The following is a 57,671-nucleotide window of genomic DNA, read 5'->3' on the forward strand; positions in this document are numbered from 1 at the left end:
TGAACTCTTTCATAATCTATGGCAAAACCGGATTGGTTAATACTATCGACTCCAAAGTTTACAAAACAGGAGAAACAGGCAGCAAGTATATTTATTCATCCAAAAATGACCCGGGCTTCTATTTCAGCGCAGGGGTATCATTTAATCCATAAAAGCATATTAAATTCTGACATACAATAAGTTGCGATCTTATAATATGCATACTTATAATTAATGGTATTAGTAAACAATAACTATAAGACTAAATAAAAAATGTATGAAAGTAATATTGTAGCAATAGACCATTTATTTAATCAGGTGATTAAATTATGGACCAAGAGGAAAAAGCAAGTTCTGGATAATTGCGGGCTTACACATTCCCAATTCGAGATACTATCCGCTATTTATCATTTCACAGTAAGCCGGCAGGAGATCATACAGATCGATCTTTCCGAAAAAACCGGTATAGATCCGATGACTACTTCTACGATTCTTCGCAATCTGGAGAAAAAGCAGTTTGTAACACGTATGAGAGGGACAGAGAATACCCGGGTAGTATATATAAAACTAACAGCAGAAGGTATAGATGTTTATAAATGTGCATTCAGCAGTATTTCCGAGATGAATAATTCTCTGTACTGCAGAGTAAATCGAAATAACTTAGTAAAACAATTACGACTCCTTTCGGACGAATTATGTAAAATAAATAATTAAAATAAGATGAAAGTAAAACATTTTCTTTGTGTTGTAAGCGTTCTGCTTACCTATTCGGCCTGTAGTAAAAAAAACAACAATGAGCAGCAGACCCCTTCGGCTTACCCGGTAATAACTATAACAAAACAGAGTGCCGTCTTGGAGACAGTGTATCCGGCAACAATCAAGGGACAGGAAGACGTTGAGATTAGACCGCGCATAGAAGGCTTTATCGATGCCATATATGTAGACGAAGGCTCAGATGTAAAAAGAGGACAGACCCTGTTTAAAATCAACTCTCCTGAAACCGAACAAGCCCTTGCATCAGCTCAAGCTTCCGTCAATAGCGCGCAGGCACAATTGAACACCGCAAAAGTGAACGTTGACAGAATCCGCCCATTAGCCGAAAAAGGTATTGTCAGCAATACACAGCTGTTGACATATGAAAATTCATATGCAACTGCTTTAGCTTCTTTAAAACAAGCAGAAGCAACATTGAAAAGTGCCCAGGCAACAATGGGTTGGACCAATGTTTCAAGTCCTGTTGATGGGGTTATCGGTACTGTTTCATACCGTATCGGCAGCTTAGTCAGTAAATCGGATGTATTAACCTCTGTTGCCAGCACCGGAAATGTGTTTGCCTATTTTTCTCTCAATGAAAATGAACTAAAGCATTTCCTTGATAAAGCTGATGGTAAAACTCAATCCGAAAAGATTAATAACCTGCCGCCTGTAAACCTTCAGCTTTCCGATGAAAGCCTATATTCCGAAAAAGGTAAAATACAGACCATATCCGGCATTATCGATATTTCTACCGGATCAGCCAATTTTAGAGCTGAGTTTCCCAATAAGGATGGTAAACTAAGAAGTGGAGCCAGTGGAAAAGTTATTATCCCCGAACATGTTGACAATACTATCATCATACCACAGAAAGCAACTTTTGCTCAACAAGACAAAATACTGGTCTATAAAGTACAGGCAGATTCAGTCCAACAAGTAATTATAACTGCCCGCGAGATGCCTGATGGCAAAACATATGTTGTAACCGAAGGTCTTTCCACAGGAGATAAGATTGTATCTGATGGGATTGCAACCCTTAGCAATGGCAAAAAAATTAGTATCAAGGATTAATCCACCAAGTATAAATTAAATAATAACGATAACAATGTTAAAGACATTTATAGAACGACCCGTATTATCCACCGTCATTTCAATTCTGATTGTTGTGCTCGGGATAATCGGTCTTGCATCTCTACCGGTAGAACAATATCCTGATATTGCGCCGCCTACGGTTCAGATACAGACCACTTACGCAGGAGCCAACGCTGATGTGATTATGAAATCGGTCATTGTACCAATCGAGGAGGCTGTCAATGGAGTAGAAGGGATGACTTATATGACATCATCAGCATCTAATAGTGGAGCGGCTACGGTAACTATATATTTTAAACAAGGGATTAACCCTGATATAGCAGCCGTAAATGTACAAAATCTAATATCTAAGGCAACCCCATTGTTGCCTCAGGAAGTCACTCAGGTTGGTGTAACTGTGCAGAAACAGCAAACCAGTATGATTATGATGATTGCATTTTCATCGGACAACGAACAGTACGATGACAAGTTTCTTCAGAATTATGCGAATATCAACCTCCTTCCCCAAATCAAACGTGTGTATGGTGTAGGTAATGCAAGCGTATTCGGTTCCAAGGACTATTCAATGCGCATCTGGTTTAAACCGGATAAAATGAATACGTATAAAATAAACCCGTCGGAAGCAATAGCTGCCCTGAACGATCAGAATATCGAAGCTGCACCGGGAGAACTGGGACAAAACAGTGACCAGAGTTTCCAGTATACACTAAAGTATACAGGACGCTTAAACACAACAGAAGAATTTTCCAATATTATAATTCGCTCTGAAAATGGGCAGATATTGCGGCTAAAAGACATTGCAGATGTAGAGTTGGGATCGCTTAATTATTCAGTGTTGACCACATTGGATGGAAAATCTGCGATTGGAATAACAATCAATCAGACAGCTGGGTCAAATGCAAGTGAACTAATCAACAATATCAAAGCACGTATCGATGACGCATCAAAATCTTTCCCTCCGGGACTGAAAGTAACTTATGTGATGGATGCCAGTGAATTTCTCAATGTTTCTATAAATAAAGTAATAAGCACGCTGATTGAAGCTTTTATTTTGGTATTTATCGTTGTATTTATATTTCTTCAGAATGTTCGCTCTACCTTAATTCCTGCAATAGCAGTTCCTGTTGCTATTATCGGCACATTCTTTTTCTTATCCTTATTTGGATTTTCGATAAATCTGCTCACTCTATTTGCTCTTGTTTTAGCTATCGGGATAGTCGTCGATGATGCGATCGTTGTCGTCGAGGCCGTGCACGCTCGTCTTGAGTCAGGTGAAAAAGATCCTAAACGTGCTGCAATAGATGCAATGACAGAAATTGCTCCTGCAATTGTATCTATTACCCTGGTAATGGCCTCGGTGTTTATTCCCGTTAGCTTTATCGGTGGAACCACAGGTGTATTTTACAAGCAGTTCGGCCTGACACTGGCTATTGCTATTATTATATCGGCGGTAAATGCATTGACATTAAGTCCGGCTCTTTGTGCTTTGTTCTTAAAGCCGCATCACGAAGACGATTCAACAAAAAAGAACTTTCTGAAACGCTTCTATAGCAATTTTAATATCTTATTTGATAAAGGAACATCTAAGTATAAGAAATCACTCCAGTTTCTCGGCAAAAAGGGGCATCGTTGGATTACAATGGCGATAATAGGCGTAAGTATTGTTGTATTGGTCGCCATTATGAAATTTATTCCTACAGGCTTTGTTCCGCAAGAAGATGGAGGAACCTTGATTGGAATGGTTACTTTACCTCCGGGATCATCTCTAGAAAGATCTGATTCTGTAATGACTCAGGTTGTAGATATGATAGAAGAAATGGATGAAGTAGATTGTGTGATAAAATTAACAGGTATCAGTTTGATAAATGGAGAGGCTAGTTCTTATGGGTCGGTAGCTGTAAAACTCAAACCATGGGATAAAAGAGAAAAGACGGCACAAGAGGTTGGTGCTATTCTTACAGAAAAAACAAAGCAAATGTCTCAGGCAAAATTCTTATTCAATCCCTTACCAACCTTGCAAGGGTTTGGTCTAATTACGGGAGTGGATATGCAATTACAGGACAAGACGGGAGGCGATATCAATAAATTTCATGGAATATCGCAAGAATTTCTTTCAGCTATGCAGCAACGAAAAGAAGTGATGATTGCCATGACTAATTTCAACCCGAACTTTCCTCAAAAAGAAATTGATGCCAATATAGCTAAAATTAAAGAAGCCGGTATTACCCTGAGTGATGTAATGGCAACGATGCAAGCTTATGTCGGCAGTATGTATGTGTCTAATTTTAATTTATACGGTAAACAATTTCGTGTAATGGTTCAGGCTGATCCTAAATACAGGACTAAATTAGATGACCTGAATAAATTATCGGTTAAGACAGCTAACGGGGAGATGGCACCTATTACTGAATTTGTAACTATAAAAGATGTAACCGGTCCGCAGACTTTAGCACGCTTTAATATGTTTACCTCTATTGATGCCATCATCATACCTAATTTTTATGGAGGATATAGTACCGGAGATGTTTTAAAGATTGTAGAGGAAGTTGCTGCCACAACATTACCTGACGGATATGGATATGAATATGCGGGAATGACCAGAGAAGAAGCTGATAGTAGTAGCCAAACTGTACTTGTTTTCGGGTTGTGTTTAATCTTTGTTTATCTCTTATTGGCAGCATTGTACGAAAGTTATATAACTCCGTTGAGTGTAATCCTCTCGCTGCCGATCGGTCTTGCCGGAATTTATATCTTCTTATTGATCTTTGGTCTTAAAGATGGTATTGTCAATAATATCTATGTACAGATATCCCTGATTATGTTGATTGGTCTATTGGCTAAAAATGCAATTTTGATTGTCGAATATGCCGTGCAACGAAGGCAAGCGGGAATGAGCATTGTCGAGGCAGCAATCAGCGGTGCAGTAGCCCGGTTACGTCCTATATTGATGACTTCTTTTGCCTTTATATGCGGACTTTTACCATTGATGTTTGCCAGTGGAGCAGGGGCAATAGGTAACCGTTCTATCGGTATCAGTGCTATTGGAGGTATGTTTGTCGGTACTATGTTGGGAATATTGGTAATCCCCTCTCTTTATATCATCTTCCAATCTTTACAGGAAAAATTCAGTAAATCGGGATTGGTTAATTCAGAAGAAAACGAAGACAATAATAAATAATAAAATGAAGAATAAATATATAAAAGGAATCGTTCTGTTGGGGCTTACAGCCTCAATGGGGCTGACCTCCTGCCAGGTTACAAACCGCTATAAATCACCCGAAGTGAATACCGATAGCCTGTTCAGGGATCGGCCCTCAACAGATACCGTAACCATTGCTGATATGACCTGGTGTGAGTATTTCAAAGATCCTGTCTTGCAGGAATTGATAGAAGAAGGCCTGCAAAATAACTTCGATTTACAAATTGCCGTAACAAGGATACAACAGGCAGAAGCAAACCTCGGGATGGCTAAAGCCGCTTATTTCCCGGATGTCTCTTTAGTCGGGCAGGCAGAACATTCCAGATCAAGTAATGGTGTTGATGGTAAAGATGTTTTAGGCTATCACTCCACCACCTATACACTAGGCGTCAGTACTAGTTGGGAATTGGATGTCTGGGGAAAGCTAAATCGTCAGTCGAAGGCCAAATATGCACAGTTTCTCAACAGCCATGCTTATCATAACCTGATAAAGACATCGCTGGTTGCCAATATTGCTACTTCATACTATTCTCTTCTAGCCTTGGATGAACAGCTTAAAATAACAAAAGAGACTGTTATTTTGCTGGAAGAGAGTACAACCACGATGCAGGCGTTGATGGAGGCCGGTATGCTTAACGGAGCATCCGTCGAGCAAAGCAAATCATTATTATACAGCACCCGGGTTACCATACCTGACCTTGAAAGCCAGATCAGACAAATGGAAAACTCCATCAGTACATTATTGGGTCGTAAACCTGGTCATGTGGTACGTGCTACTATTTCAGATCAAATGATCGTTTCCCGGCTAGCTTATGGAGTACCTGCTCAGCTGTTGGCTAAACGTCCTGATGTACAGCAGGCTGAGTTAGGCTTCCGTTCAGCATTTGAACTGACTCATGCTGCCCGCGCCGCTTTCTATCCTTCCATAACCCTTACTTCCGGGATGATCGGTTACGGAGCAAACTCCCTGTCTAATTTCTTCAAACCTGAAAATATTTTTGCCAGTATAATAGGAGGATTGACGCAACCTATCTTTGCTAAAAAACAATTGACAGGTAATCTCAAAATAGCCAAGGCTCAACAACAAGAAGCTTTATTGACATTTGAGAAGACTGTACTATCTGCGGGTGAAGAGGTTTCGAACATATTATACAACTACGAATCATCAATCAGCAAGAATGAAATCAGGGAATCCCAGATTTCATCATTGAATAAGGCTGTTGATTTTACTCAAGAACTATTGAAGGCTGGAGAGGCTAATTATACTGAAGTTCTGACAGCCGAACAGAATCTTTTGCAGGCTCAATTAGGGCAAGTTAGTGATAAACTTGAACAGCTTCAATGCTCGGTAGATCTTTATAAGGCTCTTGGTGGAGGTATTCAATAATAAATAAAAGGATCGGTAAGTAAATGAGTATACTTCGTTTATTTACCGGTTCTATCAAATTCATAATTGCCAATAGTATGAATAAGTTTATTAAATATATATTAATCTTTTTATTATTCCCATTTACATTATTTGGCCAAACTCAAGATAGTACTGCTATTTTAAATAAAGAAGATAATTTGGCGGATTTATTTAAGCGGGTGACAATATACAGGTCAGAAAAAGAGATATTGGATGCAATAGACAAAATTCCTCCATTCGGAATATATAAAGATAATTTCTTTATTACCGGTATCCCTTTAAACCAAAAAATTACGAATAATACGGCTGATGCGATGTTTCAGATTAGTATAAGACACCGTTTGACTAAAAGTATATTACCATTCGGAACCTTTGCTTATCTTACTTATACCCAGAAATCATTCTGGAATATTTATGCAGAATCCAGTCCTTTCCGTGATACGAATTATAATCCAGGGGTTGGGCTCGCCAAGGTTATACTGCACAAAAACAGATTATTAGGTGTTGCATTTATACAAATTAAGCATGAGTCCAACGGAAGGGAAAAAGAAGAGTCCCGCAGTTGGAATTATCTGAGTCTTGCCGCCAAATATTATATTAATCCCCAGTTCAATATATCGGGAGAGTTTTGGCTTCCGTATGTTGATGGTGATAACAATAAAGATTTATTGGATTATAAAGGGCTGGGGCAAATAAATGTCAGTTTAACAGATGCCAGGCAAAAATGGTGGCTTGAGATGCAATTGAATCAACGCAAAGGGTTTGGGAATATAAACACAATAGCCAGTATAGCTTTTAAGGTTTCCAAGAGTTCCAACCAATATCTGTTCCTCCGTTTTCAGGACGGTTATGGAGATAGCCTTCTGGATTATAATAAATATTCAATGAACGTACGTATCGGTATGTGTATAAAACCCGATTTTTACAGTATATACTAATCGGATATAAACGATATATCAAGCTTATAGTAATTCATTTACCGACCCGATGACAGGCGAAACTCCTATTTATTAAGCAGGATTGGAATGCGGAACAAGATGAAGAATAAAATTGTAATTGGATGCTTATTTCTGTTGGCGGCTCTTTTGTATCGCTACTTTATATCTCTATGTTATTATGATTTGTGCACAAGCATTCTCAAAGAATTATATAAGGGATATTTAGCTAAATAGTACGATCTGATTCTTATAATGTTTTGAACAGTGTAAAGTAAATTGTATGCAAAAACATATTATAGGTTTAGTAAAAAATTCATTGTTTAAAAAGGAAGCAACTGGTATTTGACGCTAACTTTCTAAAAACCTTCATGATGAAAAAACATATCACCTATAAATTAAAACCAATCCATTTTTGTTGTTCTCTCATATTATTTTCTTTACTGATCTATGTAATAGGATTATATGAAGTGCAAAAAGATGAAGATATTAAAGGTCTGGAATATGATTTGCAAATCCTGGATGAGAATTCTTTCAAGAAGGGAGTTCTTAAGGGGAAGGTAACAGTCCTGTTTTATCAGGATGAATCTAAGGTATATAAGAAAATGGAACACTATATGAAAATTGTAGGATCCAACAATCGGTCTGACCTATTTTTCAAAGTAAAGATAACGTCTCATTCTCCCTTGGCTGAGGCCTATAATTTATCAGGAACACCTGTTATTCTTTTCTTTAATGAAGGAAAGCCGGCCGGCCGCATAATGGGCTATGTTCCATTATCTAATTTTGAAATGATTTATAAGCGTATAAAATAACTTGTAACGATACTCTGCAATGATTACAAAACAAAGGACTTTGAAAAGCAGTTTTACCTTGAGAGGTAAAGGTTTGCATACAGGCTTAAATATACAAATAAAGTTTAATCCTGCTCCGGAGAATCACGGCTATAAAATAAAGCGTACCGACATAATGGGTACTCATATAATAGATGCTCTGGCAGAGAATGTTGTGTCAACAATGAGAGGAACTGTATTAGGATCTTCAACAGTACAGGTAAGTACTGTTGAGCATGCACTAGCAGCCTTGTATGCTTGTGGTATAGATAATTGCCTGATTGATGTGGATGCTCCTGAATTTCCAATAATGGATGGGAGCTCAATCGCGTTTGTTCAAAAGATTCTGGAAACGGGAGTTAAACCTCAAAATGCAAGAAGAATATATCTTGGGTTTCCCCGGAAGAAAATAAGAGTAAAAGATGAAGTCTCAGGTGCATCGCTCACATTGATTCCCAGTGAGTCTTTTAGTATCAAAAGTAAAATCTCTTTTGATTCAGTATTACTTAAACAACAAGAAGCTTATTTACCTGACATCTCTTTTTTTATTAAAGATTTTGCCAGAGCCCGGACTTTCGTTTTTGTCAGAGAGATTGAATCTCTGCTAGACAGGAACCTGATCAAAGGAGGTGATATGGATAATGCAATTATTATCTATGACCAGATTATGGAACAAGAAAAGTTAGACAGGTTATCCGATATATTGCGTGTCAAAAGGAGAGATGCAAACCATTTGGGCTATTTGATGAATAAACCTTTAAATGCTCCGAATGAGCCGGCAAGGCACAAACTGTTGGATATTATCGGAGATATCGCTTTAGTGGGCTGTTTCATCAAAGGCAGAATAGAGGCCAATTGCCCGGGGCATACAATCAATAATCTTTTTGCCAGAGAAATTCGTAAGCATATGAAAACAGAGGAGAAATCTAACATGTTAAATGTACCTGGTTTTTATTGGAATCAGCCATAAACATAAAAGATATGAAGAAACTATGCATATTTATATTTTTAAATAGAAAAATACTTATTTCCATGCTTATTGGAGGAATATTAGGGTATTTCCATTGGTCCTTTTGGGGATGTTATTGGGGAACCTACCCAATGTCTGCAGTATGGTGGGTTAATTGCTGTTATGGAGGGCTATTCTTTGGTCTTCTTGCTTCTTTAAAAGGTTCCCGATTTCAGATTTGGTAGATATTTAGTTGGATTTGTATATAATATGAAGGTTTACAAGATAGATATCGGCTTTTAGTATTCAGGTAAACATATCGGGGGCGTCTTGCATCTTGGTATTTACAAATCAAAAAGAAGTCAAACTGATAATGGAAGTTGCTCCTCTGTCTAATATGGTCAGAATTTATAATCGTTCAATATTAACTAAATGAAAATAAATACACATCTAAATCCCCAATATAGTGAGCTTTCAGAATTTATAGACTTAATTCCTTCACTATTTTCTTTTGGCGGAAAAGTACTATTTGAGCAACGGAATATAATAAAGATTTATCCGGTAAAAGGTTTTGTATTGAATGTAAAATCTTTTAAAGTTCCTAATCTTATAAATAAGATTGTGTATGTACGGTTCAGAAAATCAAAGGCAAGGAGATCATATGAAAATGCTATGGAAATAAAAAAATTAGGAATATCTACTCCTGATCCGGTCGCATATATTGAAACAATGCGTTATGGCTTATTTTATGAATCTTATTATGTTTCATTACATGAAGAAGTCGACGGTATCATGAAAGATATATATAGACAAACTGACCGTGAGTCAGAGAAGCTTATTAGCCAATTTTCTTTATTTACGGCAAAGATCCATGAAAAGAGTATTTACCATAACGATTATTCTCCGGGAAATATCCTGTATAAGAGAAGAGGAGCGAATTACCAATTTCTATTAGTGGATCTTAACCGGATCACTTTTAAGAATATTGATATTTTTGAAGGTGCTAGAAGTTTCTCCCGAATCAGGTTTCCTCCTGATACTCTGAGAAAAATAGCTAGAATATATGCTCAAAGTAGAAAGTTTGACATTGTACTATGTGAAAGGTTAATTGATAAATATAACAGGACGTTCTGGCGAAAATACCTAAGACGCCATCCTGAAGCTCAGGAGCGAAACCTGGTTAACGAAAATAAATAAATAAATAAATAACAATTATGCTAATACATGATATTGGAATCAATTCAGGAATAATTTGGCAGCTATTATTCGAAAAAGGAGCTCTCTCCATCCGAGAGATTGGTGAATTAACGGGTTTCAGAGACAGTATGATATTTCTGGCCTTAGGTTGGTTATCCAAAGAAAAAAAAATCCGTTTTTTCGAGAAGGATAACACTATTTATACGGAATTATTGAATCCTTTTCAAGAGATGTTTTATTAAATATGAATATTGTATTTCTAAATAATTATATAGAAGTATAATTATAAGACAATCAAAGCCCTGGATGTACAGCCGAAGAATCATTTCGTTTATATTCATGGTTGGTCGGTATTAACTGAAATTTATTATCAATATGGCTTAGACTGTATATACTCATTATCGGCATTATTACATTGGGAACTGATATATTGGGTGTTTTTTATATCCATTTGTTTAAAAGGAACATGTGAAACAAAGATTAATATCAAAGAATGGTCTATCGACGAAAGCTCTATGATAATAGTCTATACGAATAATTGAATAGTTGAAGCTTGGACAGTCCAACGACTTCTTGACTAAATTTTTCATTTGATTTAATTCAGGAACAGAAAATATTTCACATAAACACCTGTTAAACAGCAATGATAAATAAGAAGTGAAAATATTAAAAAGAAGAAAAGAAGTTATTTCATTATACATAACCATCTATAATCTCAATGACTATATCTCGTAATCGTTTAAAGAGAAATCTAGATATTTAGAGAGAGTAAGACTACCTATATTCTCTTATAATATTCTGATTTTTATATCTGGATTAATTTATATAACAAATTCCCTCAATCGTGAAATTTATTTTCATATACATATTCATATCAGCATTTTATATAAGCAGTTATGCTCAAAATTTCATCGGAAACATTAGAGATTTATCTGACGCACCAATAAATGCCGCAACTATCTTTATTAAGGGAATAAATCAAGGTATTATTAGTGATAAAAATGGAATGTTTCAAATTTCATTAAAAGAAGGAAATTATTCTTTAATTTGCCAATATCCAGGATACAAAGAAATATCAGATTCTATTTTTATATCAAAAGGCAATAGCCTCAATCGGATATATAAATTAGAAAAAGACACCTTATTTATTGATTCAATAACCGAGAAACAGAATGAATACCAAGCAAATACCATTATTAGAAACTGCATAAATAGTGTTTCAAAAGATATGGAATCGGTACTGTATTATAATGTAAGTCATTATATTCGGGGACAAATGATTATTAACGAAGTCTCAGACTTTATTGATAACACCAGTTATAAACTTGACCGAAGGTACCTTTCATCTTTGAAAGGACATGTGATTTCTACTGAAATATATGGCAATACTCAGGCTATAGAACCGGGATCCTATAAGATAAACATAGAAGGTTATCAAGGTTATATTCCCAGAATATTTACAGAAAAGGGGCTTTTCGATTTTTTTAAAGAATCAATATATACTGAAAATTATAATGGGTTTGTATCTCCTTTAAGCTCAAATGCATTTAAATATTACAGATTTGAATACGGAGGATATTACAAATCAACTGATACCAAGATTTATAAAATAAAAGTGAACGCAAAATTCAACAATCCGGATCTAATAAATGGTTACTTGTTTATTAAAGAAGAAGGATGGAATATTAATTATGTAATCCTTAATACTGACAAAAATGGTTTAAAATCGTCAATAACGATATCATACAACCAATTACAACCAATTACTATTTATAATGATATTGCATTCCGTATGGTAGGGGTAAAAGGTTCTGTCGAATATTATTCCGGACTAAAACTGAATAACGTTGACGAAAAGAGAGAATTTCATGCCAACAAACAGAAGAACAGTTCTGAATATATCATTGATACATGTGCAAATAAAAGGGATAGTAGCTTCTGGAATAAAGTCAGATTACAACCCATAGGTTCAAATTTCTTAGAACAAATATCAGATACGATGAACTTAAGGAACAGGAGACCTGATTTATCAAAGTTTATAATTGCAAAACTACTACTGGGCGGATATCTGATAGGAAATGATACAAGCAAGATCTCTTTAAAATATAATGGAGTTAAAATGATCTTTCGAGATTACAATTATGTCGATGGTTTTTGGCTTGGCAATAGATTCAACCTAAAAGTACAGTTTGACAATAATACCAATATTGAAGCCTTGCCTTATATATATTGTGCAACTGCTCGCAAACGGTTATTGGGTGGAAACGATATAATGTATAATTATAACCTAAAGAAAAAAGGACAATTTACGGTCAGCTTTGGAACAAGGAGTGAAGATTTTAATAACCTATCACTGACAAGGTACCAGAACTATTTTAATTCTTTAATATTAGGAGAGAATACTAATTTCTTCTATCAACATGATTTTCTCTATTTCAACAATAGTATTCATCTAAATCCTAAGATTAAAGCTTTTATTTCATTTGGAATTGACAAAAGATCCGGACTTAATAACTATACTGATTTTAATATATTAAACCGAAATAAAATACAACCTAATATTTTTCCGAATAGCCGATTTGACCGGACTTATTACTCTTTAGGCTTTTTATATTCACCTTATTCAAACTATACAATCACAGAGGCTGTCGACATGCATAATAAAAAAGTGACACCTGTCTTCAATATTGAATACCAGGAAGGTTTCTCATCATGGCAAGTTAATAATTCAAAATATCAAAAATTAAAGGGAGGTATTTCTCATAATATCCCGATCGATTATTTTAATTCTATCGATTATAAAATTGAAGCAGGAACATATATTAAGACTGATCACAATATGCACTTTACCGATTATCAGCATTTCGGCGCTTCGGACATGATCCTTAATCTAAATTCATTATTTGATTCTTTTTTATTACTGGATAATTATCAATTGCAAACAAATAGATATTGGATAAATATGTTTCTTAATTATTCAGGAAGATATGTTTTTCTAAAACATATTCCTTTTTTACAAAGAAGTCCATTTACAGAGAACATACATCTAAAAACATTATTTACTCCAGACTCAAAATCTTACGTGGAAGCAGGCTATTCTATTTCATTTAATCGCTTTTTGGGTTTGGGCGCTTTTACCTCTTTCCATAATATTGAAGGCTGCAAGTTTGGTATTCAGTTTTCCTTTAATATAAGATCTCTAAAACTAGAGTGAAAATGATTTATGACAACCCTAAGCATGTTGTATCCAAAGCCTACATGTTAGGGGTGTTACAGACTAATCCTATTTCATTTTATAAAGCCAAACATATTCCAAAAGATAGAGGCTTTTTGAACAACGAGGAATTACAGCAGATAATGAATGTGAAGTTCAAGATAGCAAGCCATGAGCTAATCCGTGACCTTTTCATTTTTACAATATCCTAAGGAAAATAGGGATAGATTGCGGAATCAAAACAAAACTGACCTATCTCCCGAGTAAGCATTATTATACGAGACCTGCATAGTAAGTTGTTATCAAATATTTTATCAGTCTTCTTATTTTCATAATCATTCAAAACTGAGTAAAACAACTGTGGAGTCTGATTAGATAACTTCGTTAGATAATCAGACGAAAATACAATCGCAAACTGTCTTGTCTTCTCATTTCGATGGAAAAAAGGTTGACTTATCATTTCACGCGATGAATATAAATTCAAGGTATTACCTTTCCAAGGTTCTTTTCTATTATTAATTTGTGGATAGCAGTAATCAAAATCTCCTCCTATATTAATATTTAAACTTAGAGGAATATTTTGTGAACCAGATGAGGTTAGAGCTTATCCCATACATTTTCCAGAAAAATATATTCTTCTCTTTTATGTAAATCAAAGAAATCCATCTTAATATCTATTTCATGTTAAATATGAAGCAAAGCTAAACAAGTATTCAGATTATTATACAATAACACTGTCTATGGTGTATTATCAGAATACCGAATGGAGAAAGCAAAGCAATATTTATTGGATACACAAATGCCTATTTCGGAGACTGCTTTACAAATTGGATTTGAACACCAAAGCAGTTTTTGTAAAGCTTTTAAACGTCAGTTTTTAATGACACCTGTTGAATATAGGAACAGCAGATAAAAGAGAAGAAATTAATAGAAATTGGAGTAAGACAAGATTTATTTTATATCTTTACAAAAGATAAGTCGCTCTTTAATATAGTGAAGAAATTAAGCATATCTAAGAAGCAAGCTGGTTTCTAAATCGTTACCTATTTCAAGACGAAGGCTGTGTAATTTATTGATTAATAGCTGATAAGGGCTTTGTTTGTGCCTTCCGGAATGGTAGGTCATCGGCTCTTTTACATCTGCCATTACCCGTAAGCCTTTCATATTGGCTTTTACCATTTCCGGTGATTGCCACGGAAATAGCGTATCTCTATTTTCGTCCTTGTATTTTTCAATCAAGGCAATAGCTTCGGGCAATAATTTGACACGTGCCCGAAAGTCCGTCTTCTTTCTGGCATATTTTAGCCAAAGACTTCCTTCTTCGTCAGTAAAAAGGTTTTCTTTCGTTATACGAATGACATCGGCATAGGCAGTCCCCGTGTAGCAGGCAAAGAGAAATAAGTCTCTTGTAAAACGGGTTGAAGGACGTTTTTGGGGTATATCCAAATCCCGTACTTTCTCAAAGCTCTCTCGGCTTAGTGCTTTGGGAGTGGTCTCTTTTTGTTTGGGTAGTTTGTAATAGGCAAAATGAAATTTCTCTGAAATTCCTTCTTTGAAAGCAATCTTGCAGATTTTTTTTAGAATAGCCAAATAGTGGCGAACGGTTTGCATTGCATAGCCTTGTTCACCCAATACAGAATCTTGATACTCTCTGATAAATTGTTCATTAAGTTGTCCGAATGCCACATCTTTGGTTTTAAACTTTTTTTGGATGAATTTACCTAATGAACGGTGCGTATAGACGTAGGTCGATAAAGTCGTTGGAGCAACGTCAATCCCAACACGGGCTTCCAATTCTTCTATGTGTCGGGTAAGAAGAGCAAGCAGGGTTATTTGTGCTCCCATGTTTCCCTGAAACAAATTCTTGACTGCCTCAGCATCGAATGGCTTTTTGCGTTCCTCTAGACTATCAAAAGCTGAATGAATATCGAGCAGTATTTTTTCGATTTTCTTATTAGCTTCTACTGCTTCTAGGCTCTTACCATTCAGACGGCTCTCACGTGGATTCCACAAGTCGAGACTACAAGATAGCTTACAGCTGAACTGTACCTTTGTACTGTTTACAGTTACTCGCCCCATAATTGGAATCTTACCTAATTTGTCGGGTGAGCTCTTTTTCAGGTAGAGCAAAACCTTGAACTTTTCTACTTTCATATCACTTATAATTTTGAGGACTTTACCGTTAGGCAAAGTTACCGGTTATATAAGTGCTCTTTATTACGCAAAGATCAGTAAATCAAAGAAATAAAATCGTCCTGTTAGACTTCAGCTTATCTCCGGTTACCTATTTCGTTTTGGTAACTGAGCGGCTAACGATTTGGTTACTGAACCTCTTCCTAAATCTGCTTAGGCGATTTGTGCCTAAATCAGCAAATCTGCTAATTATAAACTTGTTACGTTTTTACTTCTAACATCTGCATACGCTTCTTTTACGGTGTTTTACTCACACGGCGAGACATACTTTCGCCACTACAGTTACTTTGGCTAATAAAGTTGCTTTGAAGAATGTATCTAAAATGCTGGGCCATTCATCAACAAGAATGACTGAACATTACGCGAAGGTCTTGGACCAAAGTATTTCAGACGATATGAAATCTGTTAATAAGAATTTCCTGAAATAATCAGCCAACTAAATTATTATAATGAGGGATATTATCATCAAATATTCCTCATTGTATTCAATACAAACTTCATACATCAATCATTTATTTTTAACATTCCCCCAGTTTTCCTACCTATATCTGACATTTCCTCTTACCTTAGTAATTCATTAATCGGATTACACTATGCAACAGGATATACGCTGGGGGTCATTTGCCCTGAAATTCGGAGATAACAGCGCCCTTGCCGTCATGGACAGGTTAAAAGAAGCCTTACGTCCTAGAACCGAATATGTCATCAGCTTTTATCCAGACGGTACTTTCGGTTACTACTGTTCCGGCAAGAAAGAACTTAACCGTTTATCTAAATTTTTTGGGTGGCGGCTGCATGATACCCGCACCCATGAGTTCGGCATCCTTACCGGAAGAGGCTATTATTCCTCCGATTGGTTCAACGCCTGTCTCTGGCAATGCCCGACAGGAGAACGCAGCAAGGAGATAGAAACAATCCTTGACTATTTATATGCGCCGTTATCGTACGATAACAGCTACTTTCCTGACAATGTTGATTTCCGTCATTTTGAAAAGGACGGTCTCAACTGTTATTACCTGTATGATTATTACCGGAAAGACACCAAACACGAAAGGAACGATTTTGACAAGAGAGCCCGTAATCTGATTTACCGGATGTTATGTGGCGTACAACATAACATTTGTTATGTGTTGTTGTAATTTATGTAGTATAAACACTTTAACACCCTGATTTTAAACAAGAAAAATCATTACCAACACAACATAAAATGGGGATAAAAATACTTTATCTCCATTTTTTATTCATATATCCATAAGATGCCCCCATTTATTTATAAAAATGTTTGTAAATAAGAAAATTGTTTAATCTCAAATTTACCAAATTATGTTAAAAGAACTTTTTCCTAATCCGATTATTTTATCAAAACATATAGCAGCCCCTTTTGTGCCAATGCTATCCTGAATATATGGAATGGTCAAGGCAGATTAACAATATACCTTTCAAAAGAGGCTGCAAAAGAAGATCACATATCTGGAAAAAGAAGAAAATTTGCATTTTTTTCACAAAACATCTTGACTATATAGAATAAATCAATATATTTGAATATTAGGAGATAATGTAAGCTAAGCAAAGTGATTTAAAAAGACGTACTTTTAAAATATAATGCCTATGAAGACACACTATGTATTTAATCAAATGCCATCCTGTAAGATACTGACCAATACATTCTAATTTACCCACTTTGAAAAGATCCCTTATTATATTATATAAATAACATAGCCTCTTAAATTTTATATAACAACAAGTAATAGGAATATTATTTCCTTTTCATACTTTAACCTTAGACGTATACCATGAAAGCAATTGCATTTATCCTGGCAACTGTGTGGATTTATATTTTGCCTGTTTCCGGGCAACTCAACACAGCTCATAACTATTACAGGGCAGGTGATATCCTTGTCAAACAACAAGTAGAATATGTGAATCCCGGAGAAGCCGGAACGAACAAACTTTGGGATTTCAGCCGTCTCAAATCCGTTAATGATGAGTATACTCTCGTGTATGACCTGCCTCCCTTGGATGGAGACAACATCTATATATTTGGAAACAAACGCTATCTGAAGAAGGACATACAGGACAACGAACTGATAGTAGGTACTGAACATAACACCATGTATTATTACCGTTTAACAAATGACAGCCTGCTGCAAATGGGACATGAAAATCCTTCGGTAGTACTGGAATATACCCGTCCGATGGTACTGACGCATTTCCCTTTGAATTATGGACAAACTGTTTGTTCCAGCTATAAATCGGAAGGCCTTTATTCCGGTACGGTAGATATCCGTACACAAGGGACAATGACTACTACGGCCGATGCCTACGGTAAGATGATACTGCCATCGGGGGATAGCCTGAATCCGGTTTTGAGAGTAAAAACGATACAGACTATCTACGATATACCAACAGAGTATATAACTGATGTTCCAAACAGCACCGGCAATCAACTAGAAACCTGCCGGTGGTATAGCAAAGGTTACCGTTACCCCATATTTGAGACAATACGCCATATCGACCTGGCAGATAATACAGAGGTGTTCACCACTGCCTTCTTCTTCCCTCCACAAGACCACCTGTATCTGGATACCGACCCCGAGAACCTGGCTTTGCTGGATGAATTATGGAAAGACACCGAAGATAATACTGCCAATACTGAAACCCTACAGACTAAAACCGTGATGCTGGAAGATATCCTAACCTGCAGGATGTATCCTAATCCAGTGGAATCAGTTCTTAACCTGAAATATGAATTGAAAGCGGATGCCAAGGTTTCATTCGAGTTATACTCGTTAGAAGGTATGCCGGTAAAGAAAATTGTATCAATAAGTAAGGCTAAAGGCATATACTACGATACGCTGGATTGTTCTACACTGGCTCCGAAAAACTATGTATTAAGAATTATAGCTAACGGAGTATTTATCAATGAGATCATCATTAAAAAATAGAAAACTATGAGAAGGAAAATAAATATTATATTCTATATATTTATGGCAGTATATAATATAAATATATATTCCCAAAGTTCAGTGCATTATATTAATCCATCCACTCCTGATAAACACTTTCAGAACCGGGACTATACTTATATTTTTAATCTTGTGAATATTCCCCAATCACCGGAGGTTGCTTCTATGATGAGAAAAGGAAAATACTCAGCACCTCTCAGTCATGGTTTACCGGATATATCAATACCGATCTATACAATCCAATCAGGAAGTTTAAGTTTTCCTATTTCCTTGTCATATTATGCAGGAGGTATAAAAATAGACGACCAAGCAAGTTGGGTAGGATTAGGGTGGACCCTGAATGCAGGAGGGGTTATTGCCAAAACTGTTATGGACAGGCCGGATCCTCCAATGTCTGATATAAAGCATACTGCAGAAGAAATTAATAGGCTGGGAAGTAATTCCGGTTATCTGGATTTGTTCTGGAAGATGATTACATACAATAAAAAAAACTATGCAGGTCTTGATCAACAAAGAGACAAGTATGATTATTGTTTCAATGGTAATAATGGAACTTTCTATTTTGATGGAAAAACTGGTGATATAGTTCAAATTCCTTATACAGTAAATAAGATAACAAGGGAAGTGAACTCCCAAGTGATAATAAATCCAAATAAATTCGAAATAGTAATACCAGATGGCACCATATATAAATTCGAGGCAACAGAAAGAAGCCGGGTAATTGGTGTTAACAGAGCAAAAAATATGTTCAACGAACTAATAACATCCGCTTCAATGGAGGAATACCAATGTAATACAACCTGGCACCTGACAGAGATTATATCGGCAGATAAAAAAAGTACTATAAGTTTCACATATGAAAGTTCTGATACCTCTTATGATGATTATGTCTTTTCAAGTTCATATGTTGAAAAAACAATTACAGGTGATAAGTGGTTAGGGATTGACTTGAAAGAAACTAACCGGAATTATTATTCAGATAATGTAACTACAAAGACAACATATGAGACTAAGATTTTAAAGGAAATAAAGTTTAATGAAGGTAAAGTCGTTTTCAACCATATAAAAGACAGGACTGACGGAAGAAAGCACCGATTGACGGAGATTGAAGTTATCCCTTATAACGGAACAACAGTAAAGAAAATTAAATTTGACAATTCCTCCTATTTTTCCGGGCCCAGGCTCAAGCTGAACTCCGTTTCATTTCTTGGTAGCGATGCAAAGGTATATGACAAATATATGTTCAGTTATTTTGACGGTAATATGCCTCCACCTTATAAGGCTAATCCACCCATAAATAGTGGTACTTACCATTCTTATTTTTCTCAGGATCTATTAGGGTATTATAATAATGCAACTAATAAAAGTTTGGTCTATAATGTAATAAACAGGCCTATGCCGGAACTGGCAAACAGAACATATAATTTTAATGCAGCTAAAACATATACACTAAACAAGATCTCATATATAACCGGTGGGGAGACAGAGTTTATATACGATGCTTATCCGGGTAATATCCCTCGTTCGCCTGCATTGCGGATAAAGGAAATTATTTCCCGTAATACAAATATGAATAACAATAATAAAGAACATAAAATATACAGATATGGAAATGATGTTACTACAGGAAGTAATTTCGTTAACTTCGAGAATAATTTTATAGACTACAACTACAACGAAAGTGTTTCAGGATTCCCTAATGTAGTACAGGGTTACTTCCCTATATATACTATGGATGAAGCAAAAAAAAAACCAATTGTTGAGTTAATATATCTCCATGCAGATATGTCTACTTTTTACCCTTATGCCGAGATGTTTAAAGAATACACATCCAATCCCAGGATGTTCAATGCTGAACAGGTGATGTATTATCAGTATGGCACAATTGAAGAATTATGCGTTTCTGAAAACAGGACAGATACACTTAAAACAGTTTATACATTTGAAAATGAAAAACCAATCTTTCATACAATACCACTATTCACTCCAAGCAGCAGTTGTAATCCGCCAAATTCCTTCTTTCCTTCATTTTATAGCGTATATAAAACTTACAGGCAAGGAAGTTTATTACAGAGCTTTCCGATCAGGACTGATTGGACCAGTGGATTACTTAAAAGAAAAGATATATATAGGTATAATAAAGGTATTTACAGGTTACAGGAAAGCATAACCAATGAGTATGAAAAGTTTAAAAATAATAAAGTCTATACTGGTTTGCATTTAAGAGGTTTATTGTTTACCAAATCCAACCCTTACTGGGAAGTATCGCCTAGAGCTGCAGGTCTTACACCCAATTACTATTATAATACAGAATTATATCTGGATTGTAAAACATTGGATAATTATTTTTATCATGATATATTTGAATTTACAGGTTGGAAAAAGCTGGTAAAAACAGTTAGCTCCAGGTATGAAGAAAATTTACCAAGGATACCTATAACGAAAACAGAACTCTACAAATACGAGTCAATAAACAAAACTACAGACAGCCATCCGTTTGTAACAAAACAAACCGAGGAATTGAAAACTGGGGAAATACAAGAACACAGGTTTAAATATCCAGTCGACTTCAAGAGTATAGATATTTATAAAAAGATGATTGATAATAATTTTATAAATGCTGTAATCAATAAAGAAAGTGAATTTAAAAAAGAGAGTAGTATTAATAGTAAAATTACTGAAAAGGTAGATTTCGATATAAATCTGTTTCCTTATAAATCTACACGTACTTTTACCAGAACTCAAGGGACTAATACTATAGCAACGGATTCGGCACAAATTGCCATTCTGTCCAGAACAACAACAGGAATGCCTTTGGAAACTCTTGACAACACCGGATTGTATTGTGTGTATGTTTGGGAAACGAACAACCTGATTGCAGAAATAAAAAATGCCAGGCTTTCCGAAATCTCAAATAAATTGAATAACAACGTACAATACCAGCAATTTATAGGAGGAATGGGAATGTCACAGGAATCCTTGGGGTTGTTGCGCACCAATCTTCTAAATGCTCACATTACATCTTATACGTATAAACCTCTTGTAGGTATTACCTCTGTTAAAGATCCGGCAGGTATAGTAACTCATTATGAATATGACGGAGCCGGAAGGCTTAAGAAGACATTTATCGAAGATGCTAATGGAGTAAAAAAGGGGGTAAACTTATATGATTATCGTTATAAGAATGAATAAAATGCCATTCAAGTAATTAAGATATACATCTAAATTTATAAGACAATGAAAAAAATAATACTTATATATTTATTCTGCTCCTGCACATTTGCTCTATATGCAAATCGTCCTTATGCAGGTCCTACACCAGAAACAATAGGACAGTATGTATCCGGAGACTCAATTAATATACAGCGGAGCTATACCTCTTCTCCCGGGGTAAGCAGTTTCAGATTTATACTGACCAAAGCGGCTACTGTAGATATAATGCTAACAGTCCAAACTAATTCATCAACTTCAAATACTAAGATACAAGGTATCTGGAAAGGAGTTTCTATGAATGAGGATTATTATGATGTGTCTTCGGACAGAACCGTACTTTCACTCGATGCGGGAGTCTATGTCTTTTTATGTTTCACGACAGAGTCAAAGATGAATATAGAATTAATGTTCTTCGATCCTTACACTATTGAAACCGACATTGATAAGGTAAAGCCTTATGCTGGTCCTATACCGGAATATCAAGGAGAAAAAAAGAGCCTTGATATTATAAAATATAATAAAACATTCTCTTCTACTCCTAACGCTACCAGTATAGAATTCACTTTGACACAGCCATCGGTAGTCGATATCAAATTAACAGGTTCTACAAATGGTTGTAGGATCGATTATATATGGAAAGGGGTGTTTTCAACGGATGCTTCTTATTCTATCAATGCCAAAAGGACACGGTTGAGCCTCGGAGTGGGAGTTTATGTTATACTTTTTGCAACAACGGCCGACTTATCTATAAATGCAGATATAAGCTTCTACAAGACTAGTGCCACCTCGCCCGACATACCCCCTGAGGTTAATCCGGAAATCCGTCCTGAAGCAGATATCACATCATCTGGCAATTATATTTATACACGATCATACAGAGCAGATGATCAATCTGTATGGCTGGATAACTACCAATATTTCGACGGTCTGGGACGACCTATTCAGAATGTGGATGTAGGTATTATTCCCGATAAGTCAGGTGATCTTGTCACACTGCAGGAATATGATGCTTTTGGAAGAGAATCAAAAAGCTGGCTACCAGCTGTAGTAAAAGGCAATAACGGGGCATATGTAGCAACAAATACGGTTCGAGATAAAGCATTCACAACATATAATGATCTGGCATATGCTAGCTCCATTTTGGAGTCATCACCGGAAAGCCGTGTTACTCAGGGTTATGGCCCTGGACAGGATTGGATTGATAACAAGAAAGGCAAAAAAGTCCAATACCTTACCAATAGCAGCGGTAATGGTGTCCTTGCATGCTATTCGGTTGTCATGACTACGCCATTGACTGTAAATGGGTATGTACAGCCAGGACAACTTTTTGTAATAAAAACATTGGATGAAGACGAAAACTGTGTTTATGAATTTAAAAATGGAAAAGGACAGACGATCCTTCTCCGTCAAATGAATGGAAGTGAAAAAAATGATACCTACCTTGTGTATGATGCTATAGGTAATTTATGTACTGTAATACCACCTATGGCTAGCAATGAAATCGGTACAGGTAATTGGACCAGTGCTATTGATAAATATGGCTATAGCTATAAATATGATGCAAAGAACCGCTGCATAGCCAAGAAACTACCCGGCTGCGACTGGATATATTATGTATACGACAAAGCCGACCGATTGATCTTTACCCAAGACGGGGAACAAAGGGCTAAAACGACAAAGGAATGGACATTCAATAAATACGATGCTCTCGGCAGGCTGATAATCTCCGGTATATACAAAACAAATTCCACCCATGATGCTATGCAAAGCACATACTCTACCATGGTTTTCACGGAATCATACGGAACCGGAAACTATGGTTATACGTGGAATATATTGGCGAGCATTCCGGTAGACGATGTGTTGCTTATTAATTATTATGATGATTATGAGGCAATGCTGAAAACAAACTCTTACTATAAAACCAATCTGGATTATAATGCCGAATCCGGATATGGGACAAGGCATTCGAGTGCGAAAGGATTATTGGTGGGCACGCGTGTTAAACTGATAGATTCGAATGGTAAGTCTGTAAATACAACAGAAGGACAGATTATAACTGCTATATATTACGATAATCGTGGAAGGCTAATACAAACTAAATCTACCAACCACCTGTCAGGAGGGTTGGAAAAGGAATATCTTGCCTACAACTTCACCGGGCAGCCGACCAAAAGGAAACATGTACATTCGGCCACAGGCAAAACCACCCAGACCGAAATATATAGCTATACCTACGACCATGCCGGACGACTGACCAAGACCACCCACCAACTGAACGCCGGTACGGTAATCACTCTGGCCAGTAATACCTACGACGAACTGGGAAGGTTGAATACTAATCAGAAGCATACACATGCTAATTTGAAAACGACATATGCGTATAATGTACGTTCGTGGACGAAGTCAATTACCAATACATTGTTTACTGAAAATCTGGCTTATAATTCCGGTGGTAATATCAACCAGATGCAATGGGTTCAGGCAGGAAAAACCAGAAAGTATAATTTTACCTATGACAACCTTTCCCGCCTGAAAACAGCAACCTATACCGGCGATGGCAACTTCAATACAGCCTATACCTACGACAAGCACGGCAATATCAAAACATTGCAACGCTACGGGCTGACCGCATCCGCTACCTACGGCATAATAGACAACCTGACAGCCGAACATACTGGTAACCAGTTGAAATACATCACCGATGCAGGGCCAAATGTAACCATGAGTGCTTCTATGGACTTTAAGGATTATGCCAAGGGCACAGGCGTGGAATACACCTACAATGCCAACGGTGCAATGAGCAAAGACCTGAACAAAGGAATATCGGCTATAACCTATAATAGCCTGAACCTACCGCGTATAGTAGATATTAAGAATATGAATGCCGAAGGACGCAATGAATATACTTATTCGGCATCGGGGCAGAAGCTAAAAGCAGTACAGAAGTGGAATCCAAACTATAGTACCGCTCCGGTGATAGGTTCGGGTATAACGGTTAATGCGCTTACCCAGACCCATACTACGGACTATGTAGGAAATATTATCTATGAAAATGGAGTATTGAAAAGAATTCTTGTGGATGGAGGTTATAATGAAGGCGGAAATTATTACTTTTACATCAATGACCATCTGGGTAACAACCGTGTGGTAGCCAATGCAGCGGCATCGGTGGTGCAGAGTACACAGTATTATCCTTTTGGTATGCCGTTTGCGGATGGTACGGGGCAAAACGCTCAGCCGTATAAGTATAATAATAAAGAGTTGGATTCGCGTAATGGATTGAATATGTATGATTATAGTGCAAGGTATATGGATTTTAGTTTTCCGCATTTTCCAATGGTCGATCCGTTGGCGGAGAAGTATTATAGTTGGAGTCCGTATGCGTATGTAATGAATAATCCATTGAAGTATGTAGATCCAGACGGAAAAAGTACACGAGTAAAAAAACTTGAAGATGGAACATATGAAATAATAGGTGGAAATTTGGATGATGATGATAAAAATATCTATGAATATACACAGGATAAAAATGGAGATTATACTATACAAGGAAATTCTATAGGGATAACAACTTCTCTAACTTCATTTTATGATAGTTATGCAAACAATGGAGAAGGGGCATGGGCTATGGGAAGTATAATTAATCCTAATGATAATAATGGAGATATCTTTTTACAAGGCTTGATGGATGACAATCCTTCTTTGGTTGGTTATATGTGGAATGCAACTGGAGGCGAAAAATACGATTTCAAGAGAACTAATAATACGGAGGAAGTCGTATATGCAAAACCACAAGATTGGTACCGAGGTATGCCTATAACAAATACTGAATTTACTGTCAGCAATGGTCCAGTGTTCACTTCGGCTAAAGATGTAGGAAATATAGCAGCGGGATATGTGGCTGCAATTAAAGGTCTTAGTTGGGGACAGGCACGGAAAGGTTTTGACGGCTTGCAAAAATTACAAGATGTGAGTATTTACTCAGTAGAAAAGCCATCATCAGTAAATGCTCAACAATATGGTTTTACAAGAGGGCAGAGGAGATTAATCATAAATAGTTTTTCTAAATAATTTATCACAATGAAGACATCTATAAAATTCATCATTATTTTGTTATGTTCTCTAATCATTGCAATTATAGCCTTTTTCATATGGTATTCAGATACGGGAAAGGAAAATCAATATTACATCAAAGAAGCAAATATGTATATAAAGACATATCCTTCAAGAGAAGCTGTTATTATAGCATTTTCTGATAATGTAATGGGGGATTTTTCAGATAGTTTGGATTATGTTAAGGTCTATAAAGGAAATGATTATGGAACTGGAATTCTTCTCGACCCTAACGAAAAAATGGTAATTCACATTTTGGGTAATAGTTTAAAAGAAAGACATTGGCAAAAATACAAGCAAGGTGATAAGGAAATATCAAGTAATGATACTGTTTATTTTGAAAAAAAAGAGGACGGAGGTTATTTGCTTAAATATCCTTATATAGAAATATCCTTTGAGTTAGTGGGGAGCAGCGAAAAAGTTCTTTCAAAAAACAGAGATAATATCTATTATACAGAGATAAAACCAATAGACTGATGAGGTAATGTATCAAATTATAGCAAGATGCGGATATTTACTCAGTAGAAAAGCCATCATCAGTAAATGCTCAACAATATGGCTTTACAAGAGGGCAGAGAAGATTAATCATAAATAGTTTTTCTAAATAATTTATCATAATGAAGACATTTATAAAATTCATCATAGTTTTGTTGTGTTCTCTAATAATTGCAATTATAGCCTTTTTCATATGGTATTCAGATACAGGAAGGGAAAATCAATATTACATCAAAGAAGCAAATATGTATATAAAGACATATCCATCAAGAGAAACCGTTATTATAGCATTTTCTGATAATATAATAGGGGATTTTTCAGATAGCTTGGATTATGTTAAGGTTTATAAAGGGGATAATTATTATACAGATTTCTTTTTTGATGCTATGGATAAGACCATCTATTCACGGAACAATAGTATAATAAACTCTCATTTGATGGGATATGAATTAAAAATAGTTGCATTTAGAGATACAGCATATTATACATACAGAGGTAACGGTAGTTATTTACTCAAATCTCCATATACAGGCGTTTCTATGAGTTTTTGGGGTTCAAAAGAAAAAGTTTCCGTCAAAAATCAGAATGAAATTTGTTATACAGAAATAAAAACAATAGGTAGTGTTTCAGATTAGGAGACGTTTTATAACTCCGTCTTAAGGGATTTGCAATTACGAAGTGAATAATTTAACAACAATCCTGTCGATAATGGCAGGATTGTTTATCTATAACCTATATACCTTTGCTCAGCGGAGCAAAAAACGTGGCTAACACCTTATCATTATTGTTCAAACAATCCAATAAATAAGATTGATCCAGATGGTAGGGATGATATCTTTAACGAATTAGGATTTTTTGTAAAAAATACGAATACAACAACGAGAGACATAAAAGTGATTATTGGGGGAAAAGAGACCTCTATTCTAAATCTAAATTTAGATAACTCTAAAGAAAGGCAGATCACAGCAAATATTGTCGGTTATTATGCAATGGAAGCTGGAGTATCATTTATTGATAGAGATGGAATAAAAATAGGTACAAGTCCTAAAGGACATGTTGGAGTAGGAAGGATGCCCGGAAGTGAAAATGCTGCTGCATATAATAAGGGGGATGATATTTTTATAAGGCGAAAGAGTGGAACATTATCTCCAATGATGCTAGATGGTAATAATATGGTTAATACTTTAGTTCATGAAGATGTGCATAAAGTGAATGAACATAGTACTAAAGACAAAATGTCTACTGTAGAAAAAGAAACGATGGCCGTTTCAGCACAAATATCACACTCCTCATATAAAAAGACAACAAGTGAATTTCAAAATGGAGTTCTTAATGGTTATGGAGGTCATATAGCAAATTCGAGAATGAGTGATGCTGCAATGATAAAAGCTGTAGAAAACATAAACGCTCTTTTACCTAAAGAGGCCTTATGGAAATTGAATTTTAATCCAAATTTTGGTAGTCCTATAATAAAAGCTATACCCATAAAATAAATTATGATGAATAAAATTTTTATATTATTTTTTATATTATTTTTTTCTTTTTCGTGCATAAAAAAAACGAATAAAGAAAGTTTAATTTATGATGGTGATAAAGGGTTTAAATATTGGTTGATTGATAATGATAGAACATCAGATAGTGGATCTCATTTTTTTACATATTTTGATAAAAATGGGAAATGGCTAGGCTTCTATATCAATGCAAAAGGTGAATTTGTAGAGAATAAATCTCCAGAAGATGTTATAAGTGTAAATACATGGTCATTGTCAAATGATAGTACTATTATATTAGGATGGTATCCTAATATAATAGTGAAAATCTCAAAAGATACAATGATTACATATAATGATCGTTTGAAAGAAACGACAGTTTACATAACATCTCCAGACAGTCTTATTCCTAAAGAATATCAAAGGATACAATAGACACAATAAAAAAGTGTAATATGTGTTACCTTTGTTACTTTTTTATCTTGTCGGTTAAGGAGGTGAAAAAGTAACAAATGAGAAAATCTGGGCAGTAATCGAATAGTGGCTAATAGTAGTGGTACAGTTATTCAGAAGAATCATTATTATCCGTTTGGTACTGCATTTGCTGAAACAACTACAGCCGAACAGGGCAAACAGCCTTATAAGTATAGTGACAAGGAGTTGGATCAGATGCACGGGCTAAATCTGTATGACTATTTCGCCAGGTATTATGAAAGTGCAATAGGCCGGTTTACTTCAGTCGATCCATTGGCCGAGGAGTATTATAGCTGGTCACTGTATACTTATGTGATGAATAACCCATTAAAGTTTATTGATCCAGATGGTAAAAAACTGAGATTAGTTAATGCTCCTAATTTTGCATTGATGAATATAGCTAAAGTTGCTGCAACGTCAAGAGGAGGTGAAATGCTGAATTATTTGATACAGCATCCGAAAACAATTAATGTACATGGACTTGTATTTAAAATCAATAGTACTTATGATGACTATGAAGTAACATATGCTAATAATTCTTTGGTTTCAGGAGGGGTTGGCGCCCCTACTCCAGGTTATATTGCAATGGGGCACGAGATGAGACACGGTTACGATCATTTGAATGGTTACTTTAGATCAGCCCGCTTACTTTCTACAGCAGAGAGACAAAACACAGAGTCCAATGCTGTTAGTTTTGCAAATTATCTAAGATCAGTTTATTCATTATCACCCCTGAGGAACAGCTATCCATCTACTGGAATACCAGACGGTAGTTCGAGGTTTTATTCAATGCCTTCTGGTAATGAGAGCGTTTCTAATTTTAAATTTTTAGGACGGAAAGATAATATAGATAAAAAAAATCAAGCAAAGATCTCAGTTGCAGGTTTTAGTTACATCAAGACTATTGAAAATTTCGATATTTGGGGTAGATCTCAAGGAATTCAAACTAAAACTTACTATATGACTGTTAATGTAGATGAAAATAGAAATGTTAACTATAAAATATATGAAAATGAAGATGAATATAAAAAGAATGCTGGCCTCTAGGATGAATATTTGTATTTTGTTAGACAGTGTCCAGAATAATGTGTAAATGAAAACTACAAGCTTTTCAACCTGTAGTTTTCATTTACACATTATTCTGGACACTGTCAGGATGCAAATTCATAGTCAATCATATCTTTACGAAGTAAATTTATCCAATCGTTCTTCGATCCGAATTTTCCATGTGTTGTAAATATTTCAAGGATATTATTTCGTAATGAATTAGATATGTTGAAAAATATTGGAAATTTGTCTTTATCTATAAATTTTAACAACATACTCCCCTTTTTAGCAATCTCTTCTTTTTTTATAAAATATTTATTTTTAACAAGCCAGATTTTCATTAAAAACTCAAAAGACACTTTATCTGTATTTTCCCCGGTTTCTTTTTTCTTTTCCTGGTCAAGTTTATGATCGATATACTTAAAATCATCTATTGAAAGAATGAACTTTTTTGACCTCTTAACATCATCAATTTTCCAGGATTCTTTATTTAATAATGCGAATTGATTTATAATTACAGGAATAGAAACTATCGGGTTAATATTAAATTCAATGTCTTGTTTAAATTCAATTGGTTTAGATATCAGATAAACAACCCTACCGATAATGAAATGTAAATTTTCTGTTCTCTGTGTATCATTATGCTGGTATGCCCATTCACAAATTTCGCTTTTAAGTTGTCTTTGAGTAAATACAGATTCACTTATTTCTTTTTTAATATTGGAATTTAAGATTAATTCGGCAAGACACCATGCTGCAATTTTACTTATTTCATCATCTTTCCAAAGTAAAGACATTAATGCCTGTCCTGCTCGTGGGGTAGCAATCTGTTTTAAGGTTAATATTGCTTTTATATCTTCTTTTTGAGATAGTCTTACAAGTTCATCTATAGCAATATCGCCCATCCTGATTAAACATTTATATAATTCCTGATTTTTGAAACAGGAATTAGAGATGATTTTAGCAGCTTTAGGCAAGTATGTGTATGATAGCGCATTACCTATAATAACTATTTCTTTTTCATTTCCTGACGAATTAAATCTTGATACTAAGAGATTAAAAATATTCTCACCTCTTTGGCGGGTGTCAGATGCCAGGACTCCAAATGCTTTTTCTATTTCTACATTGGAATTTTCGGCATCTATTATTAAGCCGATAAAATAATTGATTATATCATTAGCCAGGTTTTGTTCAATTCTTTTTGCTTCAGAAATACATTCAAAGGCAATCACCGTTTCGGGTACCGTAAGTGAATCTTATCGCGGAAAAGCATTCGACATACCTGTCACTATACTGGGGCAGCAGTTATATGTGCGTGTGAGTGTAGGTTGCGGTGCTTATGGGTCTGACACGAGAATAGTCCCTTCCACTGGAGGCGACCCTAACTGGCTGCAGTGGCAATGCTTCAACCTGGGAGCTGATACCAGCCTCGACCCGTTCACCTATGTATCCAAAGGGGTTACTGTGGGCTATGACATCAAGGGCGACCTCTACCAGTGGGGAAGGCCTAAGGACGAACACCAGATTCGCACAAGTGCAACTACAACCACCCTCTCGAACAGCAATACTCCGGGGCATGCGAACTTTATCATCAGTACCAGCTCTCCTTCTGACTGGCTTTCGGGCGGCAGCAATACTTCCCGGTGGGGCGACGGCACGACCAACGAGAACATGGCAAAAGCCGCTAACGACCCGTGTCCTGCTGGGTGGAAGGTGCCGAGCTATAAACAGTGGGCAAGTATATATACCAATACCACTGCTACGACACCAAACACCTGGACATGGACTACGAGCGGATACAAAGTTGGCGACGCCTTATTCCTGCCCGCTGCCGGCTCCCGCGGCCACGGCACTGCTTCGACGGTAAACGGCGTGGGTAGCTCCAGCTACTACTGGAGTAGTACGGTTACCAGTATCTACTCGTACCATCTGTACTTCCGCAGCGACAGCGTCCTCCCTGCGTACAGCAGCAACCGTGCGTACGGTTTCTCTGTCCGCTGTGTTTCAGAATAAGAGCGACCTGTAAGGACGCGTGTCAGTCTATTTACTATATACCTAAAAAGATGTAGTATATGCAAAATAATAAAAGGAAATACCCAGGTATTTCCCTTTATTTACTAAAATTGTCAGATGTAGATTGGAACTAATTTATTCGGCAGCAGTTTCTACAAATTCCTTACCTGCGTCGTCCAGAATAACAACTTTAATGCTTTCATCCGATTTTGAGGATAAGGTTACTTTAGTAAGTTTTTTGTCTGCGTTGTAGGCAAGAGCTGTGACATTATATGATTCTGTGTACCCTTGAATAGCAGCTTGTACTTTCTCGTTCAGGTCTTCAAACTTCACGTCTACATATCCGTCATCGTTTGATTGGCTAATAGCAACGACTGCATTATTCTCAACTGATAAACTTTGTACATTGCAAAAGCTGATGTTCCAAAAACTATCGCAAGAAGAGGTACTAGAAGAACTACTCAGTTTTATTGTCAATAATGTAGCTTTCGGCGATCTGTACACCAGCGGCTTCTGGGAACTAGTCTTTGAGACATGGGTACAGATAACCTCTGCAAACGATACCTCGTTTGTTCCCAGCCTGAGCCTACTGGTATTTTACGAAACAGGATACGGCCCCTATGAAAATGAGATGCAACAGTTGAAAGGAAATTATCCCCTGCTCATAAACTGGACGAAGTATTACTTCTCTGGTACAGAGTCAGAAAGGCAATAGTCTCCGTCTATTTTTCTAATGCGTAAGTCGGGTTAAATATTTCCGGATATTTCCTGATAAAGTAGACTGGTGTGCAGCTCCATGCATGGCAGTAACTGTTCATTGGGTGAAATTTGTAAGGCGAAATAAAATCATCGTTAGGATCATATGCTTCCCAGAATGTGTCTGCATCTCTACGAACCATTCCTCCCCAATAATCTACTAATGCTTCATTTGCCTCCTTTTCCATTCCTGAATTTATCATTGCCTGGATATAGTAATGATAGAGATAAGGGGTGCCTGGAGTTATTGCACTATCGGAAGAGGATAATCCATACAAAGCTCTTTGAGCTTCTTTTTGGGTTGGTACACCGGACAGTACCATCCATATTTGAGAAGCATACGATATCTGATTATCAAGTTTTCCAACAAACAACCCCGACTGTTTATCGTAGTATTCTTTGTATGCAGCTTTACTCATTTTCTTCACCATCGAAGGGATATAGGTAATTTCTTTCTCTTTACCAATCAGCCGCGCGAGTTCATAAGTTTCTTTTAAGGCAAAAATCGAAACACCTTGTAATGCAACTTCTTTATGTAACCCGGGCTTCCAGTCAAAAAACACCCACCATTCACTATTTGCTCTCTCAAAATCCATCAAACCATTCTCTTGTGTGTAAGTTCTAACAATTTCAAGTTGTTTTTTTGCCACAGGCCAGAGATCATAGGCTGTCTGTAAATCATTAGTTGCAATCAGGTAATCTTTTAAAGTAGCGTTAAATAAAAGAGCATACTCTAGTAAAAATTGTTTTTGTTGTGCATGAGGTTCAGGCCTTTCGAATACATTGGCATTTAAATATCCATTTTCATCACTCAACCCTGCAACAAGGTATAAACAGCGGCGTGTCAGGTCAAATTGACGATACGAATAATTATTTGCCATTGATTGCAGATAAAGATCACCAATCCAAAGTCGTTGATCTCTTTTAGGTCCGTCTTCGAATACGGTTTGCATACACTCCTTAAGTGTAGCTAATCCTATGCGGTCGATCTCTGTTATAATTTCCGGTACCGAAGCAGATAACGGGTCAGGTACTACGGAGACTGATGTTACCGCTCTGCAAGTAATATCAGAAATTGCAAAATCGAAGTGTGGCTCACCAATTAGCTCTGCTTTAATATATCTGAATGATAATCTTCGTCCTATTTGAATTGTTTCAGAAACATTCATTACAGTTACTGTTTCGTCCTGTAACCAAGCTCTGCACAGATCACCTGTGTAGGGATCAAAAGGTGTTGATACTTCTGAAGGGACTTCACCAAAAGTAAATTTTAGTCTGACCGGAGAGTCGGGGGTTCTTTCATCAAGCGATTTAAGACTAAATGACACATAACCAGTTAAATGTTCTCCGAAATCAATAATATAGCTTTTTTGTTGTTTTAATGAAATCTCCGAAAGCTTTTTGTCAGATTGAGATTCAACTACCTTCCATCCCTGATATGATTCTTTATCTGAAATAATTTCTACCAGTCTACGTGGCTGTTTTAAAGTTTCTATCAAACGAGGAGTATTTTGTTCTGCTTTCTTCAACCAGCCAGCTCGATATTCCTTATAAAAGTCTGTTCCATAAAGAGGCACAACAGCTACTAAAAATAAAATAGAAAGGATGTTTTTCATAAGTAACTTATTATACCTATAGCCGATATGAAAATATCGGCTATAGGTAATTTGGTTTAATTTTATAAATAATAATCAATAACTATCATAACCCGGATTTTGTTTCAGATTAGGATTTGCTGCGAGTGTTGTACGACTTATTGGCAATATTTCTCTGAATGACTCTGACTGAGGTTTATCCCACCATGCTTCGGTAAAGCGATTAAAGCGGCATAGATCTGTACGACGACGGAACTCTCCCAAAAATTCGCGTCCCCATTCATCAAGCATCTCATTCATATCAAGAGTAACATTCCCCTTAGGATCTACTGTACCTTGATATAATGATGTAGGATAGTCTACGGCCGGATAGTTACGCTTTCTTACTACGTTCAGCAAATCGCCTGCAGCCATTACATCTCCCCCTCTGAGTTTGCATTCGGCAAGCGAATAATAAATTTCGGCAAGACGTATCTCTGCATAATCGGTTGCATATGCTTTATCTCCGTCTGTGTCAGGATAAAATGGGTATTTCACCGCACGCCAACCGGAATTATCATCTGCATAAAGAATTCCCGAACGTTTATCGTCAATTATTGCTCCTTCTGGTGCGTCGTTAAAAAAACCTGCCTGATCCCGAAGAATCACATCATCGACCTTATTGCCTTGTTTAAGAAAACCACCCTGTAAGAGATTGGGAATTTTTCCGAACAAAAACATTCCTTCGCGTTCACCGTTGCCAAGATTTTTATAAAGTTTCAGGCGGTAGTCCGACGGATATTTCTTAAATTTGGTAACAGGCTTACCCAGATCATAACTATACTCAACACCGTCGACATCCATACTTGGTGTTAAAGCGAACTTGGTACTGCTATTTCCTTTCTTTGAGAATAGAAAATAATTTGTAGTTGTTCCTCCGGGAGAAAGTGTCCAGAAATAGACATCACTTGAATAATGATAATTCGAATAGTTTAAATCACTTGCAAATGCATATATCAATTCATCAGAGGTATCATTATTCCACTTAAAAGGTTCATCCCATTCATCATCAATCGCATAAGGTCCATATTCTCCGTCGATAATCTTTTGGGCATATTCTGCACACTTATCATAGCGAGATACCCCTGTCCATTTCTCAGAATTTAGATAAAGGCGAACCAAAAGCGCAGCAGCCCCTGCTTTATTCCATCTCTGTTGGTTTTCTTTATTACCACCCAAACTCTCTTTTTTGGGAAGCTTTGCCAACGCATCGATAAGCTCTTGTTCTATAAAACTAAATGCTTCTTGCGGAGTAACCTGATTTTCAATATTTTTACTATTATCTTCGACACTTCGATAGATAGGAATATTACGATAAAAATCAAATAATCTTATATAAAACCATGCTCTGAGCGTTCGGTTACTCCAATATAAATTATTAAACTCCTGGCGATCCATCGAATAGTCCTCCGGATTAATTTTATCTAAAATATCTAACGTGTTGTTTATTAGTATAATTCCTCTCCAGGGAGCATTCCAGACACTTACATAATCGTCATCCCATGTCCATGTATGTTGATGGGTACGAAGTCCCTTACCATTATTGTACCATGTAGTTCCGTTGCGGGTATAAGTTGCCCAATGATCTCCCATATTTTCCTGTACTTCGAAAACCATTTTCATCGAAGCATATGCCTGATCGTAAGGAGCAAGAGCGAGAGATAAAATATCCTCTTTAGTATGAATAAACCCTTCTGATCCGATTGAGCTATACATTTTCTCTTCAAGATCTGTGCATGCTCCCAAAATAGCAAATGAGAAAACGATTAAAAAAGTATAAATTATCTTTTTCATTTCGATTTTTTATTTAGATGAATATTTTGTCCGAAAAATTAAAAACTTAATTGTAGTCCACCTAATATTTGAAGCGTAGATGGATAATATCTTGTTGAAGTTAATGCGCCGGGAGTCAATCCGTTAACAGGAATAAAATCAGGGTCTAAGCCATCATAACCTTTAATTGTAAACAGGTTTCTACCTGTCATATATACCCTGACACTCGATAAGAAACGCGAGTTCTTAATCTTTAATGTGTAACCCAACGTAGCAACATCCAACTTCATGTAATCTCCCTTTGTAAGAAAATAATCTGTTGGTTTCCCCATATTATCTTTTATATCCTTGTTTTTCTCATACGCTGAATGATATACATTATAACCTTTCTGACCCTGACTTATGCCAAAAGCATATTCCATAGTATTATATATATCGAAATCGAATGCACCCCTTAGAGAAAGAGAAAGATCCCAATTTTTATATTTAAACATGTGCGACATTGACATACGGTATTTTGGCAAACCATTTCCGACATATCGCTTGTCATCATCTATAGCTTTGTCGATAGGTATCTTCTCTGTATTATCCTTATTCCACACTAACCATTTTCCGTCATTATCAAGACCTGCGTATGAAAGCATGTAAAACGCCCCCACGCGATGTCCTTCTTCCATACGTTGTATAGGAACATTTGCAACTCCAAAATCACCTAGACCTAATTTGGCTGAGTCGTCATATCCCTTACTTTGATAAAGGTCGTTCGAGAATTTTTTGAATATATTATGATTTACTTCACCTACTAATCCGATCGTATAGCTAAAATCCTTTTTTGTAATTGCATTAATATATAAATCCGCTTCCACACCTGAATTAAGCATCGTACCTACGTTTACAAAAATAGTAGAAGTAACATTTGGCGGCATTGGGGCATCATAAGTTCCGACAAGATCTTTTTGAGTGCGGTTATAGTAATTCAAACTACCTGTAAGAATATTATTAAATATTGAGAAATCAACACCGATATTCCAGTTTATACCTTTTTCCCAATGCAAATTCGGATTAATGTTTGTTGTCGGACCAGTTCCAGTCTGCCAAGTTCCGTTATAGAATACCTGTCCGGAAGGGTTGTATTGCGCGAGAGATTTGTAATTCGGTATATTCTGATTTCCGGTAATTCCAAAGTCAGCACGAAGTTTCAAATCATCTATCCATGAAACATTCTCCATAAATTTCTCATTTTTTATACGCCATCCTGCAGAAACAGCCGGAAAATATCCCCATTTATGATTTTTTCCGAATCGCGACGAACCTTCGTAACGTAATGACGCTGTCATCATATATTTATAGGCATAGTTGTACGTAAGTCGCCCGAAGAAACCAATTAGTTTTGAGGACTCTTTGCTTGATCTCATATAAACCCGGCCTTTGTCTAGAAGTGCTTGATTATCCCCGCTTCCTAAATCATTGTATTTCAATGCGTCAGATACAAAGTTTCGGTTTCCTGCACTCATTCCTGAGTTCTCAAAATAGTTGTAAGAATAACCAACCATTCCTGTAAAAGAATGTTTTTGGTATGTGTATGCTCCATTTGCAATCCACTCCAGTGACTCAGTTTTAGCTTTGGAATATCCCCTTCCAGCTTGTCCTTTGATATTTGCATCTCTATTGGTAGAAACAGTCGATGGAGTAAAGGAATAGTCAAAATTGTCAATTATATTTTGAGATATCGTTACTTGAGTGTTTAGCATGTTGGTTCCATTCACTAAGCTTGGATTTATGGCAGATAGTATATTTAAAGTAGCGCTAGCATTCCAATCGAGAATTTTTGTTTCGGATCCGCTTTCAATAAGTTTCAATTTTTCCACAGGGTTAGGTCCTGTCGGTAATCTATTTGTAAACGTACTGTACAAAGATGGATCGTCTTTCTCCATAACATAAAATGTAGGATTTGCCCTGATTGCAATATCAATAGCACTCTGATCTGACATATCTCTTTTTATTACTCTTGGAGCCACGGAAAGAGACATTCGGAACAGATCTGATGCCTGTCCATGGTTCAGAGATGCCCTTGCGCCATATTCCCTACGTCCTGACCGGATATCAACACCTTCGGCATCGCGATAATCTACTGTAGCGCGATAGTTCATCTTTGAGTTTCCACCGGAAACAGTTAATGTATGGCTTTGGACTTTACCGGTTTGGGTGACCTGATCAAACCAATCTGTCGAAGATCCGAAATCATTCGCGCCTTCAGGTACTCTTAGCGTTCTAAATTCATCGGCAGTCAATAAATCAGGCTTATTTGTAATCATATCTACAGCTACATAGCCGCTATAAGATGTAGAAATAGTGCCATCGGTATTACCTTTCTTTGTTGTTACAATAATAACTCCATTACTACCGCGCGTACCATAAATTGCCGAAGCAGCTCCATCTTTAAGAATATCGATTGACGCTATATCGTTCGAGTTAACATTCTGAATATTTGCACCCGCTACCCCATCTATAACATATAATGGGCCTAAACCTGCATTACGCGAAGAGACTCCTCGTATTTGAACACTTGCCGCTGAGTTAGGGTCTGCTTCCGAAGTATTAGAAATACTCACGCTGGCAACTTTTCCCTGTATCTGCATCAATGGATTAGTTGAGCTTATCTGCGAGAATTTATCGCTTGAAATATGAGCTATCGCAGAGGTTGCCTCTTTTGCTTTCATCGAACCATATCCGATTACCACAACATCGTCAAGGATTATTTCATCCTCTTCCAGAACGATGTTCATATTATTCCCTTGCACGGGTACTTCTTTTGTTTTGAAGCCAATGTAGGTTAGTTCCAATACTTCTCCTTGTCCGGCAGCGATTTCAAACCGACCATCATCATTTGTAACAGCCGTAACTTGTTTGTTCTTTACTTTGATAATCACTCCGACCAAAGGTTCATTTTTCGTATCTCTGACTACTCCGGATACCGGTTTTGTATCCTCTGCATGTAAAACTGTCAGAGAAAAACATAAGCCGAGGAAAAGCAGCAATATTCTATTGCCGACTGATTGTTTTTCCTCTCTCTTCTTACAATTCATTAATTTCATATTATTATCATTAAGGTTAAAAAAAGGGCTTGTATGATTTATTTTGTTTCATTGATATTACTCCAAAGCCATTAGCAGTAGAGTGATCTATTTAAACCACTCGTCTGTAATTGTACGTCCGAGCAGGTAGAATTTCTGGTCATTATACCATAGCACAGTCTTTCCGTCGATGGTTGTGGTACTTGTGTAGAATGAATTGTGGTGAGGGCGGTCGATAAACACATTTGGCTTGGCATCGAACCACACAGGCTGATCAGCTCCTTCATGATAACGTCCGGCAAACATATAAAGCGGACCTCGAGTCTGCCAAGGGCTGGGATTGTCTTTATTGAATTTGTTGTGAACCAAAAGGAAATAATACCCACTGGCGGCTTCATTTCCTTTCCAGTCGTACATCGGACACGGAGACAGTGGGTGAGGAATCGGCTCGCCTCCGTCACGGGTCAAAAGTTCACGGGGATTGCTCCATGTCTCTCCTTTATCGGAGCTCACGGACCATACAGGTGTACCGCTACCCGCCCGCATGATACAAAACAGACGTCCGTCAGGGAGTATAGCTACGCTCGGTTCTTCACAATGAGTCTTATGTTGCAGAGCTTTCTCACCAGTCATCACCCAACGTACTGCGACATCTTTAGGCTCTGGATTCTGATCAATGTTATCGAAATGGATGAATGATGTAGCCGTTCTGCGTTTGGCATGAGCGTGTGGAGCTGACATATGGGTTACGCCAACAAGATAATTTCCGTTTTTACCCTGACGCAAGGGGCGTTGCCATACAACCCATTCAGGAGGAATTGTCGTATCAAGGGGGTCATATGAGGTTCTGGGAATCGGCAACTCGGCAGGTTTACTCCATGTTACACCGTTGTCATCACTGCAAATACACATCATCAGACCAGTATGCTGCCTGCTGGTGGCGACCTTTCCCGGAACAAATTGATTGTATATGATATAGATGCGCCCCGCATGGCTTACCATCGGAAAAGCCCAGCTTGCGATCGCTCCACCGTTTGCGTAACCTTCGGCAACAGTTTTATAACCTGCCAAAACATGAGGTTTTTCCCAAGTTTTACCTTTATCGTGACTTCGAGAGAAAGCTATATGCTGGTCTAATGCACCCTCTACCGATGCCTGACACCATACGGCAAAAAGCATATTCTTGGCATCGGGTTTGTCGAAAACTTGAATATGGTCGTTATACATATCGCCAAGCCGGTTGGGATCGACCTCGGGAACAAAGATTACATAATCGGGGTTCGAACGGCGTAGATCTTCCGCAAACTCCAGCTTTAGTTTCAGGTTGTTTTTTACCGCTTTTTCGATTCGAGGTTCATACTCCTTATACCATACATCTACATCCGGATTTTGCTGTGCCGACAACGATGTTGAGACACACGACAATAAAATAATAATGATTCTTTTTACTTTCATAATTCATCTATTTTTGATTTATGTTCAATCTGAATACGCTGTATATATCTTTATTTTTTATATCCTGTTCTGTAAAACGACAGTACCAGATCTCTTTAGCTCCGTATCTGTCGCGGTCGAATGTCAGGTGAATTGCTCCATCATCAGTCTGTGATATATCAGGGTATGATACATCTGATCTGTGGTCGATAAGCAAACTGTACGGCCATGTCAAACCGCCGTCTTCGGAAACAAATACAGTCATATTACTACGACTTGTGCTTGCATTCATTACAAGAATAAGATTGCCCGAATTCAGTCGCCCGATATAGAAACGGCTGGAAGCAGCAGTACCAGCGGCTGTAAACGACTCATAAGGCGTCCATGTCTTACCGTAATCATAACTCCGTGATGAATATAGGCCTGCCTTGCCTCGCAGTAATAGCAAAAACTCTCCATCTTGTACTTGTGCAATCTGATGTTCGTCATAAATACGTGCAGCCATAGGCAGATGCCTTATCGAGGTATAGGGTTCAAGCTCTTCATTGACCGTCGGGCTGTTCTTCCCGAGAGGACTACTGTACACAAACGTTCCTCCGCCAATATAGTGCTCATCCTTCGACCAATCGTGTTCGAAGTCCCACACAGATATCGGGAATAAAGTCTGTGCAATTTCCTCCACCTCGATCGGTTTTGTCATCATCACCCCGTATGAAATGAGTTTTGGCGCAGAGTGTTTTATCTTTTTCCCATCCCAATCCAACTTAATGGCATTTATACCCCCACGCAGATCCCAATGAAGTCCACGCTGGCTGACGGCGTAAAACAACCATATGTCATTGTTGCTATCGCGCCAGAGAACAGGGTCAAAGAAACGATCCGAAGAGGGGAGTTTCGGATATACGATCAGTTTGTCACGCATCCACGTTTGCCCGTTGTCAGTACTTACAGCTACTGTTACTAAATTTCCCGAACCTTCGCCACGACCTCCGACGTACCATGCGGCATGGATCACACTACCATCTTTTTTAGCGGCTATGCTAGGCACAAGTTCATGTTTTCTATCTTTCAACAGCGAATCCACATCAGGATCGGCTATCACGATAGCCGTATTGTGGCGATCTTTATCATCTTTCAGTAGCTTTGGCTGTCCGAAAAGTATGCTTGCTCCGCATAGGAACAATAAGGTTAATAAAGTTTTTTTCATAGTAATTTTAAGGTTTTTAATTCAATGCTGTTCTTTCGATTTGCGAACAAGGAATAATATCAGCGCCCAGACAAGCAAATATGTACACCCGCAGACTGTAAATATTATATTGTAGCCGACCGAAATATCGCCCAAAAGCCGGAAATGATCCAGTATACCGCCTACAAACAGTGGGAATAAGATTCCGCCGACTGCGCCTGACATACCCGCGATACCAACCACCGAACTCACATTTTGTTTTGGGAACATATCCGAAGCCAGCGTAAAGATGTTCGTAGCCCATGCCTGATGTACGGCAACTGCTAAACTCAAAATAGCCACAGCAAGCCACATATCGGTTATGAACTGCATCCCGATCACGCTCAACTCGATGATGGCGAAGATCAACAATGCTGCCAGGCGTGCTTTGGATACACCCCAGCCCCGTTTAATCAGATGTGAGGAAAGATAGCCTCCAGCGATACTTCCGATGGTAGTAGCCGTATAAATAATCATCAGTGGGATGCTCGGTTTCGAGAGATCTATATCGAAACTTGTACGGAAATACGATGGCAACCAAAACAGGAAAAACCAATAGATCGGGTCGATAAACAGCTTACCAGAGATCACGGCCCATGTTTGAGGCTTTCGGAACAGCGAAATCCATTTGACTTTCGGAGCGTTTTCCGCAACCTCTTCACCGTCCTCTTCGATCAATGCCAACTCCTTTTCAGTGATGCGTTTTTGCCGCCTTGGAAGCTCATACAGCCACAGCCACAATACAACCCAAACCAGCCCGATACCACCCGTAATCCAGAACACCTCGTGCCAGCCGTACGAACTAAGGATTATAGGAGTCAGTATCAGCGCTAAAACGACTCCTATACTTGTTCCTGAGTTGAAAATACCGGTTGCCACGGCACGTTCCCGTTTCGGGAACCATTCCGAGACGGCTTTGGTACATGCCGGAAAGTTACCTGCTTCACCGATTCCCAAACCAATGCGTGCGAAAGAAAAACCTCCAACGCTTCGGGCTACGGCATGCAGCATGCCTGCAAGACTCCATATTGTTGCCGAGATCGCGAATCCGAATCTCGTCCCGATCCAGTCGATGAAGCGCCCCATAACCAACAACCCTACAGCGTACGCCGCCGTAAATGCCATAATAATATGGGCATAGTCGGTCTCTGTCCAGCTGAATTCGCTTTCCAAGATCGGTTTCAGCAACCCGATTATCTGCCGATCCATATAGTTTATGGTCGTGGCGATGAACAGTAATGCGACCACCACCCAGCGATAATTTTTCATTTTCATTTTCTGTTCGATTTATAAGTATTCATCAAGGTTACATAACTTCTAAAATGTCCGTACAGCCCATCCCAATCTTGCGCATCGATCATCGTTTTATCGAACAGCGGTGAGCCTATTCCAAATCCTTCTACTCCGGCTTTTAGAAAGTTAGCCATGTTTTCGAGGCTGATACCACCTGTAGGCAAGAATCGTACTTCGCTCAAAGGGCCTCTCACATCTTTTAGGTAAGCCACACCTAAATTTCCTGCCGGAAACAGCTTTACCACTTCTATGCCTAAAGACGATGCCCGATATATCTCTGACGGTGTCATTGCTCCCGGAAATATCGGAATTTCACGCTTCAGGCATTCACAGATAACCTCTTCGTTCACAATCGGAGTTACCACAAACTGCGCTCCAGCATCCAAAGCATTATTCAAATCGTCTAACGAGCACACCGTCCCTGCTCCGACGTTCAATTGCGAACCGTATTGTTCAAGTGTGTATCGCATCAACCCACACATATCGGGTGTATTCATTGTGATCTCAATATTGGTCAGTCCTGCCTTGACATAGAGCGGCAAAACCTGCTCGTAGACATCGCGTTGCATGCCTCGGATGATTCCCACAATGGGTATTTGTTCGAAAAGCGTCCATGAAAATTCTCCCATAATCATCTGTTTTTATCGAACGACACGTCCACTACCATCACCATGCATAAGGTTTTCAACTTCAGTAACAGTCGTTAGGTTAAAATCTCCATACATCGTATGCTTCAGGCACGAGGCTGCAGTAGCAAATTCCAACGCCTGTTTGTCATCCTCCGGCCAAGCCAACAATCCGTAAATCAATGCTCCCATAAACGAGTCACCACCGCCGACACGGTCTACTATATACGTAATGTTATATGTTGGTGCAGTATACAGTTTGTCGCCATTATAAAGAACCCCCGACCATGTATTGTGACTTGCATTAATCGAACCGCGCAGTGTTATCACCACTTTTTTAGCCTGTGGAAAATGATCCATCAATTGGCGACACACCGATTCAAAAGCCGTGGCTTCGATGTATCCTTCGGTTTGGGTTGCATCAAAATTTTCGGGTTTAATGCCGAATACAGTTTCTGCATCCTCCTCATTCCCGAGTATAACGTCGCATTCGGCTACTAATTCGGGCATCACTTCCGATGCGGTTTTGCCGTATTTCCACAGGTTTTTACGATGGTTCAAGTCGACAGAAACCGTCAATCCCATCTCTCGGGCAACTTTGATAGCTTCAGCGCATACATCTGCCGCTCCTTGTGAAATGGCAGGTGTGATACCTGTCCAATGAAACCAATCAGCTCCTTCGAAAATCTTATGCCAATCTATCATCCCTGTTTCAATCTCTGAAATCGATGAATGCGTACGGTCATAAATCACTTTTCCCGGGCGGGCTACTGCTCCGGTTTCAAGGAAATAAACTCCCAAACGGTCGCCGCCATAGATTACATTTGGCGTTTTGACACTGTACTTGTGTAAACTTTGCAGACACGCACGAGCGATATCATTGTCAGGAAGTCGGGTTACGAATTCGGCATTTAGCCCGAAATTTGCCAGTGATACAGCTACATTTGCCTCTCCGCCGCAGTAGGTCGCAATAAAGCTGTCGGCTTGACTGAATCTTAGAAATCCGGGAGCTGCCAGACGTAACATTATCTCTCCGAAACAGACTATTTTCTTGCTCATTTTTCTTTTTGTATTAGGTTAATAGGCTTAGTGTTTAATCACTAACACAAAATAATAGCTATTTTCAGAGAATGTTTTTGTCTATTTTCTAAAATCCATACGGTATTTTAATATTTTGATCAGAATAGCTTAATATTAAGAAGGTAAAAATGACACCTTAATGCTGAGATTCAACATTCAGATGTCTTAATAATACGAGTAATAACTAGCTATAACCCTTTTAGTTCCATGCTTTTTTGATGCGAGACACGATAATCGGTGGGCGTTACACCGCTATATTTTACAAATTGCTCATTGAAGTGTGAGATACTATTGTACCCAGATTCGTAGGCAATCTCCACTATATTTTTGTCTGTATGAGCCAGCAATTTCCAGCTATGTTGTATGCGTATCTCGTTCAGATAGTTAAATATAGTCTTACCGGTACTCTTCTTAAAGTAGTTACAAAGCGTATTGGGACAATAATTCACAAACTCAGCAATGTCGTTAAGCCTTATCTCATTATGCATATTAGCCTTAAGATAGAGATAAACTTTATTTACAACATCATCCTTATGGTTGCCCAACTCATTACAGTCGTAAGCAAGCAGTTGTTCATAATCCTGCTCCTGCCCAAGAATATCCAGCATTTTATACACGTCCCATATTTTACGAATACTGTTGCTTTCCGGTATCATGTCCAACAATTCGACCACCTGTTTCGCCGACCGTGATGCCGTAAAATCGATACCAAATCGTCCTCTGTCTAACAGTCTGGCAATATTACTAAACTCTCGTTGTTCTGTAAAGTCCTGAGGTAAAATCTTCTCGGTAAATTGTACGACTTGGCGTATGTATGTGTAGCCTTGCGCTTTGTTGTACTCCATATCGCACGCAAATATATGAGGGATGTTGGCCCCAATGAAATACAAATCGCCTTTTTTGAACGGATAAACGGCGTTGTCGATAAAAAAATTACCCTCACCTTCACGGATATACATTAATTCATATTCGGGATGATAGTGCCATGTCTTATAAATGGAGTCGAAACGGAACGTGCGTTCGCCAAACGAATAACCATCCTGATAAATGATCTTTTCAAATAATACCTGTCGTTTTCTTCCCATATTCTGCTTAATTAAGTAATTTTTAATATTTATTGTCGCATTCTTACGTAATTGGCTGATTGTTTAATGCATTATCTTATAGCTAATTTGTTATGAAATTTTCTATATCAATAGAAGAAGAAAAGTCAGGACTGGAAAAATTATATAAAACTAATTCCAGATCAGTAGTTCGTAATCGTTGTTTAAGCTTATTTTATTCAAAAGAATAACGTTCAATCAACCTCGCATTTAAAGGTTCCAACGGATCGCCCAATTGACTTAGTTTGCTCAAACGAAGGTATTGTACCTAAAAATCTTAATGACCCTTAATCTTTTTCATAGCACGAAAGATACGAAAAATACATTCACATGGTAATTGTCAGCTGTATTTAATCAGCTATTTTGCAATGTTGTCAAGGCTAAAACTATATACTTGAAAATATTGAATATATAATCCCGGAAACGGTAATTTCTGAATCTTTAGAAATTTGCAACAAAGGAATTTTTTATTAATAGTATCATAGCCTAAAGATTAAAAATTGAAATTTAGTCAAAATTATTTATCCAAGTTTCTTTTTGAGGCATCTTTTAGTAAATAATTGTTTTTATCATTTGCTTCTGCTAAAGAGAGTAAATCATAATTAAGACAATATTTATTTTTAATAAAAAGGGCCGGGCTGTAATATAATTTCTGCTTCCTCATAAGAATTAACTAACAAAATCTACATAGCTTTGTTATTATCTTCAAAACGGACAAATAGATATAATTCTCCTTTTTCTTATACTGCAACTCCTTTTTCTTTCCATATAGATAATTTTATGTAAACCTCATCAAATAAAATAAGGAGATAGGCGTAAAAAAGTAGAAAGAATGAAAGACAAAATATATCTTTGTAATCAAATTAATGATAACTAAATATGAATATTACAATAAAATCTCTTGAGAACATAGACGAGGCTGCTACCGAATTTGTAAAGGCAATGGGCGATAATACTGTCTTTGCTTTTCGCGGCGAAATGGGAGCAGGCAAGACTACTTTCATCAAAGCCATCTGTGAGAAGCTAGGGGTATCTGATACTATAAACAGCCCTACATTCGCCATAGTCAACGAATATCGTTCCGATAGCGGAGAACTGATTTACCACTTCGATTTCTACCGGATTAACAAAGTGGAAGAGGCTTTCGATTTTGGCTACGAAGATTATTTCTACAGTGGTAGCCTTTGCTTTATCGAGTGGCCCGAACTGATTGAGAACCTCCTGCCGGCCGATACAGTGACTGTTAGTATCAAGGTGTTGGAAGATGGGAGTAGGAGTGTAGTCGTTGGTGCTTAATGTTCAGGTTCTTTATAGAAGATAAGGAGGGACAGGCTGTATAGTCTGTCCCTTTGTATTTTTAAGTTTTTCTATATCACACCGTAGCTTCCACTTTCTTGAGGAAGTCTTTACGCATCTCGTCCGTACCGGTAGAAGTGTGCTCACAATTGAGCCATGTGGCATTGTTTATACCTACCGAATAAAGCATGTTAGGAATAAAATAATCCTGAACAAAAGGCTTAAATATTTCGCCGGCACTCTCCGATGTTGTGATTACTGTAGTCCGTCCGATTTTGAGTAATGGAGTCCACCCATTTTCATAGCTGAAAGCAAAACCTTGAAGGAGTACTTTGTCGAAAAAGCCTTTCAGTATAGCAGGCATTGTTCCCCACCAGATCGGATATATGAATATAGCCTCATCAGATTTTTTCAGCATCTCCTGATATTTCAGAACGAGCGGGTCGATAGCCTTTCCCTGATTGTATACTGCAAGTTCTGCTTCTGAAAATGACGGGTTGAATTTATCTTTAGGGAGGTCGATAACCTGATAAGCCTTGTTTTGTTGTTCGAATTTTGCTGTAATTGTGTCTAAAATAGCTTTATTAAAACTACCATGCCATGGGTGGCTGAATACGATTGTTACCATTATTATGTTTAATTTATTTATAGAGTTGTTTATTATCAATATTGCTTAACCTGCAACATTGACCTTTATTCCTAATTCTTCGATACGCTTTGCGATTTCCTTTAATTTCTCCACAGACGCTTTCTCGAGATTCTTTTCGGGAGTTTCCCTGTCGATAGTGTATATCATTACTTCACGCGGGTTGGTTTCCTTCACCACTTGCAACCATGTCGAGATTTCCTCTTCTGTGGTGTTGTCCACGGTTTTTCCATTGTGGCTACCCGTTACAAACATTGTTTGCATAATGAAATTGCCCTTGAAGCGATTGAATATCTCCTTTTGTTTCTCGATACTGTATTCCGGCGAATTGGGACGGTCTATCAGACGCACGGTTTCCAATATGCCAGAGTCAAGTTTAAGTATATTATTATCTACCTTTTCCAGCGCATCGAAGACTTTCTGTTTGCCGGCATGCATCGCATTCGATAATACGCTGATCTTTGCCTTTGGAAAATATTTGTTCCGCAGTTCTATCGTATCATCAATGATTCCGGCAAATTGGGGATGCATAGTCGGCTCCCCGTTTCCGGCAAAGGTTATGACATCAATGGAGGTATTTTCGCCTTTGAGCCGTATCAGTTTATCTTCTAATGCCGCTCTTACATTTTCGCGGTCGGGAAGTTTTGTCTTCGTTCTGAAGTCTTTATTGTATCCGCATTCACAGTAAATACAGTCGAACGAACACAGTTTGCCGTCGTAGGGCAATAGGTTCATTCCCAGCGAACTACCAAGTCGGCGGCTGTGTATAGGGCCGAATACAATTTCGTGAAATAAGATGGTTGACATGATTTCTTTTAAACTTAGAATCTTTCTGCAAATTTAACGGTTTTATCCCTGTCAGATTCCATATAGTCCGTTAATTCTTTGTAAACGATTTCTTCAGCGGCACTTTCTATTTCGGGCTGTTCCAATTCTATTTTCAAAGATCCGCCAAAGGTAAATTCTGAACCGGATACCGATGCGATAATTATAAGTCCCCAATTGCTCAGGTCAATATCGTTATTCTGATCTGTATCTCCTTTTGTGAATTTTATTATTCCTTTCTTAATTCCATTGATAAGTGATCCATGATTGTAAGTTACAGTATTTCCTGCAAAAGATTCTATATGAAAGCATGTCTCATAGTCGAGAAGTGCTATAGATATTTTGTAAAGAAATCCGTTATGTTTCTTTTCTATATCTAAGCGAAAAGGGATATCGTTGACCGCTCGTTCCATTACCAACATATCCATTTTATGGAATATTCCTTTTGGGTAATGAAATACACTTTGTTGGAAATCATTATGCAGATTGTCGCTGAAACTGATTTTTATCTGAGGGTTGAGGTAAGCCGTTTTGCGGAATGCGGAGCAGAAATATTCAAAGCTAATATCTGTGGTTTCGAATATGTCAGTGTCAGGAACAAAATTTATAATGAGATCTTCTCTCAGGTAGCCCTCTTCTACACTTGTTTCGAATCGCCCGTTTTGAGACAAGAGCGTATATATTTTACCTCCGTTATATACTTCCATCTTCACCGATCGGCTTAGACCTATAATTACCGACAGAGCCATAATATTCTTATGTCCTTCGCTATTTTCCGCCTTCTTCAGAAGCCCAAGTTTTCTTATCAGAGAATCTGCATCTATGGCAGATGATGTAATGCCAATTGCGCCATCCGACGTCAGGTCTATATCTACTTCTTCCATATTTGCCGATGACATCAGGTCTACGATAAGGTATTCCATCATCGTAGCGATACCTTTAGCCTCTTTACTTCCAACATACATGGCAGGCCGCTGGCGAATGCTTTCTATCAAAGATATATCTTCCATAATGGTTTCTTTATTCTGCTTTTTGATTTTCAATATTTAAAAAACTTGACAAACTTGACACTTTTTACGCTATTTTTGACGTGTCACGTTTCTTCTAAAAACTTCGTGCTGCTCCTCTTCTTCTTACTGATTTTTTTAATAAAAGGTAACAAAAGTAACACATATATCAGTAAACAGTCAACAATTAGCAGTCAACAATTAGAACTCCTACTTAACGCTTACAAGTAAAGCTTTGCGCCTTAGCGTGAAATAAAATAGGGCGCTCACCAACCCGTAAATGTTAAAAGGTAACAAAGGTTACACTATTTCACTCATTTGCTAATTAATTTTTTCAAAGAGCTATAGGCTAACGGCTATTAGCTATATATAGATAAATTTTCCTGATTAATATTCGTTATATTATCCAACTCACACCATACATTATCAATATATACCGCAGCAATTTACCAGAGAACATCGCCACATTGACAATATATACATTTGCCCGCATATATCCCAAAGCTAGCGCGATGACATCACCTACAATGGGCATAAAGCTGAAAAAGGCCATAATCGCGCCTTTACCCTCCAGCCATTGCTGCATCTTCTCTATCTTGCCCCGGTCTACTTTCAGGTATTTTTCTATCCATTCTATTTTTCCCAGACGACCGAGGTAATAGTTGGTCATACCTCCCAGCCAGTTGCCTACCGAAGCTACAATGACACACCCCCAGGCATTCATCCCCATAGCCAACAGTCCGGCAAAGACAAATTCCGACCCGAATGGCAGAATGGTTGCCGCCAGAAAAGATGCCAGGAAAAGGCCGATATAGCCATATTCGACGAAGCCGTCAAGCATGCATCTTGTAGTATATGAAGAGGGCGAAAAGGGGAGCTATTATACACAGGCCGATGCCTGCTTTTTTGACCCACGATTCAGTTTTCAGGCTTTCTTCGTCGTATTTGGCCTTGCGCATGAGTGAGCGCGGACTGATAATCATAAAAATGCCGAAAATGAGCATGAATATGGCGTATATGTAATCCCAGTTAGAATATTGCATTGTATTACGTTTTAGATGGTTTCCTTCTTTTCTGTATAAAGATATAAATACACAATGCAAATATAGCGAGAATGGAAATACCGAAGCTCACTTTTTGAATAATTGTACCTTCGTAATATACTTTCACATCACCCGTTTCATTTACGGGTATTTGTATAAGACCATGTGCGCTTTGGATGATTGGTAAGTCTTTGTTGTTAAGTTCTGCCGTGTAACCTTTATAATAGAAAAGCGGGAGCTCCAATGAATCAGTGCTTTGCGTATTTATGCTGATACTTAGTATATGCTTGTCCCGGCTATGGCTTTCAATCGTTGTATTTCCATTTATGGAAGTAATACTGTCACCTCTAAGAAGAATGTGGTAAGCAGATTCTGCTTTATCGGGAACATATTCCGCTCCATTCAGGTAGAAAAAATTGCTGGCATCAGGCCTTTCATTTGTTTGCCCGATGTGGGTATGCATAATCCTGTAATTATCGTTGTGCATATATATTACTATGGAAGTGCATAGAATAACAGCTAAAACAACGATGAAACGGGCTTTTTCTTTCATAAATATTTTCGAAAGGTAATATCCCCCTGCTACAGCAAAGAAGAATGTCACCAGCAGATATAACCGCCCCGGATATTGAATAAAAGACAACAGGGTGAACGGAAACCGTCCCCACGGGAATAACTGCGAAGATGCAAAAATATAGAACAGCCCGATAAGCAGCCCGATATGCACACTTTTCAGCAGTTCTGATTTACCCCTGATAAAGAAGCGAAGCAGAATAACCGAAGTCAGCAAAATACCGATGCCTACGATCGATATATCATCCCGATAATAGAATCCGCTCACCAATCCCCAGAAAACATAATCGAGAGGAATCTTGGCATTGGCAGGTAGTGTCCAGTTGTTCGTTTCATAGCGGTATGTGTTTGCTTGCATCTGTTCCAGAAGCGGAAATATATAGACTGCTGTAACGGCTATAGTGACAATTCCCGCAAGAATGAGATAAGCTATCCTCTTAGGTTCTTTTATCAATGGTTTACAGTAGAAAATAAGAACTATCACCACTGTAATAAACGTGAGAACCGTAGAGATAACATGTGAAAAAATAAGCAGACTGAAACCAATGGCAATAATATACCATTTCTTATAATCGCCTTTAATTATATGGTAAAGTCCCAGGAATACCAAGGGAATAAATGTAAAGGCAAAGACTTCGCCCATGGCACCACGGTTGTAAATATCATAGAAGCGATAGACGGAGAATGTATAGAGTATCCCTGCAACAAAAGCAGTAAACGAACTCTTATATATTGTTTTCACCGCAGAATACATGAATATTCCGCAAAGAATGGTCATGGTAAACAGCATCACTTCGAATGCATTGTACGAACCGATAAGTATACCCAATGCGGCAAAAGGAATCAATATCACATCGGAGTAGAATACCTTGCTCAGATAGCCGTAGTTCAGTGCCGCAGCATAATCTATATAGTGCGGGAAAGTACCTTCCCGAAGCGCAGTAATCAGTGCCTCGAAACGTTTCAGGTGAAAGTAATAGTCATAGCCCGGGTGCTCGTACACCGCGCCGAAGACTTCTGTCATATAAAATGAAAGAAGTATCAATGTGGTAAAGAAAACCCAGAAATGGGATTTCTTATTAGCTGCTATGGTTACTATAAGACTATTTATTGTATTCATCATTTGTTTACATCACTCCGTTTGCGCTTAGAGACAAAGATATATATTATCAGCCCGATAGTGCTCAATATGGAAATATACCAGCTATATTGCTGTGTGGCTGTCCATCTGTAAACGACCTCTATTTGCCCTGATTTATCGGCTTCTATCTGTACCAATCCGTTTCCACTTTCAGTAACGGGTATTCCATTCTTTTTATCTAAATATGCCGCTTCATACCCTTTGTAATATACTAACGGCAGTTCCAGTTTATCCGGATTGTTTGTCTTTATATCAAACGAGGAAATGCTTTCTTTTCTTGTAAAGTTAGAGACAACAGCTTCCTGTCTTTCGGATATCACCGTATCTTCCCGCTCATGTATATAATGGTGCGACGTCACTTTTTCAGGAAGATATTCCAGCCCGCCCAGATAATATTCATTCTCTACCGAGGCAACTCCTGTGAACCAATGCGGAGCTTCACTTATGGCCAGTGATTGCCAGTGTTTATAATTGTTATTGTTTACAACGAAGGTAATGAGAGTAAAAAGTATAATCACACTTCCCGCGACAATCTGCTGTTTTATGTTTCTTACTATCACAGATAAGTAATATGCTCCGCTAACGGCAAAGAAAAATATAATAAATTCATACAATCGCCACGGGAACTGGATGAATCCGAGTGGCAGCCGTCCCCAAGGGAAAATAGCAGAAGCAAAGACTAGCAGGATAATCCCGGTTAAAAGGCAAAAATCAGCAACCTTGACAGATGAGCTTTTCTCTTTTACAAACAACCTTAATAATACAAGTAAGATAAGCAACGGACCTGTACCCGCCATATTTTCAGTTTTGGGATATAATATTCCGCTGAGAAATCCCCAGCCGAGGTCCTGCCAGTCGAGTTTGGTTTGTCCTGTAATGTTTTCTGTTGTGCTGTAATAGAATGTATTGGATGTCATTTGTTCAAGCAGTGTCAGTATATAGCTGCTTACGATAGGCAATGTGATTATTGCTGCCAGTACTAAGTAACCTATCCGCTTGGGTTCTTTTATCAGTGGCTTATAGCAGATGATAACGATAAGAGCGAGTGTAATAAAGGTAAGTACCGATGATAGCAGATGTGTATAAATAAGCAGGCTATATCCGATTGTCAGCAAATACCATTTTCTGTAATCGCCCTTTATGATGTGGTAAAGCCCGAGGAATATAACAGGCAGGAACGTGAATGAAAGCGATTCGCCCAATGCTGCACGGTTATACCAGTCGAAAAGATGATAAGCCGAAAATGTATATAGAATCGCGCTTGCCGATGCTACGAATGTATTCTTGAATACTGTATTCACTGCAATATATGTGAACAATCCGCAGAGGAATGTCATGGTAAAAATCATCACATTGTATGCTGCGATTGTGCCTGTGAGGATGCCCAATGCTGCAAACGGCAATATTATAAGGTCGGGATAAAATCCTTTGGTGAAATATCCATAGCCTTCGAGAGCGTTGTAGTCTATGTAAATAGGGTAATCGCCCGATTTCAACGCATCAATCAGCACATTGAACCTCCCTATGTTGAAGAAATAGTCGTGTCCCGCGTATGCCGATACAGGCCCGAACCAGCATACCATAAACAGGGATAAGGCGAATAATAAGGACAGGAATATCCAAAATGAATATTTACTGTCTGTTTTTATGTCGTTTACACTATTCATTCACTATTCTTATTTTTTCTTTCTTCTTAGATAAGAAAATATAGGCACACAAGCTGAGAATGCTGAGTAAGGTTATTATCCAGCTCAGTTTCTGGATTATTGTTCCCCCGTAATAGACTTTTATATCGCCTGATTTATTTACAGGTATTTGTACCAGCCCGTTGTCACTTTCGCTTACAGAGATGTTTTCACCGTTCAGTTTCGCTGTGTATCCTTTGTAGTATATCAGGGGTAATTCCAGATTATCTGTACGGTTTGTTTCAGTATGGAAAGTTATTACGGCTTTATCTCTTTCCAGATTGGAAATATTGCTGTGATCGCTCTTTACAGAATCACCCCTTTCAATAAGGTATTCTATCGATGGAACCTTTACAGGCAGATACTCCAAGCCGATAAGGTGATAACGATTCTCCGGCAATGCTTCTCTTTTTATATCTTCGGTAATCCTTGTATCATGATACAGTTTCGCATCATTCATTAGGACAAACAAGGTGCAAATAACGACCAATCCACCGGCTATCAATCTACGCAGATTGGATTTCAAAAGCAACGCCAGATAATAGCCACCCGCAACAGCAAAGAAATACGACGCAAATTCGTATAACCGCCATGGTATCTGAATTATGCCCAGCTTATTAAAGGGAAATACCGACCAGGGAAACCAATAGGAGGACATGCACACATATACAAGCCCGATAATCACACCTGTATCTACGCTCTTTAAGCGTGCGGATTTTCCGGATACAAATAACCGTAATAAAATACCGCATGTCAGTAATAAGCCGATGGCCGGGGTGAACGTCCGCAGAGGATATATAATACTCATAAATAAGCCTGAGATAATGGCTGAAGTTCCTAGAAGTGAATCTTCCATCGACATCAGCGGGTTCATTTCATAATAGAAAGAGTTTGAACTCAGCTGTTCTATCATCGGAAATAATGCATAGCTGATTACCGGTATAGTAACAATACCCGCTATGATCAGATATTTAATCCGTTTCGGCTCTTTGAGCATAGACTTGTAATATATCGATACTAATATTACCACAGTTATGAACATAAGCAGGGTAGATAAGGCATGATTGAAAAATAGCAGGCTGAAAGCAATGGTAAGGATATACCATTTTTTATAATCGCCTTTTATAATTTCATAGATTCCTAATATGGCAAGAGGGACGAATGTAAAAGAAATGGCTTCTCCCAATGCCCCCCGGTGAAATACATCGAGCAGGCGATACAGGGCAAATGTATATAAAACGGCTGATATGGCTGCTGCATACGAACTTTTGTAAATACGATTGACGGCCATATATGTAAATACCCCGCACAATACCGTCATTGTAAATACTGTGAAGTGGTAAGCAAAATCCAGATTTGTCAGGTTCCCTATTATTGCAAACGGAATAAGGACAAAATCGGGATAAAAACCTTTTGTGAAATAGCCGTAACCTTCAATGGCCGTATAATCCATATAGATGAGGAAAGGGCTTTCTTTTATGCCGTCCATAAGTGCCTGCAATCTCCTAAAGTGAAAATAAGAATCGTGCCCCGGAATGAATGGCAGATAGAAATATAGCATAGCCAGTGATAAGAGTATCAGTACAAAAAAGAATATCCAAAAGTGGCTTTTCTTTTTTGCTGCTATTTTATCGGCTATATTTCTTAGAAGGTTCATTTATTGTTCGTATTAAATCCTCTTGTGGGTTTGCGCTTCTGCAAAAATATATAAATACAGGTAGCGAATATGCCTGCCAGTGTTATAAAATAACTTATTTTCTGAATAACAGTCCCTCCATAATATACCTGTATATGCCCTGATTGTCCGATAGGCAACTGTACTAATCCGTTTTCACTTTCCGCAACTGGTATTTCCTTATCATTTAGCGTGGCGGTATATCCTTTGTAATAAATCAATGGCAGTTCGGCCGCCTCACTATTATTTATAGTTATATCGAAGGAGGTAACGCCTTTTTCTTTCCCCAGATTGGTTATGGTTGTTTCGCTATATTCAGTTCTTATACTATCCCCTCGTTTGTGCATGTACTCAATAGACGGAACACTCGATGGAATGTATTCCATACCTCCCAGATGATAGTCGTTGTTGAATGCAGCCACTTGGGTAATGGGACGTCCGCAGCGATACATTTCATACGATTTGGCGTCATTAATCATAATAAATGCGAGTAATATCACAACGGTAAATCCGGCAGTTACTTTTCGCCCGTTCGATTTTAGTATCAGTGATAAATAATATCCTCCGGCAACGGCGAAAAAGAAACTTGTGAACTCGAACAACCGCCATGCCATCTGAATAAAATTCAGCTTATTGAACGGAAAAACAGACCACGGAAACAATGGGGAAGAGGCTACAATATATACCAATCCGATGACAACCCCTATATCGACACTTCGTAATTCAGCTGATTTCCTATAAACGAACAACCTTAACGCAGCAGCACCTGTAAGCAGAAAACCGACTCCCGGAATGAAGGCCTGAGCAGGGGTAACAATTCCGGTAAACATGCCCCAGATAATCCAATGGAATGGTAGAGCCGAGTCCTGCGTTTTTGCCATCAATTCGCGGCTTTCGTAATAGAATGTAGTTGTTATCGCCTGTTCCAGCATCGGGAAAAGATAATAAGCTGTGATTATCAAGGTCGTGATTCCTGTTACTGCCAGATAAAGAAGGCGCTTAGGTTCTTTTAACAGCGGTTTATAATAGATGATGAGGAATATAAGCAAGGTGAAGAACATCAGCACGGAAGATATCAGGTGAGTGAAAATCATCAGGCTGAAGCCTATTGCCAGAATATACCATTTTTTATAATCTCCTTTGATAATATGATAAAGCCCAAGGAAGACAATCGGGATAAATGTGAATGTAAGCGTTTCGCCCAGTGCCGCCCGGTGATACAAATCCAGTAAGCGGTATACGCAGAAGGTATATAGCAAAGTTGCTATTGCGGCGGCAAACGGTTTTTTATAAATACGATTTACAGTGATATATGTAAATACACCGCATAAGACCGTCATTGTAAATACCATAAACTGATAAGCAAACTCGAGGTTTGTCAGGTTACCAATAAGCGCAAAAGGAATCAACACGAAGTCGGGATAGAATGCTTTTGTGAAATAACCGTATCCATCGATGGCATTATAGTCGAGGTAAATAAGCATAGGGCTGGCCTTCATTCCATCCATCAAAGCCTGTAACCGCCTGTAATGAAAGAAAAAATCCTGCCCCGGGCAAAGCGGCTGGTATAGATACATCATCACCGCCGAAAGAAACAATAGTAAAGCAAAGAACAACCAGAAGTGGCTTTTCTTATTTGTTGCTATCTTATCGGGGATGCGGCTGAACCAGTCCATTTTTCTTTTTTCTGTTTAGTAAAGTTATATAAACACACAAAGATAATATACTTATCAGAGATATGTATATACTTATTCTTTGAATCGTTGTTCCTTCATACCAGGTTCTTACTTCTCCCGATTCATTTACAGGTATATTTACAAAGGCCATGTGACCTTGCATCACATGCAACTCTTCCCCGTTGAGGGTAGCTGTGTACCCGAGGTAATAAAGTAGAGGCAGTGTCAGGGTATCCGGTTTATTTAACGATACATTAAATACGACTGTATTATATTCGCGCCTCAGATTGCTGATTATAGTACTTTCGTCCTTTCCTTCTACTTTCTCTCCTCTGATGTGGGAATAATGAATGTCTTCCAATGCAGACGGCAAATATTCGCGTCCGATGAGCCTATATCCGTTTTCGTATGTCGGTTCTAATGCTAAAGTTCTTGCATCGGCGGGCAAATCTTTCGATGAATCGTGAGATTTATAGTTCTCGCTTTGCACATATATTGTTGCCATTGTTACAAGAATAATTATTACAGAAGCTATCAACC

46 protein-coding genes and 2 pseudogenes (2 of these 48 running past the window's edge) are annotated in these 57,671 nt (G+C 37.9%); 26 read left to right on the top strand and 22 right to left on the bottom strand.

Going from position 1 to position 57,671, the window contains the following annotated elements:
• The 13 genes and pseudogenes from QZL88_RS12350 to QZL88_RS21220 all read left to right on the top strand — a co-directional run.
• Positions 1–152 carry the final stretch of a DUF6268 family outer membrane beta-barrel protein gene (locus QZL88_RS12350; protein WP_296941557.1) on the top strand. It extends 817 nt beyond the left edge of the window, so the window shows 152 of its 969 coding nt (coding positions 818–969); its start codon lies off the left edge, out of view; its stop codon occupies positions 150–152.
• A 100-nt stretch (positions 153–252) separates the two neighbouring features.
• Positions 253–693 carry a MarR family winged helix-turn-helix transcriptional regulator gene (locus tag QZL88_RS12355; protein WP_296941558.1) on the top strand — a complete coding sequence of 147 codons (441 nt, stop codon included), beginning with the start codon at positions 253–255 and terminating at the stop codon, positions 691–693.
• Between the two features lie 6 nt (positions 694–699).
• A complete protein-coding gene (locus QZL88_RS12360) occupies positions 700–1,803 on the top strand; it encodes an efflux RND transporter periplasmic adaptor subunit (RefSeq protein WP_296941560.1) in 1,104 nt (367 codons plus the stop codon).
• Positions 1,804–1,837: 34 nt separating this feature from the next.
• Positions 1,838–5,002, top strand: coding sequence for an efflux RND transporter permease subunit (locus QZL88_RS12365; protein WP_296941562.1), 3,165 nt, complete (start codon positions 1,838–1,840; stop codon positions 5,000–5,002).
• 4 nt (positions 5,003–5,006) lie between these two features.
• Positions 5,007–6,410 (top strand): efflux transporter outer membrane subunit, encoded by a 1,404-nt coding sequence (locus tag QZL88_RS12370; protein ID WP_296941564.1) that lies wholly within the window; start codon positions 5,007–5,009, stop codon positions 6,408–6,410.
• A 77-nt stretch (positions 6,411–6,487) separates the two neighbouring features.
• Positions 6,488–7,369 (top strand): phospholipase A, encoded by an 882-nt coding sequence (locus QZL88_RS12375; RefSeq protein ID WP_296941566.1) that lies wholly within the window; start codon positions 6,488–6,490, stop codon positions 7,367–7,369.
• Positions 7,370–7,737: 368 nt separating this feature from the next.
• Positions 7,738–8,181: a thioredoxin family protein gene (locus QZL88_RS12380; protein ID WP_296941567.1), complete on the top strand. Its 444-nt coding sequence runs from the start codon at positions 7,738–7,740 to the stop codon at positions 8,179–8,181.
• A gap of 19 nt (positions 8,182–8,200) precedes the next feature.
• Positions 8,201–9,169, top strand: coding sequence for a UDP-3-O-acyl-N-acetylglucosamine deacetylase (locus QZL88_RS12385; RefSeq protein WP_296941569.1), 969 nt, complete (start codon positions 8,201–8,203; stop codon positions 9,167–9,169).
• Between the two features lie 411 nt (positions 9,170–9,580).
• Positions 9,581–10,345 carry a lipopolysaccharide kinase InaA family protein gene (locus QZL88_RS12390; protein WP_296941571.1) on the top strand — a complete coding sequence of 255 codons (765 nt, stop codon included), beginning with the start codon at positions 9,581–9,583 and terminating at the stop codon, positions 10,343–10,345.
• 17 nt (positions 10,346–10,362) lie between these two features.
• Positions 10,363–10,587 (top strand): winged helix-turn-helix domain-containing protein, encoded by a 225-nt coding sequence (locus QZL88_RS12395; protein ID WP_296941572.1) that lies wholly within the window; start codon positions 10,363–10,365, stop codon positions 10,585–10,587.
• 602 nt (positions 10,588–11,189) lie between these two features.
• Positions 11,190–13,559 carry a DUF5686 family protein gene (locus tag QZL88_RS12400; protein ID WP_296941574.1) on the top strand — a complete coding sequence of 790 codons (2,370 nt, stop codon included), beginning with the start codon at positions 11,190–11,192 and terminating at the stop codon, positions 13,557–13,559.
• Between the two features lie 2 nt (positions 13,560–13,561).
• Positions 13,562–13,771, top strand: coding sequence for a hypothetical protein (locus QZL88_RS12405; protein ID WP_296941577.1), 210 nt, complete (start codon positions 13,562–13,564; stop codon positions 13,769–13,771).
• A gap of 503 nt (positions 13,772–14,274) precedes the next feature.
• Positions 14,275–14,472: pseudogene (locus QZL88_RS21220) on the top strand (helix-turn-helix transcriptional regulator); the annotation flags it as partial.
• An 89-nt stretch (positions 14,473–14,561) separates the two neighbouring features.
• Here the strand turns inward: QZL88_RS21220 and QZL88_RS12410 are convergent.
• On the bottom strand, positions 14,562–15,713 hold the full coding sequence (locus QZL88_RS12410) for a site-specific integrase (protein ID WP_296941579.1): 1,152 nt from the start codon (positions 15,711–15,713) through the stop codon (positions 14,562–14,564).
• A gap of 287 nt (positions 15,714–16,000) precedes the next feature.
• On the opposite strand from QZL88_RS12410, the pseudogene QZL88_RS12415 reads away from it, so the two are divergent.
• The 10 genes and pseudogenes from QZL88_RS12415 to QZL88_RS12460 form a co-directional block, all read left to right on the top strand.
• Positions 16,001–16,180 (top strand): annotated as a pseudogene (locus QZL88_RS12415) (tyrosine-type recombinase/integrase); the annotation flags it as partial.
• Between the two features lie 165 nt (positions 16,181–16,345).
• Positions 16,346–16,891 carry a hypothetical protein gene (locus QZL88_RS12420; RefSeq protein WP_296941581.1) on the top strand — a complete coding sequence of 182 codons (546 nt, stop codon included), beginning with the start codon at positions 16,346–16,348 and terminating at the stop codon, positions 16,889–16,891.
• Positions 16,892–17,545: 654 nt separating this feature from the next.
• Positions 17,546–18,697, top strand: coding sequence for a T9SS C-terminal target domain-containing protein (locus tag QZL88_RS12425; RefSeq protein WP_296941583.1), 1,152 nt, complete (start codon positions 17,546–17,548; stop codon positions 18,695–18,697).
• 6 nt (positions 18,698–18,703) lie between these two features.
• Positions 18,704–21,910, top strand: a complete 3,207-nt coding sequence (locus QZL88_RS12430; RefSeq protein ID WP_296941584.1) for an RHS repeat domain-containing protein — start codon at positions 18,704–18,706, stop codon at positions 21,908–21,910.
• Between the two features lie 45 nt (positions 21,911–21,955).
• A complete protein-coding gene (locus tag QZL88_RS12435; protein WP_296941585.1) occupies positions 21,956–26,005 on the top strand; it encodes a DUF6443 domain-containing protein in 4,050 nt (1,349 codons plus the stop codon).
• Between the two features lie 9 nt (positions 26,006–26,014).
• Positions 26,015–26,524: a hypothetical protein gene (locus QZL88_RS12440; RefSeq protein WP_296941587.1), complete on the top strand. Its 510-nt coding sequence runs from the start codon at positions 26,015–26,017 to the stop codon at positions 26,522–26,524.
• Positions 26,525–26,664: 140 nt separating this feature from the next.
• Complete coding sequence (locus QZL88_RS12445) at positions 26,665–27,177, top strand: hypothetical protein (protein ID WP_296941589.1); 513 nt, start codon at positions 26,665–26,667, stop codon at positions 27,175–27,177.
• Positions 27,178–27,375: 198 nt separating this feature from the next.
• Entirely contained in the window at positions 27,376–28,035 is a 660-nt protein-coding gene (locus QZL88_RS12450; protein ID WP_296945077.1) for a hypothetical protein, read from the top strand.
• A 3-nt stretch (positions 28,036–28,038) separates the two neighbouring features.
• Positions 28,039–28,467, top strand: a complete 429-nt coding sequence (locus QZL88_RS12455; protein WP_296941591.1) for a hypothetical protein — start codon at positions 28,039–28,041, stop codon at positions 28,465–28,467.
• Between the two features lie 105 nt (positions 28,468–28,572).
• A complete protein-coding gene (locus tag QZL88_RS12460) occupies positions 28,573–29,553 on the top strand; it encodes an RHS repeat-associated core domain-containing protein (RefSeq protein WP_296941593.1) in 981 nt (326 codons plus the stop codon).
• Positions 29,554–29,657: 104 nt separating this feature from the next.
• Here the strand turns inward: QZL88_RS12460 and QZL88_RS12465 are convergent, their stop codons facing one another.
• The gene (locus QZL88_RS12465) at positions 29,658–30,785 is read right to left on the bottom strand and encodes a hypothetical protein (RefSeq protein WP_296941595.1); all 1,128 of its coding nucleotides are present in this window, start codon (positions 30,783–30,785) and stop codon (positions 29,658–29,660) included.
• Positions 30,786–31,017: 232 nt separating this feature from the next.
• Here QZL88_RS12465 and QZL88_RS21225 point away from each other — a divergent pair, with 232 nt between their 5' ends.
• Positions 31,018–31,566, top strand: coding sequence for an FISUMP domain-containing protein (locus QZL88_RS21225; RefSeq protein ID WP_363927536.1), 549 nt, complete (start codon positions 31,018–31,020; stop codon positions 31,564–31,566).
• 135 nt (positions 31,567–31,701) lie between these two features.
• Here QZL88_RS21225 and QZL88_RS12470 read toward each other — a convergent pair whose 3' ends face one another.
• A complete protein-coding gene (locus tag QZL88_RS12470; RefSeq protein WP_296941597.1) occupies positions 31,702–31,899 on the bottom strand; it encodes a hypothetical protein in 198 nt (65 codons plus the stop codon).
• Between the two features lie 85 nt (positions 31,900–31,984).
• Between QZL88_RS12470 and QZL88_RS12475 the strand changes: the two genes are divergently transcribed.
• Positions 31,985–32,281: a hypothetical protein gene (locus QZL88_RS12475; RefSeq protein ID WP_296941599.1), complete on the top strand. Its 297-nt coding sequence runs from the start codon at positions 31,985–31,987 to the stop codon at positions 32,279–32,281.
• Between the two features lie 7 nt (positions 32,282–32,288).
• On the opposite strand, the gene QZL88_RS12480 is transcribed toward QZL88_RS12475, so the two are convergent.
• The 9 genes from QZL88_RS12480 to QZL88_RS12520 all read right to left on the bottom strand — a co-directional run bounded on the left by QZL88_RS12480 (position 32,289) and on the right by QZL88_RS12520 (position 45,546).
• Entirely contained in the window at positions 32,289–33,938 is a 1,650-nt protein-coding gene (locus tag QZL88_RS12480; protein ID WP_296941601.1) for a glycoside hydrolase, read from the bottom strand.
• A gap of 75 nt (positions 33,939–34,013) precedes the next feature.
• Positions 34,014–35,750 carry a RagB/SusD family nutrient uptake outer membrane protein gene (locus QZL88_RS12485; RefSeq protein WP_296941603.1) on the bottom strand — a complete coding sequence of 579 codons (1,737 nt, stop codon included), beginning with the start codon at positions 35,748–35,750 and terminating at the stop codon, positions 34,014–34,016.
• 38 nt (positions 35,751–35,788) lie between these two features.
• Positions 35,789–38,824, bottom strand: coding sequence for a SusC/RagA family TonB-linked outer membrane protein (locus tag QZL88_RS12490; protein WP_296941605.1), 3,036 nt, complete (start codon positions 38,822–38,824; stop codon positions 35,789–35,791).
• An 87-nt stretch (positions 38,825–38,911) separates the two neighbouring features.
• Positions 38,912–40,258, bottom strand: a complete 1,347-nt coding sequence (locus QZL88_RS12495; RefSeq protein ID WP_296941607.1) for a sialidase family protein — start codon at positions 40,256–40,258, stop codon at positions 38,912–38,914.
• Positions 40,259–40,265: 7 nt separating this feature from the next.
• Positions 40,266–41,444, bottom strand: coding sequence for a sialidase family protein (locus QZL88_RS12500; protein WP_296941609.1), 1,179 nt, complete (start codon positions 41,442–41,444; stop codon positions 40,266–40,268).
• Between the two features lie 21 nt (positions 41,445–41,465).
• On the bottom strand, positions 41,466–42,737 hold the full coding sequence (locus QZL88_RS12505) for an MFS transporter (RefSeq protein WP_296941611.1): 1,272 nt from the start codon (positions 42,735–42,737) through the stop codon (positions 41,466–41,468).
• Positions 42,734–43,384, bottom strand: a complete 651-nt coding sequence (locus tag QZL88_RS12510) for a bifunctional 4-hydroxy-2-oxoglutarate aldolase/2-dehydro-3-deoxy-phosphogluconate aldolase (RefSeq protein ID WP_296941612.1) — start codon at positions 43,382–43,384, stop codon at positions 42,734–42,736. The genes QZL88_RS12505 and QZL88_RS12510 overlap by 4 nt, the downstream gene beginning before the upstream one ends.
• Before the next feature lie 12 nt (positions 43,385–43,396).
• Positions 43,397–44,440 (bottom strand): sugar kinase, encoded by a 1,044-nt coding sequence (locus QZL88_RS12515; RefSeq protein WP_296941614.1) that lies wholly within the window; start codon positions 44,438–44,440, stop codon positions 43,397–43,399.
• Positions 44,441–44,649: 209 nt separating this feature from the next.
• A complete protein-coding gene (locus tag QZL88_RS12520) occupies positions 44,650–45,546 on the bottom strand; it encodes an AraC family transcriptional regulator (RefSeq protein WP_296941615.1) in 897 nt (298 codons plus the stop codon).
• Positions 45,547–46,443: 897 nt separating this feature from the next.
• Between QZL88_RS12520 and tsaE the strand changes: the two genes are divergently transcribed.
• Positions 46,444–46,860 (top strand): tRNA (adenosine(37)-N6)-threonylcarbamoyltransferase complex ATPase subunit type 1 TsaE, encoded by a 417-nt coding sequence (tsaE, locus tag QZL88_RS12525; RefSeq protein ID WP_296941618.1) that lies wholly within the window; start codon positions 46,444–46,446, stop codon positions 46,858–46,860.
• Positions 46,861–46,936: 76 nt separating this feature from the next.
• On the opposite strand, the gene QZL88_RS12530 is transcribed toward tsaE, so the two are convergent.
• The 10 genes from QZL88_RS12530 to QZL88_RS12575 form a co-directional block, all read right to left on the bottom strand.
• Positions 46,937–47,488, bottom strand: a complete 552-nt coding sequence (locus tag QZL88_RS12530; RefSeq protein WP_296941620.1) for an NAD(P)H-dependent oxidoreductase — start codon at positions 47,486–47,488, stop codon at positions 46,937–46,939.
• Between the two features lie 45 nt (positions 47,489–47,533).
• Complete coding sequence (locus QZL88_RS12535) at positions 47,534–48,313, bottom strand: radical SAM protein (RefSeq protein WP_296941622.1); 780 nt, start codon at positions 48,311–48,313, stop codon at positions 47,534–47,536.
• Between the two features lie 14 nt (positions 48,314–48,327).
• Positions 48,328–49,341 (bottom strand): hypothetical protein, encoded by a 1,014-nt coding sequence (locus QZL88_RS12540; RefSeq protein ID WP_296941624.1) that lies wholly within the window; start codon positions 49,339–49,341, stop codon positions 48,328–48,330.
• Positions 49,342–49,735: 394 nt separating this feature from the next.
• Positions 49,736–50,179 (bottom strand): YqaA family protein, encoded by a 444-nt coding sequence (locus tag QZL88_RS12545; RefSeq protein ID WP_296941626.1) that lies wholly within the window; start codon positions 50,177–50,179, stop codon positions 49,736–49,738.
• Positions 50,172–50,381: a hypothetical protein gene (locus QZL88_RS12550; RefSeq protein ID WP_006800319.1), complete on the bottom strand. Its 210-nt coding sequence runs from the start codon at positions 50,379–50,381 to the stop codon at positions 50,172–50,174. The genes QZL88_RS12545 and QZL88_RS12550 overlap by 8 nt, the downstream gene beginning before the upstream one ends.
• A 4-nt stretch (positions 50,382–50,385) precedes the next feature.
• A complete protein-coding gene (locus QZL88_RS12555; protein WP_296941629.1) occupies positions 50,386–52,077 on the bottom strand; it encodes a YfhO family protein in 1,692 nt (563 codons plus the stop codon).
• Positions 52,074–53,762, bottom strand: a complete 1,689-nt coding sequence (locus QZL88_RS12560) for a hypothetical protein (protein ID WP_296941631.1) — start codon at positions 53,760–53,762, stop codon at positions 52,074–52,076. Before QZL88_RS12560 ends, QZL88_RS12555 begins: the two co-directional genes overlap by 4 nt.
• Positions 53,755–55,437, bottom strand: coding sequence for a hypothetical protein (locus tag QZL88_RS12565; RefSeq protein ID WP_296941633.1), 1,683 nt, complete (start codon positions 55,435–55,437; stop codon positions 53,755–53,757). Before QZL88_RS12565 ends, QZL88_RS12560 begins: the two co-directional genes overlap by 8 nt.
• Positions 55,434–57,131, bottom strand: coding sequence for a hypothetical protein (locus QZL88_RS12570; protein ID WP_296941634.1), 1,698 nt, complete (start codon positions 57,129–57,131; stop codon positions 55,434–55,436). Before QZL88_RS12570 ends, QZL88_RS12565 begins: the two co-directional genes overlap by 4 nt.
• Positions 57,103–57,671: the final stretch of a hypothetical protein gene (locus QZL88_RS12575; RefSeq protein WP_296941635.1), read on the bottom strand. Its footprint extends 1,156 nt past the window's final position; 569 of the gene's 1,725 nt are visible here — the last part of the coding sequence; the start codon falls outside the window, past its right edge; it ends in the stop codon at positions 57,103–57,105. Before QZL88_RS12575 ends, QZL88_RS12570 begins: the two co-directional genes overlap by 29 nt.

The organism is uncultured Dysgonomonas sp., assembly GCF_900079725.1.
Lineage (GTDB): Bacteria > Bacteroidota > Bacteroidia > Bacteroidales > Dysgonomonadaceae > Dysgonomonas.

Coding starts and splice junctions, on each gene's coding strand:
- QZL88_RS12355 (WP_296941558.1), top strand. CDS start 253: ATGTATGAAAGTAATATTGTAGCAATAGACCATTTATTTAATCAGGTG.
- QZL88_RS12360 (WP_296941560.1), top strand. CDS start 700: ATGAAAGTAAAACATTTTCTTTGTGTTGTAAGCGTTCTGCTTACCTAT.
- QZL88_RS12365 (WP_296941562.1), top strand. CDS start 1,838: ATGTTAAAGACATTTATAGAACGACCCGTATTATCCACCGTCATTTCA.
- QZL88_RS12370 (WP_296941564.1), top strand. CDS start 5,007: ATGAAGAATAAATATATAAAAGGAATCGTTCTGTTGGGGCTTACAGCC.
- QZL88_RS12375 (WP_296941566.1), top strand. CDS start 6,488: ATGAATAAGTTTATTAAATATATATTAATCTTTTTATTATTCCCATTT.
- QZL88_RS12380 (WP_296941567.1), top strand. CDS start 7,738: ATGATGAAAAAACATATCACCTATAAATTAAAACCAATCCATTTTTGT.
- QZL88_RS12385 (WP_296941569.1), top strand. CDS start 8,201: ATGATTACAAAACAAAGGACTTTGAAAAGCAGTTTTACCTTGAGAGGT.
- QZL88_RS12390 (WP_296941571.1), top strand. CDS start 9,581: ATGAAAATAAATACACATCTAAATCCCCAATATAGTGAGCTTTCAGAA.
- QZL88_RS12395 (WP_296941572.1), top strand. CDS start 10,363: ATGCTAATACATGATATTGGAATCAATTCAGGAATAATTTGGCAGCTA.
- QZL88_RS12405 (WP_296941577.1), top strand. CDS start 13,562: ATGATTTATGACAACCCTAAGCATGTTGTATCCAAAGCCTACATGTTA.
- QZL88_RS12410 (WP_296941579.1), bottom strand. CDS start 15,713: ATGAAAGTAGAAAAGTTCAAGGTTTTGCTCTACCTGAAAAAGAGCTCA.
- QZL88_RS12420 (WP_296941581.1), top strand. CDS start 16,346: ATGCAACAGGATATACGCTGGGGGTCATTTGCCCTGAAATTCGGAGAT.
- QZL88_RS12425 (WP_296941583.1), top strand. CDS start 17,546: ATGAAAGCAATTGCATTTATCCTGGCAACTGTGTGGATTTATATTTTG.
- QZL88_RS12430 (WP_296941584.1), top strand. CDS start 18,704: ATGAGAAGGAAAATAAATATTATATTCTATATATTTATGGCAGTATAT.
- QZL88_RS12435 (WP_296941585.1), top strand. CDS start 21,956: ATGAAAAAAATAATACTTATATATTTATTCTGCTCCTGCACATTTGCT.
- QZL88_RS12440 (WP_296941587.1), top strand. CDS start 26,015: ATGAAGACATCTATAAAATTCATCATTATTTTGTTATGTTCTCTAATC.
- QZL88_RS12445 (WP_296941589.1), top strand. CDS start 26,665: ATGAAGACATTTATAAAATTCATCATAGTTTTGTTGTGTTCTCTAATA.
- QZL88_RS12455 (WP_296941591.1), top strand. CDS start 28,039: ATGATGAATAAAATTTTTATATTATTTTTTATATTATTTTTTTCTTTT.
- QZL88_RS12475 (WP_296941599.1), top strand. CDS start 31,985: ATGTTCCAAAAACTATCGCAAGAAGAGGTACTAGAAGAACTACTCAGT.
- QZL88_RS12480 (WP_296941601.1), bottom strand. CDS start 33,938: ATGAAAAACATCCTTTCTATTTTATTTTTAGTAGCTGTTGTGCCTCTT.
- QZL88_RS12485 (WP_296941603.1), bottom strand. CDS start 35,750: ATGAAAAAGATAATTTATACTTTTTTAATCGTTTTCTCATTTGCTATT.
- QZL88_RS12490 (WP_296941605.1), bottom strand. CDS start 38,824: ATGAAATTAATGAATTGTAAGAAGAGAGAGGAAAAACAATCAGTCGGC.
- QZL88_RS12495 (WP_296941607.1), bottom strand. CDS start 40,258: ATGAAAGTAAAAAGAATCATTATTATTTTATTGTCGTGTGTCTCAACA.
- QZL88_RS12500 (WP_296941609.1), bottom strand. CDS start 41,444: ATGAAAAAAACTTTATTAACCTTATTGTTCCTATGCGGAGCAAGCATA.
- QZL88_RS12505 (WP_296941611.1), bottom strand. CDS start 42,737: ATGAAAATGAAAAATTATCGCTGGGTGGTGGTCGCATTACTGTTCATC.
- QZL88_RS12510 (WP_296941612.1), bottom strand. CDS start 43,384: ATGGGAGAATTTTCATGGACGCTTTTCGAACAAATACCCATTGTGGGA.
- QZL88_RS12515 (WP_296941614.1), bottom strand. CDS start 44,440: ATGAGCAAGAAAATAGTCTGTTTCGGAGAGATAATGTTACGTCTGGCA.
- QZL88_RS12520 (WP_296941615.1), bottom strand. CDS start 45,546: ATGGGAAGAAAACGACAGGTATTATTTGAAAAGATCATTTATCAGGAT.
- tsaE (WP_296941618.1), top strand. CDS start 46,444: ATGAATATTACAATAAAATCTCTTGAGAACATAGACGAGGCTGCTACC.
- QZL88_RS12530 (WP_296941620.1), bottom strand. CDS start 47,488: ATGGTAACAATCGTATTCAGCCACCCATGGCATGGTAGTTTTAATAAA.
- QZL88_RS12535 (WP_296941622.1), bottom strand. CDS start 48,313: ATGTCAACCATCTTATTTCACGAAATTGTATTCGGCCCTATACACAGC.
- QZL88_RS12540 (WP_296941624.1), bottom strand. CDS start 49,341: ATGGAAGATATATCTTTGATAGAAAGCATTCGCCAGCGGCCTGCCATG.
- QZL88_RS12545 (WP_296941626.1), bottom strand. CDS start 50,179: ATGCTTGACGGCTTCGTCGAATATGGCTATATCGGCCTTTTCCTGGCA.
- QZL88_RS12550 (WP_006800319.1), bottom strand. CDS start 50,381: ATGCAATATTCTAACTGGGATTACATATACGCCATATTCATGCTCATT.
- QZL88_RS12555 (WP_296941629.1), bottom strand. CDS start 52,077: ATGATGAATACAATAAATAGTCTTATAGTAACCATAGCAGCTAATAAG.
- QZL88_RS12560 (WP_296941631.1), bottom strand. CDS start 53,762: ATGAATAGTGTAAACGACATAAAAACAGACAGTAAATATTCATTTTGG.
- QZL88_RS12565 (WP_296941633.1), bottom strand. CDS start 55,437: ATGAACCTTCTAAGAAATATAGCCGATAAAATAGCAGCAAAAAAGAAA.
- QZL88_RS12570 (WP_296941634.1), bottom strand. CDS start 57,131: ATGGACTGGTTCAGCCGCATCCCCGATAAGATAGCAACAAATAAGAAA.